Genomic DNA, 55537 nt, shown 5'->3' with positions numbered 1-55537 from the left:
GTGGTGGTCTCGCCAGTCCGTTGCGTGGAGGCCTTTACGGATGGGGTCATGAACTATTCCTCACTGTTGTTGGGGTGGAATCGAAATCGACGCCGAATAGGGCGTCGTAATCCGGTAGAGCGCGCAGCGCCACCGGGTGCCCATCATGGTGACGGCGTGTCGCCGCCTCCCGCCGGCGTCGCTGATCAGCAAGAGCGTTGCGCAACCCAGCAGCGATGCTGACGTGTGCCGCGTCGGTGACGGTCGCGTGAGCAGCCCAACAACGAGCGTGGCGTGCCACCACCTGGCCGTCACAGCGCACCACCACGTCCTCCAGAGAGGCGGTGATATCGACGAACCGGCCGATCACCCGTGGATCGACCGAGTAATCCACCGCGTCAACGCGCACGTAGTAGTCGCGGGAAAGCCGGATGCGGTGGGTCAGACCGATCGGCGGAACCATCGGCGGCAGTTCCAGCATTGCCTGGCAGTCCGTTTCGAACAGGTCGACCGGCCGTGCCCCGATCGACCGGACGGTGCGGGTGTTGGCCCATTCCAGCCATTCTTTGATCTGGCCGTTGAAGTCGACCGGTGAGACGAATCGTCGTCCGGGTAGGAACGAGGTTTCCAGATATCCGTTGGCCCGCTCCACCATGCCCTTGTATTCTGGATCGCGCGGTGGAGCCAAATGGATTCGGGTGGCCAGCGTCCCTGCGAACGCGGTTGCGGCTGTCGAGACCCGACCCGTGCCGCCGATCGCCGCTTCTCGGTCCCACACCAGGGTTTTCGGTACTCGCCCCCATCGGCAGATCAACAACCACATGCCCGACAAGATGTCCCCGGCCTGGCGCGAGGGCAGCATCACCGCGCCGATCGTGCGGGAGAACCCCGAGACCATCACCAACACAGGCAAAACGCGCTCTCGCCCATCGCCGACCGCGATCCTGGGTGCGGGAAACCATAGATCGCACTGGGCGATCTCTCCAGGCCGATACACAAACCGGTCGACCGGGTCGACGCCCACATACTCCGGCCGGATCTTCTGCAGTTTCTTCTTCAACGGCGAAATCGAATACGGCCAGCCGATCCGCTCAGCGATCACCGGCGCGGGCATCTTCGGCCACTCGTCCAGCAACGCCCGAATCTGCGGTTCATACTCGTCCGCGACCGAGCCGCGCGGCTTGCGCTCATACTGCGGCGGCCGTTCTGCAGCCAAAGCCGCCCGCACCGTATTCCGAGCGATACCCAACCGGCGGGCCACCTCCCGGATCGGTACCCCCTCAGCCCGATGCAACCGCCGAATCTCTGCCCAATCCTCCACCGAACGCATCCCTCCAAAAAACCACCAGGTGGGTCAAGATTGCGGGACCCTCAGCGGTCTACTTTTCAGGAACCGGCGACAACCGAATCTCTGCCCAATCCTCCACCGAACGCATCCCTCCAAAAAACCACCAGGTGGGTCAAGATTGCGGGACCCTCAGCGGTCTACTTTTCAGGAACCGGCGACATCGCAGTTCAGGGGAACGCAACGGGACAAGAAACGTGAACCATCCCGGGTTTGATGCCGGCTTCATGGTTGAGATATCGCTGGCTGGGACGCCTGGAGTTGAGCGTAGTAGGCGATGCGTCCAAACGGTGCTTCCCGGTGGTATCCCACCTGCGCCAGTCGCCGTGCCCACCGGGGCGTTCAGAATTGGCCCCAGGAATATTGCACGCCGTCTGAGGGTTGGCCCAGGCGACCATCCAGCGAGCGGCGCTGGGCGCGGGCTCAAGGAGCGAATTTCGGTGGATTACAAGTCGGTCTCCAAGGACGTGATCGGCCACCTGTACAAGGCTCACCACGCCATTCGTGTCTCCGAGATCGACGAGGCGCTGGTCGCATTGGCCGAGCTCCGTGTTGCCCAGCTCGTCGGATGTGCCTACTGCTGCGCTTTTCACTCGGGGGAGCTTCGGCAGATGGGTGTGGATCAGTCGGTCATCGACAAAATCCCAGGTTGGCGCCATTCGTCTGCGTTTGATGCCAAGCAGCTGCTCGTCCTGGAGTGGACTGAGGCGTTGACTACCCCGTCCGGGGATCTCGAAGATCTGCGGGCGAGACTGGCCCAGGTGTTCCCGGAGAAGGATTTGGTCGACCTCACCGCGAGCATCAGCTTGATGAATGCACTGACCCGGTTGCGTATTGCGTTGGGCGAGAGGGTCTGACCTCTACTTGGCGAGCGCGCGGGTGTGGGCTAAGCGGTAGGAGTGGGTGCCGGTCTCGATAAGGCCGCCCCCGAAGGTGAGCCGATGGACGATCGTGGCGCACAGGCGAGTCACCGATCAGGCACAGGGATTGGCCCTTGGCGATCCAGTCGCCGGTGGCCTCGAAGTCGAAGTCGCCCAACCACTTCTGGCGGGGAAACCCGCAGCTCTGACTGGGCGCAGGGTGGATCGCCCATCCCGGTCGTCGCATGCATCTACACAGTCATGCACTCGTCGGAGCTTAGGGTGTGAGGACGATCCGCCCGAACACACGGCCTAGGTCCATCTGGCGGTGCGCTTCGGCAGCCAGTTCCAGGGGCAGGACCTCGTGCACGACGGCGTGCAGTTCGCCGCGCACTGCTGCTGCGAACTGCTCGGCCCGAACTGCAGCTGTGGCGGAGGCCGGGACTGTATTGAGGCTGAACGTGGCGATCGAGCGGGACTGCTGGAAGGCGCCCGCCTCGATAAGCCGCATGCCGAAGTCCGCCGGCGGTAGCCCGGCCACCACTCCGGCGACTACCAAGCGTCCGTTCGGCGCGAGTCGGTCGATGAACGCAGGCAAGTCTGCCCCGCCGACGATGTCGATGATCACGTCGAAGGACTTCGGTGCAGCTCGATCGCCTTCTCCGGCGCGGTCGAGCACGTGCGTCGCTCCCAGGTTGCGGAGTCGTGTGCCGCGCTCCAGCGATGACGTCGTCACCGCGACTGCGCTCGCTCCACCGCGCGCCGCGAGTTCCACTGTCGCGATGCCGATGCTGCCCGCCGCACCGCGCACGAGCACGGACTCACCAGGCGCGAAGTGCGCATGGGCTAGTGCGAAGTGCGCGACGGTCGCCGAGCTACCCAGCGTCACGGCGTCATTCGACGATAGGCCGACCGGCAGCGCGACGATGTCGTCGGTGCGCGCAACCGCCTGCTCGACGTAGCCGCCACCGGTGCCGGTGAACGCCCACACACGCTGGCTCACCCACGACTGGTCTCCGCCAGCGCCAACCGCTGTGACTATGCCCGCGATCTCGCTGCCGGGGACCAGTCCCTCGGAGAACCCATACCCGCCCAGCGTCCCACGGCGAATCACGGCATCGACGCCGCCGACTCCGATCGACTCGGTCATGATGACTACTTGTCCAGCTGTCGGAACTGGAGACGGTGCCTCGATCACCGCCATGCCGCTCGGGTCGCCGAAGTCCTGGATCACCACTGCTCGCACCATCGCCTCCGTCTCGCTCCGCGTTGTCTGCGGTACCGTTGCGACGTTAATGGACGCCTGCGTCCACTTCCGCGAAGTGAGAACCATGACCGATCGATTGCCTCACATGCTCCGTTCCGACGCACAGGACAACCGCGACCGGGTAGTCAAGGTCGCGCGACAACTGTTCTCGGAGCGGGGAATAGAGATCACGATGCGCGAGGTCGCACGACGCGCCGGAGTCGGCCCGGCAACCCTGTATCGACGGTTCCCGACGAAGCAGACCTTGGTCGACGCGGCCTTCGCGGACGAAATGCGATCGTGTCAAGGCATCGTGGACGACGGCTGCGCCGATCCCGACCCGTGGCGAGGGTTCTGCTCGGTCATCGAACGGATCAGTGCCCTCAACAGCCGGAACCAGGGCTTCGTGGATGCGTTCATGTCCGCGAGCCCTCAGATCGACACGTTGGCCGCCCACCGCGCTTCGCTGCTGCGCATGCTTGCACAGCTGGCCGAACGTGCCAAGGTGGCTGGCGAGCTGCGCCACGACTTCGTCATCGACGACCTCGTGCTCGTCCTGCTGGCCGGGCGTGGACTATCTTCGACGCCGCCTTCTGACCGAGAGGCCGCGGCCCGACGCTTTGCCGCCCTTGCCATCGACGCGTTCCGGCAGTCTCGTGTGACCACAGAATTGCCACGCTCCCCGGGACTCATTTCGTTCGCAGTACGGGGCGGCTCTGCGGACCCTCAGCAGGTCCGCTGACACGTCGTAATGCCCTGATGCCCCACGTAACGAGTCGGTGCGGCCACGGTGCGCCCCGGTCATCACCGGCTACGACGATCTCGACGTGTCGGCGAAGGGTGTCGCCCGCGTCGGGGGAGGCCCTGCTCGGCATCAACGTCGAAGACATCGCACAGCCACACCGACTCGCCGAACGTGGCTGGTAAACAACTCCCCGGCGATCACCGCTACCTGACTGGGCGTGTTGGGTCGTCGTCGAACACCGGTGAGTGCAGCGCATAACCGATACGGTTGGCCGACAGCAGGTCCGAGCAGACGTCTATGACGATGGCGGGCATGGCGGCGATGCCGTCGAGAATGCGCTGGACGACGGTGCGATTCACTTGGGGGCGGCCCGGCGGCGGGTGTTCGGGTCGTGTTGGCTGCGTGCGCCAGGTCGTGCAGGTGCGCGTGCTCGGCTTCTTCGAGGTGCAGCGTGGGCGATGGCGTCGAGCACGCCGCTCCACGGGCTGCGTGGGAAAGTCCATCGCCAAGGCGCTTGCCGCCGCCGGAGCCCTTCGTCGTGGTCACTGGCCGCGACAAAGTCCGTGGCGACGCCGTCGGCGGTGATATTCGTGCCGCCGGAGGTGAAGCAGCTTTCGTCGCAGGTGATCTCGGCGTCGGCCAAGCCGAGGTCCGCCGCGTCTCCGACGCCGCGGTCGAGTCGGCTGGTGGCCGGATCGACATCCTGGTCAACAATGGCGGAATATCGGGAATGCCTACTCCACAGCTGAAATCGACAAGAAGGCGCTGTTGGAGTCGCTCCGTACCAACGTCGTCGCACCGTTCCTACTGGCTGGCTTTAATTGGCGCCGCGGATGGTGCGCCGCGGCGACGGTGTCATCGTCAACATCGCGGGTTCAATGGGGCTGACGGGTCGGTGCAGCGCTACCAAGGCGGCGAACCACTCGCTGACCAAATCGTGGGTCGCGGAGTACGGTCCCCACGGTGTGCGGGTCAATGCTGTCGCGCCCGGCCCATCGCTACCGAGCGCAATACGCAGACCACTTGGCGCCGGTGCTCGCAGGCGTCCCTTCACGGTGAATGAGCACGCCTGACGAGGTGGCTGCGGCCGTGGTGTTCTTGGCGGGCGAGGGCGCCACGAACATTCATGGCGCCATCCTGTCGGTCGATGGGGGTTGGGCAGCGGTCTGAAGCCCGGTTCACCCCGAACCGTCACGCCCAGCGCCGATTTCGCTCTTGTTAACCTCGCTTCATGCCACGAAAATTGAGCGACGAAGAAATTGAGGCGTTTCTTGATAGCCGCCCGGGCTGGGCGATGCTAAGCACGATCGACGAGGATGGATTCCCGCACACGGTACCTCTCGGATACTTTCGCCTTGGCCGCGACATCATCATGGGTGTGCGAGACGGAACACGCAAAGTTGCCAACGTCGAAGGCAACCAGAACGTGAGTGTCTTGCTCGAAGACGGATCGAGCATGGCAGATATTCGGGGAGTGATGTTCCAAGGTCACGCCCGCATCGTTCGCGAACGAAGCGAAGCACTCGAGCTCGCGAGAGAAGGTGCCCGGGCGCGGGGCGTGCCAGAGTCCGAATGGCCCACCGCACCGAGGCCGGGCGCCGCCTACATCCGGGTGACTCCGGTGAGAGCGTTGTCTTGGAATTACGCAAGTCCAACGCCAGGCCAGGCTTAGCTTCGCCCATCGTCTTCATGAAGAGACCGGCTAGGCTAAAGATTCTGCGACACAGCGTCTTCGACATTGGGCCCCTCATGAAGCGAGCGCCCGCCAACGTTGCGAGGTAAGACGGGTTCCTCTTTGCCACCCGAGTGCCGATGTGACATATTCGCACCAGAGCCTGAACGAGGGCTTCCGGACGATGGGTGCCGTACCCGGTGTGCGACAAGACGGCCCAGGGAGATTCTCATGTCCTGGATAGCGCTGGTCGTGTCGGGTGTCCTAGAAGCCGTTTGGGCAACTGCCCTCGACAAGTCCGAGGGGTTCAGCAAGCCGTGGCCGAGCGTGGTGTTCTTGATGGCGCTCGTCGCCAGCATGGCTGGATTGGCCTACGCGTTGCGGGACCTGCCGGTTGGGACCGCATACGCCGTCTGGGTGGGAATCGGTGCGGTCCTGACCGTGGTCTACGCGATGGCCACGGGGAACGAGCAGGCGTCGCTTCTCAAGGCGGCGTTCTTGGTGATGATCATCGGAGGCGTGGTCGGGCTCAAGCTTGCGCACTGACCCACCCGAGTCAAGGGCCACGCGGCACCGAGAGGGGGAGGAGCGTCGAGGCGAACTGGTGATCACTCGTGCGTGCACCAGGCGCGGTTATCGACGGCGGCGAAATCCACATGGGCGTTCGCCCACTGCCGTGCCCAATATTGCCCCGCTCCACGAGCTCGCCGGCGGTGACCAGTCCGGCCAGGCCCGCCCCGAATGCCAGCTCACCGTCGACGTCGCTGAGCCGGTGTGCGCGCAGCCCAAACGCCAACAACCGCAACACCATCCGTTCATCGGTCTCACTGGGATGACGGGCCACGGTCAGCGTGTGATCGGCGTAGTAACCGTGATCGACATCGGACGGGAACGTTGTTCTCCGACGAGAACAGTTACACCGGCGCCCACACGCTATCCGCGCCTCAGTCGTTCTCCTTCAACCAAGGAATGGGTGAAGTGTTCACAGCCCTGTCCACCGCCGGGTGAACGGCGGGCAATCGGCAGACTCTCAGTCTGCCTACGGATCCACTCGCGTCTGCGCACGTCGACCTCCGCGACAAGCTGTTAGTGGACCGGTTCGACTTTGATGGGCGGGATGTGGTCCAGGCACTCGGTCGAACTACCGGTCGTGCCTGTGCGCAGGAACTTTTCGATGACGCCGGCGACGCACCCGCTGGGTTCATTGTCGGGTGTGTGACCCAGGTTCGGGACTTCGACGAACGTGCTGCGCGGGTACTGCAGGCTCGCCAACCGGCCGTTTGCATCGGGGGTGATTGCGTCCAGATCCCCGGACAGCACAAGAACAGGTACCCCGGGTAGCGGCTCGCGGGCTTCATCGGGACGTTGATGGTGAGGCGTTCCGGGCCATCTGATGCAGACGTCGCCTCCGTCGTGTTGAGCCTCGGCGAAGCCTTGCCCGCTGAACGACCCGAGTTCGCCTGATGCGGCTAGCGCACGGTGGTACTCGGCGTCGCGCGTCGCGGTATCGGCGCCAGGGGACCACAGCGTCAGGTAGTCGCTACACGCCACCGCGACGTAGAGATCGTCGTTGTCGTCCGAATCCCTGTCGGCGGCGGCGATGTCGCTCAGCACGGCGCGCAGAGCTGCGTCGTCGCCATGCGCTGCAGCATGCAGCGCTGCGGGTAACCGGCCCAGCGGTGTCATCTCCGCGGGATCGCTACCGACATCACTGGTCGCTCCCTCGAAGACGAGGTTGCCGAATTCGCCTTCCGTCATCAAGATTTGGCCGACCGTGATGGGTGTGGCGCGCAGTCGGGTTGTCACCGTGCGTAAGTCGCTCACGGCAACCTCACCGTCGCACGCGTGGCTGCGCTCGCAGATTCTGCGCAGCGTCAGATCAACGGCCTCGGCGTTGGGCCGCTGAAGTGGGTCGAAGTGCAGCGGATAGGCGCCGGCTAGCACGACGGATTGGACGCGCTCCGGGTGTCGTTGCGCGTATACGGTCATCAGGTAGGTGCCGTAGGAGGATCCGTACCCGATGACCCTGTCGATACCGAGATGGTCGCGCACGGAGTCGAAATCGTCGGCTGTGGCGGCTGAGGTGTATCCGGCAGCGCGTGGACCTAGCCTCTCTGCGCAGCGCGCCACAGTGGACCGCTGGAATTCGCGTGTACCAACTTCGAATGCGAGCTCGTCGACACCGCAGTCCAACGGCGTGGACACACCGGTCCCGCGGGGATCTATCAACAGCACGTCGTAGTCGGCGAGCAGGCTCTCCGTCGTCGCCGCTACATCGGTCCCGTAGGCGATCGTCGGCACCCCCGGCCCGCCGGGGTTGGCCATGAGAGTGCCGGCAGCGGAGGCGTTGTCGCCATTATGCCGAACCAACGCATAGCCGACATCGACGGTGCCCAGCTCGGGCTTACCGTCGACCAGCGGTCGCGTCAGGACGCCACATTCGGTGACATGGCCGGGAATGTCCGGGCACCACTGTGGGCTCGCTGATGCCGGTGGCGCATGGTTCCCGCAAGCCACGGCGGCGGCCGCGAGGGCCACCGTAATCACCAGGCGACACATCCACTGTGCGTTGCTGGCTTTGAGCGCAGGACTTCCCGATTCGCGGGGCAGGCAACCCGACCTGGTCATTGATTCTCACTTTGCTAGAGACGTTGGCATCCAGAGTTCAACTAACACAACGGACTTCAGCTACGACAACGACAGTGTCACTCGCCGAGGGGTGTAGACACCGAGGTGATCGACGTTCCGGGAGAGGTAGTCGACCGCTTTGATCAGCGCATTCAGACTCACCTCGTTGTCGACGTCGGCGATCTCCGTATCAGGGTCGATGCTGCGAATGCGGTTCAAGGGGGTCCCATCGATGAGCAAGCCGCTGCCGTTACGCGCCGGGTCGCCGTAACTGCGTCCTAAGTCCCGCGCGTTCACTCCGCGCGGCCCGGCTGACCGCACCGCTGCGGTGATGTCTCGAGGTCCGCGGTCAACAGCACGTCGTCCCGAGATCGAATTCGGCGGCTCCAACCACTCACCACCCGGCTCGTTGTTGGTCCCTCTGATACTGCTCACGCTGATCAACATAAGCCGTGAACGACTCGGTCAGCGATCAACTCACCAGGCGGGCAGATTCGAGGCAAGATCCGATCGATCTCGAATCTCTAGAAGCGAGATGCAGCGGATGAGGTGGGCGCGCCAGGAGTCCGCCATACTTCCCCGGTGGGGGATTCTGGTCTGCTGCGGTGCAGCTGCTTTCGATCACACTGTGCGCGTGACAGCTTCGGCCTATGAGGCAGATACTTCTCGCCGCGGGCTTGGCGCTGGCGGTCGCGCTTCTGCTGACTCCGGTGTTGATCCGGGTGTTCACCCGGCTGGGGTTCGGTCAGGAGATCCGCGACGACGCCCCGAAAAGCCACCAACGCAAGCGGGGCACGCCGACGATGGGCGGTCTCGCGATCCTGGCCGCGATCTGGGCAAGCTACCTCGGCACCAACGTCGTGGGCCTCGCTCTCGGTAGTGAAGGCCCGTCAGCATCGGGACTGCTCGTCCTCGGATTGGCCACCGCCCTAGGTGCGGTCGGCTTCACCGACGACTACATCAAGTTGCGGCGCGCTCGCAACCTCGGTTTGAACAAGAGAGCCAAGAGCGCAGGACAACTCATCGCGGCGGTGCTCTTCGGCACTCTCGCGCTGCAGTTCCGCAACGCCGACGGTCTCACTCCAGGCAGCGCTGAGCTGTCCTACGTTCGCGAAATCGCCACGGTCACACTGCCGCCCGGGGTGTTCGTGCTGTTCTGCATCGTCGTCGTCTCGGCATGGTCGAACGCCGTCAACCTCACAGACGGCCTCGACGGGCTCGCCGCAGGTGCGATGGCAATGGTGGCAGCTGCCTACGTGCTGATCACCCTGTGGCAGTTCCGAAACGCATGTGCCCTCGCCCCGGGACCCGGTTGTTACCCCGTCCGGGATCCTCTCGACTTGGCCATCGTCGCCGCCGCAACGGCCGGCGCCTGCATCGGATTCCTTTGGTGGAACGCCACACCCGCCAAGATCATCATGGGTGACACCGGCTCCTTAGCGCTGGGCGGCATTATCGCCGGGCTGTCGGTGACCAGTCGCACCGAAGTCCTGGCCATCATCTTGGGCGCACTGTTCGTGGCTGAGGTGACCTCGGTGGTCATCCAGGTTGCAGCGTTCCGCACGACGGGCCGACGAGTGTTTCGGTTGACTCCGATTCACCATCACTTCGAACTGATGGGCTGGCCGGAAACTACACTGGCCATTCGATTCTGGCTGATCACCGCCATCGCCTGCGGCCTGGGAATCGCGCTCTTCTACAGTGAATGGCTGACGGCCGCAGGCGCCTGAGCCGGCGTAGGACAATCATCTTTCCCGTGGTGGCGCTTCTCGTGGTCATGATCGTCCGCCCGCTACTGCGGGAGCCGAAGGACCGAAAAGTCGAGGAGGAGATGGCCTGGCGGTTTGCCGCTGCGGTCGCGGCGCCATGGGGCATGGGAGTTCTGGCGGTAGTCCCGTTACCGCTGCCGTAAGGTCCATTTACCAGCCAGCGGAGAGCACAAGGGTTCGGGGCCAGATACCGGTGTGTGCCGCTGTCAGCGAACGCCGTCCACAGTGAGCGCAGCCAGAACGGCATCGACGGTTTGGGTTGCAAGGGCGGCGTCGACTGGTAAGTGCCGGAACAGAACTCGGTAGTACACCGGTGCGGCAAGCGCATCGAGCACGAACTCCATGTCGAACGACTCCCGGATCGCGCCCCGCTGTCGCGCGGATTCGAGAGTTCGAGCGGTGGATTCTCGCCGTGGAACGAACACCCTGCGAAGAAAGTCCTCGGACAGGTCTGGATCGCGGGCCAGATCTGACACCAACGCCGGCAGGATTGCGCCCAGGGTCGTACCCCCCAGCGCAGTGGCCAGTGTCGTGATGCCGACGATCAGATCGGCCCTGAGGTCACCGGTGTCAGGAGTGGGCGCGACGCCGAGTTCACTGACGACGGCGTCGACGATCAAATGCCGCTTGGACGGCCATCGTCGATACACCGCCGGGCGATGTACCCCGGCGCGAGAGGCGACCTGGCCGATGGACAGATCCGCGTAGCCGAGTTCTCCCAACAACTCGAGCGTGGCGCCCAGTACCGCGTCGTCGATGTCGGTGTTTCTGCTCCGCGCCATCAGAAGACCGGTCTCGGCACCAGGACCACTCGCCAGCCGTCGGGATCTTCGAACGTCATGGCGCCAACCTGATTCCAGTACGGATTCTCCGCCTCGACGGGTTTGTGCCCAGCCTCGCCGAATCGTTCGATCACGCCGTACATGGCGGAGTCACTGGAGAAGTACAACACCAACAGGTTCTCCTCGGACGGAGCCGGACAGGGACTGCCGGCCTCGTGTGAGGTGAACTCGAGGTGGTAGTCGGCACCGGGGAGTCCGAGCATCACGCCGTCGTACCCGGAGTGCCCGACGAATCGGTACAACTCGGGAAGCCCGATGAGGTCGCGGTAGAAGGCGACGACCTGGTCGAGACGGGCGGTTGGACGCGCGATCCGTACTTGGACGACGGGGAGGGAGTCAGGCCATGTGATAGTCATGCCATAACAGTACAGTACGTACCGTAACTTGCGCTCGAAGGTGCTGATCCTGCGCCTCAGATTCCTACAGCGGCGAGTGCCGATGCCGACCCGCGCTCACGCCCGTTTGATCGGCGTGGCTGGCGGCGAGGCACCGGCTAGCGACGACAACACCGGGGCGACATTTGCTGTCGCCGACGACGGGATCAACTCCGCGACCACAGGCAGGACGTGGCCCGGCCTGATGAAGTCTTGCGGCCCGCTGACTGAGTTACTAAGCAGCCGAATGGTTTCCGCGCGATCCGCGGCGGAGATCCCCGTCGTGATGCCCGCGCTGGCGTCCACGGCCACGTGGGCGTGCGGACACCGCGAGCCGGAATCAACCGGCATGGGCGGGATGCCGAGCGCGCGAATAGAAGCCACATCTGTTGGCCGGGAACACCCTTTTGCTGCTGACGACGATATTCACCGGCTCGCGCGTGCGGTAGGAGCGCAGCACCGCGGGCTCTGACGTTTACTCCAGTGGCTCGGGCGTGAAGGTGACGTCGACACCGCCCACGGTCATCGTCACCTGATCTTCCATCACCATCACCTGCGCCGAGACCCGTCGATCGACAGTCTGGGCCAGTTGCTGCACCGGTGCGTGTGGTATCTGCACCACCGACAGGTTCGGCAGCCCCGCCACTTTGGGGCCCACGGTGCGCCACCAGGTGGCCACGCCGGCGGCGAAGGGGAACAGCAGCACCTGGTCGGCTTGGCTGGCCGCTTTGCCCAAGGCGCGTTCATCGGGCTGGCCAACGTTGATCCACTCCAGGATCCGGCCTGTGTAGTCCGCGAGCCGCAAGTCCGGGACGCCAGGGGTGGACAGGCCCGCCCCGAATGCCAACTCACCGTCGACGTCGCTGAGCCGATGTGCGCGCAGCCCAAACGCCAACAACCGCACCACCATCCGCTCATCGGTCTCACTGGGATGACGGGCCACGGTCAGCGTGTGATCGGCGTAGTAACCGTGATCGACATCGGAGACGCCAAGTTCGACTTTGAACACTGTTGCAGAAAGGGCCACGTCATAGTGTCCACCCTGGTGGTATTCCCCGAGTAGTCAGGCCGCCGCGCTGGCCCTCGGATCGAGCCGCCACCGATAGACCCCCGGCCCGCTGCGCGCTGTGACTAGGCTGAGTACGCCAGTCACCTCCGTGAGGAGTAGGGAACCCGGTGAGAATCCGGGACTGACGCGCAGCGGTATAGGGAACACAAGGCGGGCCACTCGATCGTTGAGAGCCACTGGGAGCGACGCTTCTGGGAAGGCGGCCCGCCGAGGACGACCCCTGAGTCCGAAGACCTGCTGGCGCCTGCGGTCCTCCCGCAGGGCTACCCATCGGGTCTCGCTGACTGGACCCCTGATGCGAAGGATCGTCATGCGCTCCTACCCTCGTGCTTCGATCACCGTTCCGCTCCTGGCAGCACTGCTGTCCGGCTGCAGCCCCGCTGTTGAACAGGCAACGAACACGGTGCAGGCTGGTTACCCCGTCACCATCGAGAACTGCGGGCGTGAGGTGACCGTTCAGCGACCACCCGAACGGATTGTGTCCCTCAACCAGGGCAGCACCGAGATGCTGCTGTCACTGGGTGCGGCCGATCGCATGGTCGGGTCCGCGGGATGGACCGATCCGATCAAAACGTCACTCGAGGCTGACAACGCCCGCGTCAAGCGCCTGGCAAACCAGGCGCCGTCGTATGAAGCGTTGTTGGACGCCGAGCCGGACCTGGTGACGGCGTCATTTCCGGACACGCTCGGCGCTGGCGGCGTCACCACGCCTGAGGATCTCCAAAAATTGGGTGTGCCCGCGTACGTATCGGCCGTCGAGTGCACGAAGGAGGCGGGTAGCTCCGACGGCGCGCGCTCCAGCACCTTGGAAATCGACGCTGTCTTCACTGAGATCCGCGACCTCGCAGCGCTGATCAACCGCCGGGCCGAGGGCGACACAATCATCGCCGACATGAAGGACCGCCTCGCCGCCCTCGCGGCGACCAAGCCTGCCGACGGCACGACGGCGCTGTACTGGTTCGCCAACTCCGAGTCACCGTATTTGGCGGGGTGCTGCGGTGGCCCTGGCATCATCTCGCGCACCCTCGGCCTGAAGAACGCATTCGATGATGCCAGGGAAGACTGGCCCCAAATCAGTTGGGAGACCGTGGCGCAGCGTGACCCAGACGTTCTGATCCTCGGCGACCTCACCCGCAAGAGTCAGACTGCCGAAAGCGCTGCTGCGAAAATCGCCTTCCTGGAATCGAATCCAGTGACGCGCGAGATGACGGCGGTGAAGAACAAGCGGTACATCGCGCTCGCCGGAGCCGAACTGAACCCGTCGATCCGGATCGTCGACGCCATGGAGACCGTGGTCGCCGGATTGCGCGAACACGGCTTGACCCCCTGATCGATGATGCTAACGCGACGACACCCGTCGCCAACCGTCGTCTGGCCGGTCGGGGTGGTCTTGCTGCTGATCTCGATCGGCGTGGCGACCACTATCGGACCGTCGGACCTCGGACCGCGCGACGCCTACGCGGCGGTCCTGGAACGGCTCGGCGGCCCGCGCTCACAGTTGACGATGTTGCAGCAGAACATCATCTGGGAGCTGCGATTGCCGCGCGCTCTGCTGGCGGCCGCCTGCGGCGCGGGGCTGGCTCTGTGCGGGGTGATACTGCAGTCGCTGCTGCGTAACCCGTTGGCCGATCCGTTCATCCTCGGTGTGGCTTCCGGTGCGTCGACCGGGGCGGTCTCGATCGTTGTGCTCGGCATCGGTGCGGGCGCAATCGGACTGGCAGCGGGCGCGTTCGTCGGGGCAGTCGTCGCCTTCGGCCTGGTCCTATTGCTTGCCGTCGCGGCGGGGAGCGGAATGGACCGAATGATCTTGGCCGGAGTCGCAGTCACGCAGTTGTTTTCAGCACTGACGTCGTTCATCGTATTCACTTCGGCAGATGCCGAGCAGACCCGCGGCGTGTTGTTCTGGTTGCTTGGTTCGTTGAGCAGCGCGTCGTGGAGTGACGTTGCCCTCTGTGGCGGGCTGGTGGCTCTGGGGGTAGCGGTCTGTTGGGCGTCCGCGGCCACATTGGATGCCTTCCTTTTCGGTCAGGATGCCGCCGCATCGCTGGGCGTGTCTGTGGCGCGGGTCCGGCTGGTGTTGTTGGTGGTAACGGCATTGGTGACGGCAGTTATCGTGTCCACCTCGGGTGCAATTGGTTTCGTAGGTCTTGTACTCCCACATGCAGCACGGGCACTGGTGGGCACACGTCATCGCGTACTGGTGCCGACCGCGACGATCCTCGGTGCCATCTTCCTCGTCTGGGTGGACACCGCTGCGCGCCTCGTCATTGCACCGCAGGAACTGCCGGTTGGGGTTGCGACGGCCATCGTCGGTGTACCTGCGTTCGTCGTCATCTTGCTGCGGCGTAGGAGGGTCGGGTGAGTCTGCGCGCCAGTCGGGTGTCCTGGCGAGTCCGTGACAAGCTCATCGTCGACGGTGTCGACATCTCCGTCGCCACTGGCAGCACGGTCGGTCTTCTCGGCCCGAACGGCTCGGGCAAATCGTCGCTGCTGAAGTTGTTGGCTGGGTTGCGGGCCACCTCCTCAGGAGTCGTCCAGCTCGATGACCTCGACGTCGCAGCATTGGATCGCCGTCGAATTGCGCGCCGGCTCGCGGTGGTGGATCAGGATGCCGCTACCGACCAGGATCCGACAGTGCGTGACGTGGTGGATCTCGGGCGTCTTCCGCATCGTCCGGCCTGGGCGCCAATGTCGGTACGGGATCGGAAGGTCGTCGAATCTGCTGCTGTCACAACAGGTGTGGCTGATCTCCTGAATCGGCGGTACTCGACGCTGTCGGGAGGTGAACGTCAACGAGTTCAGATCGCCAGGGCATTGGCGCAGGAGCCCACCGAACTGCTGCTAGACGAACCGACCAACCACCTCGACATCCGCCACCAGCTTGAGCTGCTGGAATTGGTGGCCGCGGCAGACACCACCACTGTGATGGCGCTCCACGACCTCAATCTGGCGGCAAAGTACTGCCAAGAGCTCGTTGTGCTGCGCTGTGGCCGGGTGCATGTCGCCGGACCGCCCTCGGTCGTCCTGACTCCCGCGGTCATAGCGGAGGTGTACGAGGTGGAAGCGACCGTCGTGCTGAAAGGCGATTGTCCGACCATCACGTTCGGTCGGCCGATTCCCGCCGACCAGACCAGAGGTAACCGGATCTGACGGCTCGGCCGTCCCGACACCAGCAGTTCATGGCTGCGCGGGCTCGGCTCGTCCGTGGAACCGGCGGCTATGGCCTCGACAGGCTTGGTAGATATTCACGACCGCCAAGAACATGACGAACAGCGGGATGAATGGGGTTTTGATCCCGAGGGGCAGGACGTTTGCCGGAACATTGGGTTGTACGTGCACGTAGGTCGCAACTCCCATGTTGACCACGAGCCCGGCTGAGGCGACGAACACGATGGGGCGATAGAGGTTTGGAATCTTGTGCCGGAAGCATGCCGGTAACAGCAGGCCAACGCCGATGGCCATTTCGCCTACTTTGCCCAGGGGGATGCTGAGTCGTGGCAGGTCACTTTCGGTGATCTGCACGTCGAACATGGTGCGAAACGGCTCGAAATATTTCAAGAACCCGAACATGAACATGAACACGCCGAGAAACATCGAGTTGTATTTCAATACCTTGGCATCTTGCAGGTGATTCACAAGTTCCTCCCAGTTGGTTAGTCACTTTTCGCGGCTATCTCAATCACGGGAACGGTCGGCCATCGTTGGGGCGCGATATCGAAATACTTCCCGGGTGATGCGTTGAGCCACACGTAGGGATCATGCTGAGGAAAAAGTGGACTGACAATTCCAATTCGAATACTGTCCGGCCATGGCGTCGAAAGAGAGTGGTCAACCCCCGCGGCTCACGGCCCGCGGAGCGGTCACCAAGGCCCGCATCGTGGCCGAAGCCACATCTCTGGTCCGCCAGCGCGGCGTGGCAGGAACGAGCCTGGACGCAGTCATGACGGCCAGTGCCACCAGCAGGTCGCAGCTCTACCACTACTTCGCCGACAAAGACGCCCTCATCAGCGAGGTAATCAAGACCCAGCTCGGCCGCATCATCGCCGCACAGGAGCCGCGGCTACACGAGGTCACGTCCTGGAGCGGTCTGCAGCGCTGGTGCGATCACCTCGTCGCCATGACCCGCACAACACAAGGCATCGGCGGCTGCCCCCTCGGCTCCCTAGTGAGCGAACTCGCCGACCGATCCGACTCCGCGCGCATCGAGCTTGCGCGGTCTTTCGCCGAATGGCAGTCATATCTATCCAAAGGCTTGGCGGTGATGCGCGACAACAGCGAGCTCGTCCCCGAAGCCGACCCTGACGAACTCGCGTTGACCATGATGAGCGCACTGCAGGGCGGACTGCTGATGGCGCAGACCACGCGCAGCGCCCGTCCCCTCGAACTGGCCCTCAACATGGCACTCGGGCATATCGCGGGTTACCGGGTGCAATCCGATCCGATCATCACCGGGTTGATCAACAGATAGCCAACGCCGCCGCAGGTCCCGGCGTAGTCCAGGACTTCTCTTTTCTCGTAATGGCTGTACGCCAAGGTTCCGCGTCAGCGGGTCCAGCGTCCGGGGGGTGGCTCGGGCGCCGTGTACGCGGGTAGTGGCAACGGTTTGTCGAGGACGAATGCGCGGAGTAAACGGACAAACGCGTCCGGCTGGTCGTACGAAATGGCGTGCCCAGCGTTGGGGACGTCGACGAGCGTGGAGCGGGGCAGCACGTCTCGGTACTCCCGGGTGACGGCCCAGCGGATGAAGTCGCACTGCGGGGCCATGACGAGTGAGGGAACCTCGACGGTGCGCAGTTGCGGCCGTGGATCCGGGATCTTGTCGAAATCGGCGATGGTGAGTTGATTGACGTAGAAGCCCTGGGGGTTGTCGTGTGGCGGCGCGGCTATCGCGTGAGTGCACGAAGTGGTGTCGCGACCGGTGAGCGCGACGGCGTGCATCCATGAGTCGGCCTCCGCATCGGGCACCAGCGCGTGCGCGGCGTTCGCGTTGACCGCCATCAGCAGTGCCTGCACAAGTATCCGCGGGCTGCCGGTCAGCTCGTCGTAACGCGACTGTTGTTCCGGCGTCATGTCCTTCCAGGGTTCGCCGACATCCCCCTCGGCATAACCGCCGCCCCAAATCGCGCCCGGAGCCACGAACACCGCCTTCGCGACCCGGTCGGGATGCGCGGCCAGGTACTGCGCGGCAAGGGAGCCTCCCCACGACTGACCGACGAGGATGAGCTGTTCGGCCCCGATGGTGCGACGGATCGCCTCGAGGTCCGTGACCTGACGCTCCACCGTGTACCCGGTCACGTCGGCCAACCGGGTCGAGCGACCCGCACCGAGTTGGTCGTACGCGTACACCTCGAACCCGTCTGCGGCGAGTTCGGCTCCGCCGGTGGGAATGCCCTCACCCGGTGTACCTGGACCGCCGTGCAGGAAGATCACTGGCGCGGACCGATGCGGCGAACCGGGCGCCGCGGGCGCGTGAACAAAGGCGGTCCGGGTGCCCGTGGACAGTTCCCAGAACTGAACCTTCGCCGGCGCGGGACCGGCACTCTGCATCGGAAACGGCTGTAGCACAGTCATGCTCGCCACCGCCAGCGTCAGCACGGTGACGGCCGCTGCCGTCACCGTCGCACCGGCGAGCGGGTGTGCGGCTCGGAGGATTCGGAATCCGGCGACAGCAGTTCCGAACACCACTGCAGTGAAGACGGCCAACCCGGCGACCAGAAACACTCCCGGTGTGGTGATCAGTGCGGCCGTCCCCAGCGTTGCCGCGACCCCTGCCGCCGCCGCGACGACAACACCGGTCAGCACGACCAACACTCCAGCCAACACCCGTCTCCAACCCTGCCGCACCGCGTTCACCATTCCTCCTTGAACTGTTCGCGAACCCTGAACGTCGTGATGAATCGCCCCGGCGAGCCCGGAGACTGTGATGTGCCCTGGATTCGGTGGTGATCGTAGTAAAGCTGCTCGAGTTCGACTGGCGGGATGTCGCCGCCAGCGGCCGTTGGCGATCGACTGTCGTGCGACGAAGGAATTCTCGGAGCACAAGCCAACGCCAAGCTCGTCGAATGGAGCTGTGCCGCGATAGCCGAAATTATTTCTCGCCCAACCGAACACATCGTCATCGTGACACACGGCTTTGCGTTGACTCACGTGATCACCGCCTGGCTCGAACCGCCCTGCCGGCACGCCGGTTACGCAATTTTTGCGCCGCGGTCAGGCAGCATCACCACCTGTGCCACGTCCAACGCCAGGCGCCGGCTGCGGGCGCTGGAACACGAGTTGGAGAAGAATCCGTACGTGACAGATGCCTTGTTGACCGTGGCGGACACGCGTGTCGAGGGCCGGTAGGGGCGAGCACGGAAAACCCACAGCGACCACGCTGTTCACCCCAGGTTTACCCGGGTTATCTGATGCGCGTGGACAAAGCGGTGGAGCAGGCGCGCGCCGATTACGACGCTGCGCCCTCCGATTCGCACGCGTTCCCGCAGTCGGCGCCCGGTCAGTTGGCGGCGACTGCCTACCTTTTCGGCCTCGACGCTCCCGAGGTGTCGAAGCAGATGCGAGACAGCTGATTTGGGACGCTGCTTGTCAATCGGCAGGTGGAAGCCGCCCCGGTCATGTTGTCGGGTTAGGAGGTGTCTGCGGCCCAGCGCACGGCGGTGACCGAGGGTTCGAGGCTGAGGCGGCTGACGGCGGACTCCATTTGGCGGTCGTCGCGGTGATCGCCGACGAGTTCGGCGCGGACCTCGACCTGGCCGTCGCTGCCGGTATTGGTGCTGGCAATGGACACGACGCGGAATTCGGTGCGGGTCAAGGCCTGCACGAGCAGGGCGCGGACGTGGGCTTCCTGCTCATCGCGGGTGACGGCGACGAAGGCGTAGTTGGTGGGTTGCTCGTCGCCGGTGTCGGGTCGACGATCGATGACCCGACCGACGACGCGCAGTGCGACGTTGACCGCGACGACGCCGACGGTGCCAGCCAGGGCCGTGGGGTACATGCCCGCCCCGGCTAGGGCGCCGACCGCCGCCGCGCACCACAGGGTGGCGGCGGTGTTGAGTCCGCGGACGTTGAGGCCGTCGCGCAGGATCACCCCGGCACCCAGAAAGCCGATCCCGGAGACTATTTGGGCGGCCACCCGGGTCGGGTCGGCGGTGGTGCCGGAGAATCCGTTGGCCGACAGTAAGACGAACAAGGTGGCGCCGGCGGCGACGAGGGCGTTGGTCCGCAAGCCGGCCATCCGTGCCCGGTATTGGCGTTCGAACCCGATGACGGTGCCCAGCCCGATCCCGGTGCTCAGCCGCAACAACATCTCGACCGTGCTCATCGGACACCGGTCTGTCGCAAGGAGGGGTTGGCTGGCAGGCGGGGGCGGGAAGCTGGGCTCACCGGGCCCGCACCCGCAGCCTCGGGTGACGATGGACGCCGGGGTGGGGGTGCGTCGCGGTACATGTACACGGGTCCTTTCTGTCAGCTGCCGGCGCCGGTGGCGGTCTGGACGATCTTCACCACGATCAAGGCGGCGGCGATGATCAGGTAGCCGCGCAGGGTGAGCAGCCCGGCCCTGCGTAGTGGTGACATCACCGGGCGTTGCAGGGTGGCCAGGGCCGGGGTGCGCCAGCTTGCCCGGTCCCGTGCGATGACCGCTTGGCGTTCGGCGCGGGCTAAACCACCGATGGCCTCGTGGTGGTCGTCATTACCTCGCCGGGAGAGGGTGATCAGAATGCCTCCGACGAGACCGAAGCCGACTCCGGTCGCCAAACCGATCTCGTAGGTGCGGGAGGACAGGTCGGGGAAAAACGTGGCAGCGGTCAGGGTCAGTGACAGCAATACCAGGCACCACACGATGGTCGCTGCGATGACGTTTTGCCGCGCCGTGTTGACCCAGGGACCCAACACAGGCTTGTCGTTGCACAACAACACCAAAAACACCGTCGCCGAGGGCAGCAGCACCCCGGCGAGGGCCTGCACTGCCAGGGTCAACAGACCCAGAACGTGGTCCGGGGCGAACGCGACGGCCGCCGACACCACCAGCAACCCGGCATAGCCCAGGTAGAACAGGGGCGCTTGGGTGATCGTCCAGTGCAGCGAATGACGGCGCTTCAAGGTGTCGCCCAGGGTGTAAGTCGTGGCCAGTGCGACCGCGTTGGCGCCCACCAGCGACGCGTCGAGCAGGAGGATCGCGAACAGCATCCCGACGGTGTGGGAGACGTGGGTGGACAGACCGGCTGCGACAGCGCCGGCATCGGTGAAATTGCCCGCGTCGGAGGTGCCTGCGAAGCCGAACGCCGCGGCGCCCATCAAGGCGACCGCCCCGATCATGACCACGGCGATGCCGATCCGCAGATCGGCTCGTGCATAACCCATCCAGCGTGGCGTGATGCGCTTGTCGACGACGTTGGACTGCTGGAAGAACAGCTGCCACGGGGCGACGGTGGTGCCGACGATCGCCACGATCAGCAGTAACAGCGTGGAGTTCACCCCGCCGGGGAACTGCGGCATCAATCCGTCGCCGATCGCTCCGATCGGGGGGTGGGCCAGCAGCACCAGCGGAATCACCACAACGTTGACCGCGATCAGCGCGAACAGGAAGCGTTCCCACCGGCGGAACGAGCCGCCCGCGACGACGACGAACAACGCCACGGCTGCGAACGGCACGCTGATCGACTTCGGGATCCCGAAGAACGACAGGGCCAACGAGACTCCGATGAATTCGGTGACGATGGTTAATGCGTTGAGTAGGAACAGGTCCCCGACACTGAACCAGCCCCAGAATCGGCCGAACCGTTCGAAGATCAGCCGGGCGTGACCGACCCCGGAGACCGCGCCCAGGCGTAGCACCATCTCCTGGTTGACGTAGAGCACCGGGATCAGCAGCACCAGCGTCCATACCAGGGCCATGCCGTAGTTCTGCCCGGCCTGGGCGTAGGTGGCGACCCCGCCGGCGTCGTTGTCGCCGACCATCACGATCAGCCCCGGGCCCATGATCACCAGCAACAGGCGTAACCGCTGCCACCACCGGCGACGTTGGCCGGTGTCCTCGCCTGAGATGGTGCCCAGCGCACCGACGATGTCGCCGACGTGGGCCGAGTCCAGCACCGCCGAGGACATCGACGACGAGGTGGTTGCACCAGAGATGCCACCGGGTGGGGTGTCGCGGCCGGGTCGGCCGGAGGAAGAGATGGACATGGAAGTACCTTTCGTAGCGCGATCGATATCCGAGCGCGGTGCCGTGGGGCTGGCATTGGTGGGACGGGTAGGGGTGTCGGCCGTCAACGCGACCATCACCTCGGTCGCGCCCTAGAAGCGCGCGAGCGGTGAGTATCCGAATGGTGGCGGCCAGCGTCTCGCTTGCCTGCTCATATCAAAAGACTTGTGAAACAACACTATTAGGACCCCGCGGGAATGCGGTGATCGTATCTGTTGGCGTCTGAGTTCATCGTCGCCTTCTGCGGGGGCGACAGGTCGGGTCGGGTCACGCTCTGGCTCGAACCAGTCAGCTGATGTGCCCACCTAGCGAGGCAGTGATCAGCGCCGGGGGGCTGTAGGACGCCAAGAGATACGCCCGCTCCTGAGGAGTCAGCTGGCGTCGCGCCCACAGTCGGCGAAACACACTGGGGCACAAGGTAGACCACCGATTCGGGGCACACGACGCAATAGGCAGCACTTGTATGCGATGGCGATACAGAACGACGGACATGACAGAACTCCCAGGCGCAGGGTGATTTTGGGGATCGCGGCCAGGAGTGGCGTCGAGTGAACCTGAAGCAGGCAGCGTCGTCGCGTGCACCCTCGGAATCGAGGGCACACTCGAAGAGTCGACGACGAAGAGGGGCTTAGGCCTCGAAAGACTCGACCTGGCCGCGCGGCGGGAACGGCACCGAACCCGCAGACGGCGGTCTATCACTGGTACTCAACGCTGTTCCTCACCTCCTCGCAGCCAGGACGCACGCGGGCGCCACATCGGAGCACAGCGGAGTAGAACGCACAGGACCGAATGGACCGCGCGGGCACCCCTCTCGTCAGAGCTTCGGCACTGCACGGCGTATCGGTCACCGAAACGCTCGGTACCCGAAGCCACTTGGGCTCAACCCTTAATCCGGGAGGAGCTGTCCTGACCGGGGGCGTCTTTCGACGTTCGGGGTCAGTGGCCTGTATCCGTGCAGACGCCTCACCTAGCGAGGTGCTTGCCACAAGATCATGAACCGGAATCCCGCTCACGTCAAGCTGATTGCGACCTTCACGTTGGGCGAGTGACGTCTACTGTCACGGGAGCCGTAATTCGGACACCCTCGGTGGCTCGTCGAGTCGAACTACCGGCTCACGCGAGTGCGGACGTCCACAGCCGCACTGGCACAGATTACGAGCACTTTCCAGGCTTCACCGGTGGGCTCAACCCGCAGTCATCGACCTCACGTCGACTCCCATCACAGTCAGTAGATGGCGTACTTTGTCGTCGAGTTCGCGACCGACGGCGGAAATCGCAGGGTGTCCGAGACTGCCGAAGAGTGTGCTGGGCTGGTCGAGACTCAACACCGCGTTGCCGCCGTCGTCGCTGTGAACGAGCATGCGCAACGGTGCATAGAGCAGGGCCAACGGATTGTGTCGGAACATTCGCTCGGCGATCGTGTGGTTTCCGATCAGATACTCGATGGCTCGCGTCTGATGGCCGGCAGCTCTCATCAGCGCCGTCCCGTCGATCGACGCAAAGACCATCAAGCCGTGCGGTGCGTTCTCTGCGACTGCGGCGAGCACTTCGTCCCAGGATCCTCCCCGGTTGACGATGTCTTCGATTACGGCCTGCCGGAATTTCGGGGCGGCCGCGTCCAGCGCCGTGCAGAAGGCGTCGAAGGGCACGCCAGTTGCGATGTCCAGCCGGGTCGCGACGTGCTCGGTCTTGGTCATTCGGACGGACATGTTCTGCTCCTTGAAAGGTGGTGGTTGTGTTGCGGACTGACGGCATGGGATTCGGCCAGATGTGCGTCGCGACCTCGTCAACCGACCACTGGAAGGCCGTGCGCGGTGCCCGTCAGTCGCCGCCGGTGAACTTCGTGATCTGTCGAAGATTGGGTGGCTCAGGCGAACTCGGGATAGAGAGCCGCGACGCCGCCGGCGAGACCAGCCCTAATCTGCTTGCTCAGCTCGTCGGCGATGATCTCGGGATCGCCTGCCTCCAGGCCGTCCAACGCAATCCTTGCGACGTCGGCGGGATCGGACTTTGGCGCGTCGACGTGGGACGCCATGTCGGTGTCGATGTAACCGACGTGCAGTGCGCTGACCTGGGTCTGCTGGGCAGCCAGTTCCAGTCGTAGGGCGTTGGTCATCGCCCATCCCGCTGACTTGGCAGCCGAGTAGGAACCGAATTCCGGGGAGGTCACCCACGACAGGACCGATAGCACGTTGAGGATGGCGCTCTTGGGGTGATCGCTCAGTTGGGGTGCGAAGGCGCGGATGACACGAAGGGTCCCGAGGTAGTGCGTCGAGATGTCGAGTTCGATGTCGGAAAGGCTGCCGGAGAGTAGCGTCGCCCCGGTGTAACCGCCAGCGTTGTTGATCAAAATACTGACATCGCTTGTGGTTTCGGCCGCCCGAGCCACCGATGCACTGTCAGTGATGTCGATTTGGACAGGGATCACTCCTTCGAGATCGACGCTCTCGATGTTGCGGGCGCCGGCGTACACCTTGGCGCCTCGCTGCACGAGTTGCTGGGCGAAGTGGCGGCCCAGCCCGCGGTTGGAGCCGGTGATCAGTGCGGTACTGCCGTTGATGTGCATGCGCGTCCTTTGTTAGTTGGAAATTCCAACTTAGCACCTGAATAGGAAATCACAACCCAGCGTATGCTGGGCGGATGACGTCATCACGGCTCAACGATGTGCAGTGCTCGATCGAACGTTCCCTGCACGTCGTCGGAGAGCGTTGGAGCCTGTTGATCCTCCGCGAAGCCTTCAGAGGTGCAACGCGATTCGAGCAGTTCAAGGCAGCCCTCGGTGTGTCATCGGACATCCTCACCGCGCGCCTGTCCACTCTCGTGGAGTACGGCGTACTGGAACGGCGCCCCTATCGCGAGCCGGGTCGCCGGGAGCGAAGCGAGTATGTCCTCACCGAGCGTGGCCAAGATCTTCAACTGGTCCTTGGGGCACTCGGACAGTGGGGCGACCGGCATCTGCCCCGCGTGCAAGGGCCCTCGATCGAACTCCGTTCGCCGACTGGACAGTTGGTGCGATTGTGCTATCTGGATGAATCGGATCGGGAGGTCTCGCCTGCCGAGGTGCAGGCTCACCGAACCCCGGCATATCGGTGAAGTGGATGGCGATCGGCTCGCCGTCGCCTCCCGGTGTCACCAGCGCCAACCCGCGGAGGCGGGCAATTCGTCATGGCCGGCGGGTGAGGTCCGTGAGGGTCACGGTTACGCGCGATGGCGACACAGCCGCAATGCTCGACGCGCTCGACGCGCTCGACGGGGCCGCGGCGGGCTCGCCATACCTACAGGCGAAGGGCAAGGCGATCATCGAGTCGTCCTATGCCCCGCAGTTCAGCGTTGACGGAGCCCGCAAGGACACCGGCCTCCTCGGCGCCTTCGACGCCGCCAGCGAGGCCGGCCACGGATACGACGACATGGCCGCGGTCTACTTCGGGTTTCACCGTGGTTGGTTCGGGTTCGTGACCGCTAGGTCAATCACGTGATCGTGCGGGCATGCGCCGGGGCGTAGCGCTCCCCGGTGATGCGGCCCGGGGCAAAGGCCCCGCGAGGTAGGCGACTTCGTCGGCGCTGATCGCGACGCTGGCGGCGGCGATGTGCTCCCGCATGTGCTCCGCGCGTTTAGTGCCGGGTATCGGCACGATGTCCAGCGGCTGGGCGAGAAGCCACGCCAAGGCGAGTTGGCTAGGTCTCGAACCTGCCATCGCCGTATCGCGCAGGCGCACTTAGACTGCCGGAACAGGTCGACGAGTGGACAGGAAGTTTGATAAGCCACCAGCAGCGGCGGATGAAAGCGTCGCGCGTCGCACTGCATGATCTCAGCCAACCCGGCGACAAGTAGTTGAGCCCCAGATCATCTCGATCCGGCTGTAGGAATCGAAGCGATTTAGGGGAGGGACGCCGGTGCAGATGCTGTGCGACAACCCGCAAAGGCCCCGCTCGCCGCTCTCCAGGACTGCAGCCAAACGTGAGAACAGGCGACATGCAGCGCCAGTGGCGGGGCAGTACGCGTGTGGGTGCTGACACTGGTTAAAAAAGAGATCAACGCCGATCTCTTGGTCCGCCGTGACAGGATGCTTCAGCGTGACACGTCCCAACTTTCTGGTCATCGTGGCCGACGACCTCGGGTTCTCCGACATCGGCGCCTTCGGCGGCGAAATCAACACCCCCAACTTGGATCGCCTGGCCCACGCGGGCATCAGGCTGACCGATTTCCATTCCGCTCCGGCCTGCTCGCCGACGCGGGCGATGCTGCTGACCGGAACCGATCACCATGTCGCCGGGATCGGCACCATGCTCGAGATGGCCGCCCCGGATTTCCGGGGCGCCCCCGGCTACGAGGGGTATCTGAACGACCGGGTCGTGGCGCTGCCGGAACTGCTGCGCGACGCCGGTTACCAGACGCTCATGGCGGGCAAGTGGCATCTCGGCAGCACGATCGACAGGTCTCCGTGGGCGCGGGGATTCGACCGGTCCTTCGCCCTGTTGCCGGCCGGTGCCAGCCATTACGGTACCGGCGGGGTCGGCGGATTCTCGGCCGTGCCAACGATATTCACCGAAGACGATCAGTTCGTCACGGTAGGGGAGGACTTTTACTCGTCGGATGCCTATACCGACAAGCTGCTGCAGTATCTCCGCGAACGTCCCCAGGGCCTGCAGGACCGGCCCTTCTTCGCCTACCTGCCCTTCCAGGCGCCCCACTGGCCGCTGCAGGCTCCGCGGGAAACCATCGCCGCCTACCACGGCCGCTACGACGCCGGACCGGACGCATTGCGCGAGGAGCGGCTGGCGGCGCTCACCCGTCTGGGTCTGTGCCCACCCAACATTGAGCCGCACCCGGTGGTGGCCGACGGCGCCCCCGAATGGGCGGACATGACCGACGCGGACCGCGCCGTGTCCGCCCGCACCATGGAGGTCTACGCCGCCATGGTCGACAGGATGGACTGGAACATCGGTCGGGTGGTCGATTATCTCGACAGCACCGGCGAGCTCGACAACACGGTCGTGATCTTTCTGTCGGACAACGGCGCGGAGGGAACGATCGTCGAGGCTATGCCGCTGCGCGGCGCCGGAATCGCCGCATTCGTCGCGAAGCATTGTGACAACAGCCTGGATAACCTCGGCGGTCCCACCTCCTACACGTGGTACGGCCCGCGCTGGGCGCAGGCCGCTACCGCGCCGTCGCGGCTGCACAAAGCCTTCACCAGCGAGGGCGGTATCCGGGTGGTGGGCTTCGTCACCTGGCCGGGTTTTTCCCGGCAGGGGGAGATCGGCACGGCGTTCACCACCGTCATGGACATCGCCCCGACCGTGCTGGAGCTCGCCGGCGCCGAGCATCCCGGTACCGAGTACCGGGGTCGGGAGGTGGAGCCGATGCGCGGCCGATCGATGGTGCCCTACCTGTCCGGACAGACGGACGGGGTGCACGATGCAGACACCGGCACCGGGTGGGAGTTGTTCGGCCGCCGCGCTATTCGCCAGGGCGATTGGAAGGCGCTTCATCTGCCCGCGCCCTACGGCTCGGGCACTTGGCAGCTCTATGACCTCTCGCGCGATCCCGGCGAGGTTGACGACCAGGCCGCCTCCCGACCCGACAAACTGGCCGAGTTGCTCGAGCTGTGGGACCGCTACGTTGAGGAGAACGGCGTGATCATCGAGCCCGTGTCGCTCTTCGAGGTCGACGCGGAGGCGCGTTGACCGAGCACGTGCGGATCGGCATTCTCGCTTGCAGCCGGAGCGCGGGCCCACTGCGGTCGGTGGCAGCCCTTCGTGGAGGCTCTCAGTTGGTCAGCATCGCGGCCACGTCCGAATTAGGTTGCTTTCGGCGTTCGTTGTCGAGGCGTCAGTCGAATTTGCAGGCGTGCGGGGTCAAGCGTCAAGGGCAGCGGGTCGCGTGGGTTGAGTTTGACACCGGCAGCCGCGGGGCTGCGCTCACGCAGTAATGCGGTCAGTACGCCGACGCCGAGTTGCAGCGCAAGGTCGGCTCCGGGACATCCTTGTGGGCCGCGACTGAAGAAGTTGTATGACCAGCAGGATTCGGCGGATCCTTCGGTCCAGGCGGTGGGGTTGAAGTGGTCGGCCTCGGGGAACCGGCTGGTGTCGCGGTGGTTAAAGGTGTTGACGATCATGACTTGTGTTCCTTCGGGAACTGTCGCGCCACCCCACTCCGTGGCCCGAGTTAGGGTTCGCGCCAGTACGGGTGTGCTCGGCCACAGGCGCATGGCCTCGGATAGGCAGCCGATGAGGTAGCCGTGGCCAGTGTGTTCGTCGATTCCGTTCTGCGCCTTGGCGAGAATGACCGGGTGAGCGGCGAGCAGGGTCAGGCAGCGCCAGAGATTGATGGCCAGGGTGTCACCCATGGCGAACACCCAGTGAATGACTTGATGAGTCTGATGAGTTATGTCGCTGGTGGGCGCCGCGGCGAATTGTCCGACCAAACTGTTGGCGTCTGCGGCCTGTACGTAGCGGTCCAGTGCGGCCAGGAATGTGCTGAAGAGCTGGGGGTCCCCCTTGCCGGGTGGGTTGGCCTTAGCCATAAGCGTCGTCGGTTGTGCCGAGATCTGTTCGTCGTCGGTAGCGTTGTCACCGAGGATGATTCGCCGCGAAATGCGTTGTATTGCGGAGTGAAACTGTGGCCAGTCAAGGTTGTCGGGGAGATAGCGGGCTTCCTCGTGAGCGACGGTGTCGCAGCGGTTTGCGATCGCACCGCTGCCGGTGGCGCGTGCTAGGACGGCGTCGGTGAATCGGCGGCGGTCAGACCAATGGCTGCCTCGGGATATGGTCAGGGCGTGCGGCTGGAATTTGTTCATCCCTGAGAGCTTGGGTTCGGGGTCGGACGCGAATGGCTCTGGCGCGTGGGAGAGAACGAAGCGGATCTGATCGGGGCCGAAGACGAGCAGTGTCTGCTTGCCTGCCACGTTCACCCAAATAGGTCCGTCGCCGTAGCGACGATTTACTGCGGTGAGGAGTCGGTGGGCGCGGCGGGCGACACCGACTCGGTTTAATGCAGCCGTCACTATGGGTCGGCGGCTGAACAGGCCTTCGGCCAGATTGGGCAACGCCACCAGCGTGGTAAAGCGGAAGCTTTCGACTGTTGAGGCGTGCGGGAACGCGACTGTGTGGCTCATCAAGATTTCCTACCGGAGATAGCGGCGGTCGCGGCCGTGGCGTGGTGCTTTGACGGTCGTTCGGATGTGGCTGAGCAGTGAACGTCGCGCAGGCTTGGCTTCAGGGACTGGTAGCAGAGGGTAGACGTGAATTGCTCCGGGATGCTCGTGGTAGGTGATCCGGTCGTCGCCGATGCTGTCGCGTAGTTGACGGCAGTCGGCGACGAAGATGTCGCGGTCGCCTACGTAGAGGTCGATCGGCGGAAGGTTGTGCAGCTCGCCATGGATCGGGCTGACTCGGTTGTCTTCTGGCGGCAGGGTCCTGGCCCATACGCGGCCGCACTCGCGCAGTCCGGGAACCGCGAGCCACGGATCGCGTGTGGCGATGGTGGCGATGACGGGATTGGTGAGTGCGATGTCGAGCCAGGGACTGATCAGGGTCAGTCCAAGGGGCGGGATGGCTCCCGCGATGACGACCGTTTGGGTTGCTGCCAGCGCCAGTCCCGCTCCGGAGGAGTCGCCGGCGATGTAGGTAGGCCCTCGTTGTGCCGCTCGGCCCATTGCAGTGCCCAGCAAGTCGATCGCTTCTTCGGCGCAGTGTTGCGGAGCAAGCCCGTAGAGGGGCACGCGAACGGGGCACTGGGTGGCATCGGCGATCGCGCAGACGAGTTTCCAGTGCGCGCGGTCGATCTGGTTGACGTAGGCACCGCCGTGGACGTAGATAACCGACGCCCGGCTGGCAGCAGAGGCCCCGCAGATATTGGATTTCACTGTGTAACAGTCGAACCCGCTAATCGTTTCGTGGGCCACCTGGTAACGAGTGGACTTGGTCAGCCGCGACGGTGGTGTGCCGGCTCTCTTGGGCCGCTTGAGGTAGGCGCGCGCGCTCTGGGTTGTTGCGTAAGTGCGGGGTCGGCGTATGAGGCGCCCGTAGGTTGCGATGGCGTGCATCTGCCAAGACATGGGTCCGCCCTATCGCAGTTGCGGTATCACCGGGCGACCGCAATTTTGAAGACAGCGCTGGTGATCGTTCCGAATGCGTTGCGGCCGCCGATGAATAGGCGTTTGGTGTCGTAGCCGGCCACGTCTTTCATGTTCTGCCCACCGAAGCGGGCCGCGGCGTCGTCGTCGGGGAGGATGACCTCGACGCCGAGAAGCCCGTGGCGCACCGCCAGGCGTTCCTCGCCCGTGGCGTTGGCGATGAGTTCGCCGACGGTGCGTTCAGTTTTCTCGCCGGGGATGGCGTGGCATGTCACGCCTTGCTCGTCGAGTTTCTTTGAGAGTTCCTCGAGGGTGACTGCGGCGCCGACCACCAGGTTCAAGTTGCCAGCGTTCACTTCGACCGTGGTGTCGTCACCGTCAGCGAGTGCAGCCGAAGCCGGTTGGCGGTCGAGGGCAGCGCGCACGGCGGCCTCGAAGGATGGCAGCGCGGGTTCCTCCGGGGACACGTCGGGCAGCATGATGCCGGGATTGAAGCGCTGCTCGGGATCGAAGACCTGCTTGAGGACGCGCTGGGCCGCGATTTCCACCGGGGTGAACCGTTTGGTCATGAATTGGATCTTCTCGGTGCCGACTCCGTGCTCGCCGGTGATGGTGCCACCCAGTTTCAGTGCCGCTTCAATGATCTCGTTGTTGGCGGCCTCTAACGCGGCGGGCGCATCGGGGTTGTCCTGCTCAAAGAAGGTGGTCGGGTGCAGGTCCCCGTCTCCGGCGTGGCCGGCGACCATGATAAACAGCAACGCGTCGGAGTGCCGGGCGGCGGCGTCCTGGATCGCCTGTTGCATTTCCGGGATGTGCTGGCGGGGGACCGTCACGTCGCCGATGAAAAAGCCTTTACCACTGTGCAGTACGGCATCAGGCGCGTGCAGGCGTCCGTACCACAGCTTGGCCCGCGCATCATCGTCATCCGCGCGCCGCACCTCGATCGCGTGTTCTCGCAATACCTTCTCGACTATCGCGCCGTCGCGGTCGACTTCGGCGGCAGTCCCGTCGACGTCGATCAGGACAATCGCGTCGACATCTGTGGGATAACCGGTCTCGGTGAACTGCTCCAGGCCGTTGATGCCGGCTCGGTCGAGCCATTCGATCGCAGCCGGCACCGTTCCGGTCCGGATTATTGCGGCGATGGTCTCGGCGGCGTCCTGAGCGGCGGCGAAGCTGCCCATCAGACTGCGGGTTATGGGCGCGATGGTGCGCAACGCGACGGTCGCCTCGGTGAGGATCGCCAGGGTGCCTTCGGAGCCGATCAGCAGCCCGAGCAGATCCGGGCCGTCGCCGGCCGCGTTGAGGTTGATCACGGTGCCATCGGCCAGCACCGCCTCGACGCTGAGGACGTGGTTGTAGGTGACGCCGTATTTGAGAGCGTGTGGGCCGCCGGCGTTTTCGATGATATTGCCGCCGATTGTTGCCAGGTGCGCTGATACGGGGTCCGGGGAGAACACCAGCTTGTGCGGGGCTAGCTGCTCCTGCAGATCGAAATTGATGACGCCGGGCTGGACTCGCGCGGTGCGAGCTTCCGGGTCGATGTCGAGAACCTGATTCATCTTCGTCAGGTCGATCACCGCGCGGTCCGAAGCGGCCATGACTCCGGCACTGCAGTTCGACGCTGCTCCGCGGGTGACCAGCGAGACATTGTGCTCGGCAGCTACTTTCACGATTGCGACAACCTCGTCGCGGGTGTGCGGTCGCAGCACCAGGCCGGGCTGGTGCCCGAAACCCCAATAGTCCTTCGCGTTTTCGGCTAGGGAGGCGGCGTCGGTGGCTACCGCGTCGCGGCCTAATGCCGCGGCAAACGCCGATACGATTGTGTCATCCATTGCAATCCTCCTAGCTGCCGAATCCGCCCGAGACGGGTGTGGTACGTGCGTTGATCAGGGTGGGTCGGTTGCGGTCGGCGATGCCAGCCTTGACCAACTCGTAGACTTCGTCGGAGCTGTGTGCTTCGTGGGCGTCGACGCCGTAGCTGGCCGCGGTTGCGACGATGTCGAGGCCGGGAATGTCGAGCCCTGGGACGTTCGGGGTCTTTTCCCAGACGCCGAATTCTTTGACCACCCCGTATTCGGCGTTGGACGCCACGACCACGGTCAGTGGGATGTTGTATAGCGCCGCGCTCCACAACGCGGTGATCGCGTAGTGGATGGAGCCATCACCCATCAACGACACGACCGGACGATCTGGAGCCGCGATTTGGGCGCCCACTGATGCGGGCAGGCCCCAGCCGAGTCCGCCGCCGGCCGCCGACAGATGCGACAGCGGATTGCCCGGACGGATGCATTCCGTCATCGGGATCTCGTTGCTGCCGGCTTCGCTGACCCACAAAGTGTCATCGGGTGCAGCGTGACCGACGGCGGTCCACAGATCCCCTGGCTTGAGCGGCACCTGCGCCGAGACCTGTTCGGGGACCGCGGCGCGCGGCGTGGGGGCCGATCGCTGGGTGTGTTTGACCGTCGCCGCCAAAGCCTGAGCGGCGGTGCGGATGTCGGCGACGATCGCATCCCCGACGGGGGCACGGGCGGCTTCGTCGGGATCGTTGGTGATCTGGATCAGGCGCGCCCCCTCGGGCAGGTACGGCCCGGGTACCAATGGGTAGTAGCGGAACACCGCGGTCCCGATCGTCAGGATGAGGTCGTGGCCGGTGAGAACCTGCGAGATCCAGCCCGCACCCGGTGGCAGCGCGCCGTGATAGAGCCGGTGGTTCTCCGGGAATCCGCTCCAGCCCGTCAACGGGGCGGTGAAAACCGGTGCTTCGGTGCGCTCGGCCAATTCGATTACGGCCTCGTAGGCGTCGTAGCGGTCGATGTCGCCGCCGACGACGATTGCCGGTGATGTGGCGGCGTCCAATCGTGCGGCGACCTGCTCAGCCAACTCGGTCGGGAAAGCGGTCGCGTGAGTCACGGTGCGCTCACGAACCACCGTGATATCGGCGACCTGTTCGTCGGTCAGCTCGATCGGCATGTCGTCCATCGGGAGGGAGACGAAAACCGGTCCCATCGGCGGCGTGGTGGCGAGGTGGATCGCACGCGCCAGCACGGCGGGGGCTTCACTGGCGATAGCGGGTTCGGCTGCCCACTTGACGAACGGCTTAGGTGTAGTGGTGGGTTCGTGGTTGGTGAGCAGACAGTACTGGTTCTGCATATTGCGGCGCTGGTTGCCCGCAGTGATGATCAGCGGCGTCTTGTTGACGTAGGCGTTGTAGATCTGGCCTTGCGCGTTACCCATGCCGGGCGCGGTGTGCAGGTTGACCACGGCGGGACGCCGGGTGATTTGCGCATAGGCGTCGGCCATCCCGACCGGGATCATTTCCTGCAGGCCCAAGAAGTAGCGGAAGTCGTCGGGAAAGTCCTGCAGGAGCGCCAATTCCGAAGATCCGGGGTTGCCGAACCAGGTGGTCAGATTGTGTGAGCGGAACAGGTCGAGGATGGCATCGCGCACTGTGGTCATGGTGGTCATTGCTTTCGTGGAAGTTGCAGAAGGGGTCAGTCGAGTTCGCCGCGCAAAGGGTTCAGCGCCCAGCTCAGGGCGAAGTCGGCGACTTCTTCCCATCCCGGCGCGCCGCAAGTGAAGTGGTCTCGCTGGGGGAACAGCTTGTAGGCGGTGATCGCTGACGAGTGTTTGGCGTTTTTCGCGTAATTCTCGTGCTGCACCGCGGGCGGGAGGATGTGGTCGCGGCCGCCGGCGATGAATAGCAGTGGCGCGCGATCGTCGTTGGCGAAGTTGTATGTGGTGGCGGCGTTGTGCGTGAGGTTGGCCAGTCCGCCCTGGAACAAGATCCGTCCCGGCACCGGGACGGCGTAACGGTCATAGGCGATTTTAGATTCAGGTTCGGCGAGGGTGTTGGTGAATGCGTAGTGAAATTCTTCGGGCGTAATGGGCACCGCGTGGTGCAGGTTGGCGGGATTTTTCAGCACCGGGAACGTGGCCCGAATCTCTGAAAACGGCAGCGCCTTAATGCCTTTGACAGCAGCGCCGTCAATGGACACCCCGGCTCGCCCGTAACCGGCATCGAGGAGCAGCTGCACGAAGGTGCCCCCAAATGAGTGGCCCATCAATATGGGTGGTTCGGCAAGTTCGTCGATGATCTCGGCGAGGTGATCTAAGACCTCCCGCACCCCGAGATCAGCCAGCGGTGTCGGGTCTGCGCGCAGCGCGGCGACCCCGGCCGGGCCGGGAGCGACGCCGGGGTAGCCCGGTGTCACCACGTCATAACCGCGGGCACGGTAGCGCGCCACCCAATCCTCCCAAGCCAATGGCGTCATCCACAGCCCGTGGATGAGAACGATCGTCTGTACTGAACCGGTTTCCATGGCAGCCAGCATGCGGAATCAACGTCGGCGCCGGCAATGATCCGCAGCCTAAAACCATCCTTGAAAACCCTGTGCCCGGGCACAACGCCGCGCGGCGTTTTACGATCCGGTACGTGCCGCAGCTATCAGCGCCGACAGTTCTCACCAACCGCGTCCGGCAACAAGCGGAGGTGATCGTGGGCAAGGTCCTCGACGTGTTGCGCGACGAAGTCTCTGACTACGTCGGCCGCGACGATGACGGCAACACAGTCCAGGACAACGTCGCCGGCTACCTTGCCGAGATGCTCGACTGGATCGACCTCGGCGCCGAACCGGGCCACCAGAGTTTCGACTCCGCAATTCGTCACCGCGCCAGCCAGGGCCTGACTCTTTCCAGCCTGCTGCACGCCTTCCGGCTCGGCGCCGCCACCATTTGGGACGAGCTCGCACGTCTAGCTGATACAGACGAAATCGAAAAGGAAGCGCTGATTGCGGCAACGCCGTCCATCTTTGCCTGGATGAACACCAATTCGCTTCGCGCGCATGCGGTTTTCCGTGAGATCGACATCCGCGATGCACGCCGCAACGAACAGGTGCGAGCCGCGCTGCTGGATACGATTCTGTTCAACGACTCCAGCATCGGAGCAGCGTTCTGGGACGCCGTCGCCGCGCTCGGCCTCCCACGGACGGGCCAGCTGACGGTCGTCGCGGCCACAAGCGCCGAGCACACGTCGACCGGGGACTCGCCTCCCGACATCGAGACGCTGATCTCTTCGCACTCCGCAGTGCAGGACGCGTGGTTCCGCCTCGCGGCCAATTCGCAAGTCGGAGTCGTGTCACTGAGACGGAATCGCGCTGACGCGCTGGATAGCATTGCGAGCACCATCTGCTCAGACCTGCCGGTCCTGGTTGGTCTCAGCAGCCCCTTTGTCGCAATCAGTGACTGCTCGAAAGCCCGCGCCCAAGCACAAATCGCCATGGCAGCCTCCGCGAGCAGCCGGCCAATCACTCGGTACAACCGCGACGTCTTACCCGTGCTGCTCGCCAGCGCACCCGACGCCGCCGCGACCGTCGTGGCGACCACCCTTGGGCCGGTACTCGACCTTCCACCAGAGCGGGCCGAACCCCTACTCACTACCGTCCACACCTGGCTACGCCTGGGCCAATCCGTAGCAGCGACCGCCGCGGAACTGCACTGTCATCGCAACACCGTCAACTATCGGCTGCGTCGATTCACCGAACTCACCGGGCGACCACTGACAGACAATTTCTGGCTGGCCCAAGTCGCGTTAGCGCTTGAGGCCCCTCGTAATCAGAAGTGAGCCACCAAGCCGGCCTACGACAGTTGAGCCCACTCAAGTGTGGCTTTCTAGTTAGACAGTTCGCCAGTCGGGGCGACCTTGAGCGAGAACGACGCGTGGGGTGGCTGCGGCCGACTCTTAAGCAGGTGTCGTCGTGGTCTTCCAGCCGAACGCCAACGCGACCGCGATCAGTGCCGCCGCCGCGGCTGAAGCAGCGATGAGTTCCCAGCCGTACCGGACTGAGGACATGCTGATCCCGGACTGGTAGGCCATGGTGAGGATGGCGGTGCCGAGCACTGTTCCGAGTTGGCGCGCGGTGTTGGTCAGCGCCGACCCGGATCCCCATTGGTGGGCGGGAAGTGCCTTCCCGGTAACCCCGGACAGGCTCGGAATGGCCAGTCCGACACCGGCGCCGGTGAGGTTGGCGAAGAAGATCCAGCGCCAATCGAATTCGACGAGCAGTCCACCGATGGGAGGCCGCAGTGCGGCGGCCATCGCACCCACCGCGGCCCACCTGCTGGCCCGACGGTTCGCCTCTCGGCGGGCACGGCGGGCACGGCGGCCATGAGCAAGGCCAGCGAGCTTGGCATCAGCATGGCGGCACCGACAGCTTGTACGACGCGGGCGGCGATCAGCCGCGCCAGGGGGTCGACAGGCCATACGGGAACTCGGCTACCGACACCACCAGCATGTTGGCGGCAGTAGAGCGGGTTGGATGAGCGTGAGTCGATGTCGCGGACCCGGCAGCCTCGGGTGTTTGGTCTCGATGCGGGGCGCACCAAGTGCCCATGACCGGCTCATGCTGAGTATTCTAAACAATACTTAGAATCGGGCTAATTCCAGGGCTGTTCCTCCAGCCCAGAGGCTGTTCACCGACGATCTGAAGACGCTCGAATGACAGACGGCGAAAGGATCAACGGTATCCACCGGAGATGATCGCCTTGTTGGAGCGTGGGGACCCGCCCGCCTCGACCCGGTCTTCGGGTGAGCACTTCCATACCGGGTAAGAGTTGCTCGAAGAGATGAGCTCCGCCGGTGCCTTTTCGGTCGGGTGTACCGCTCAGCCAAGACAGGATGTGATCGGCCAAGCCCGGCAGCATCACCACCCTCGTCAGTTGAAGATGTTTGTCTCGCGGGGTGGCACGGGCGAATATCGACGCCAGGAGTTCGACTCCTCCATCGATGTCTCCCGGTCGGCGGCCGGCAAGACTGTGGGTCCTCAGCATGCCGCGGTCATCTCGAGCTGCGTTACAGTGCCAGTATCGCGAAAAGCGATCGCGAACGCGGTCGTCTACACGGTGGTTTGAGTCTTTCAACTGCCCAGCGTCTTCCAGCAAGGGTCCGACTCGTCGTCGGGCCGCAGCAAAGGAGCGCTGAGTACTTATGTCTGTTGCGATCATTGGCGCCGGTCTCGGTGGCCTCGTACTCGCCCGGACTCTGCACCGACACGGTGTGCCAGCGGCGGTCTTTGAAGCCGAGGCCTCGGCCGACATGCGTGGACAGGGCGGCCTGCTCGACATCGAGGAGCACACCGGTCAGGTGGCTCTCCGGGACGCCGGTCTTCACGACTCCTTTCGTGCACTCATTCGCCCCGCCGAGGACGCCAAACGTGTTGTGGATTCCCGAGGTCAGGTGTTGTTCGATTGGCCAGGAAGCGTGGTCGGCGCCAGGCCTGAAGTGGACCGCGGCGACCTGCGGAACATGCTGATCGACTCGCTGCCAACCGGCACCATCCACTGGGGGCACAAGGCAGCCCGCGTGGTTACCGCCACCAATGACCGGCCCGAGGTTGTCTTTGGCGACGGCTCCTCGATAACAGCCGACGTGGTCGTCGGCGCCGACGGCGCCTGGTCCACAGTGCGACGAGCGGTCTCGAGTGTTGAGCCCGTCTATACCGGCACCTGCTTCGTCACAATCCAGTCACCTGACGGCCGTCAACTATCGCCGCGAAGCAAAGCCCTCATCGGTCGCGGCACACTCATGGCCGTGGCGCCGGGGCAGGGGATCCTGGTCCACCACAATGCGGACGGCACGCTGAGCGGATACGTTGCGGTCAACGAATCCCAGGAATGGGCGGAGTCAATCGACGTTGAAGACACTGCCGCCGTGCGAGATCTGCTGACTCGCCGCTTCGACAGCTGGGCGCCCGCGCTGACCGATCTGGTAGCGGGGAACGTCACAAGTCCCGTCCTGCGCCCCATCTATGCGCTGCCTATCGGTCATCGATGGGACCCAGTGCCGGGTGTGACCTTGCTCGGCGATGCAGCGCACCTGATGTCCCCGTTCACCGGGCAGGGCGCCAATCTTGCGATGTTCGACGCCGCAGAACTCGCCAAACAGATTGTCGCAGAACCCAACTACATCGAGCACTCAGTCAACCTCTATGAGAGCGCGCTGTTTCCGCGCAGCGCGGAAGTCGCCGGGCAGAGTGCGGCCAATCTGCTGCGCTTCTTCGGCGAGGACGCCCCGCGCAGCGTCGTCGAGTTGTTCCGCCACCGTCAGCAGTGACCTGAAACGAGCCCACGCTCGGCTCTCCCGCTACAGCCGCTGCGGGGCATTGCACCCCGCGACCCGTGACCTGCAGAACTACCCGCAGTTTGGACCTATCGCGGCCGGCCCGGTGCCGATGATCATGACGAGTTGAGATAGCCTCCGCTGTTGAGAACGGTTACATCCGTGCATTGCGGGTGCCAGGGAACCCGGTGAAAGTCCGGGACTGACGCGCAACGGTATGGGGACGTGCTCGACACCGGCCATCGGAGACCCTCCGCGGCGGCGTCGAGCGGCGTTCCCGAGTCCGATACCTGCCGTTCTCGGTTGTGTCCACCGTGTATCTCGCGTTCAGATACCCCGGCAAAGCGAGGCAATACTTGCTCATCTCGTTTGGGAGCCCGCGCGCGGCCTTCTCGCAGCGATATTGGCAGACAGTCCGGCAGTGACTCTCCCCTCGACGTCACTCCACCGCAACGGCAGGACCTCGATCGCCACTGTTCGCCGTCCGCCGGTTGGTGCGCTGACCACGGTGCTCGCCGTTCTCACGGTGATCAGCGTCGTCGTTTCGGTCGCCTTCGGTGCCGAGGACATTCCGCTCAGCGACGTCTGGCGCACCGTTGCCGGCCGATTCACCGGGGCCACCGGTGATACCGGACACGACATCATCGTCTGGCAACTGCGCCTGCCGCGATCGGTGCTGGCAGCTGTCGTCGGCGCGGGCCTGGCGTTGGCCGGTGCCCTCATGCAGGCACTCGTCCGGAATCCGCTGGCGGAACCCTATCTACTCGGTGTGTCGGCAGGTGCGGCGGTGGGGGCAACAGCTGTCCTGACTCTCGGCGTGCTCTCCTCATTGGGGGTGTGGGCCTTGTCCGGCGCGGCGCTCATCGGCTCATTGGTGGCAACGCTCACCGTGTATGCGGTGGCGCGGGCCCAGGGCAGTCTCACGGCACTGCGTCTGATCCTGACCGGCGTGGTGCTTTCGTCGGCGTTCATGGCGTTGTCGTCGTTGCTGGTCTTTACGGCCGGCGATTCGCACGCCGCCGAAAGCGTGATGTTCTGGTTACTCGGCAGCGTTGCCGGAGCGACGTGGGCGAAGGTCCCCCTGACAGCAGCCGTTGTGGTCGTGTCGCTCACCGCGGCCCTGCTGATCCATTCCTGGCTCGATGCCTACGCGGTTGGCGCCGACACCGCCACATCGCTCGGTGTCCCGGTGCGCGGGCTGCGCAACGCGCTGTTCGTGGTCCAGGCGGTACTCGTCGGGGTGCTGGTCGCCGTTTCCGGCGGCATCGGCTTCGTCGGTCTCATCGTGCCCCACGCCGCGCGGATGGTCGTCGGTGCCGCCCATCGCTCGATGCTCCCGGTCGCGGTCTGCGCCGGAGCGCTCTTCATGGTGTGGGTCGACGTGATCTCGCGAGAAATGGCGGCGCCACGTGAGATGCCGTTGGGCATCGTCACCGGTCTCGTCGGCGCACCGGTGTTTCTCTACCTGATGGGTCGGCGGCGCTACGAGTTCGGCAACAGCACATGAGCGCAGCCGCGATCACATCTGCGGTGAGGAGTGTGTCGCTGACCGCGCATGGCGTGGAGTGCCGCCGCGGCGGCAGAACGGTGGTGTCCGGTGTGGATCTGAGCGTGCCTGCCGGTACGCGGTTAGCGCTCGTCGGCCCCAACGGCGCAGGCAAAACCACTCTGCTGCGCGCCCTTTCGGGCCTCGACGCACCAGCATCGGGGACGATCCGGGTCGGGGACGAGGATCTGTACCGGATGCCGGCCCGCCGCCGGGCCCGGACTATTGCCGTGGTCGGGCAAGAAGAGCGGCCATCGGATGAACTCACCGTTGCCGAGGCCGTCGGGCTCGGTCGGACCCCGTACCGGAACCCGTGGTCAGGTGCTGGCGTCGGGGAGTGGGAGATAATTGACGACGCACTGAACGCCGTCGGTCTGGACGGGCGGGCAAATCGCTCGTGCGTTCATCTTTCCGGCGGCGAACGCCACCGCGTCGTACTCGCCCGCGCGTTGGCTCAGCGAACTTCACTACTTGTCCTCGACGAACCCACGAACCACCTGGATGCCGCCTGGCGGCTGAGATTCATGCAGACTCTCGACGACCTCGAATGTACGGTCGTCGCCGCCATGCATGACCTCGACCTGGTGTTGCGGCATTTCGACGCGGTCGCGGTCGTTGCCGACGGCGGGGTCTTCGCTCACGGGACACCTACCGAGGTACTGGACTCCGCCCTCTTGCGGCACGTCTTCGGCGTTGCCGGCGACATCGTCGTCCATCCGGCGACGGGCCGTTCCCATCTCCTGCTCACCCATGCCGACCCGGCATCGAACCCAATCTGAGGACGACAGTGCCACAAGACCTTTCGCCTAGACCGGTTAGTTCCCGCCCAGCCATCGGCTTGGCTGTCTTCACACTCACAGTCGGCCTGGCCGCAGCGTGCACATCGCAGACCGCTGTGTCCGCGCCATCCGACACTGTGACGGTCACCAACTGTGGCCAGGACGTTGCCTACGAACAGCCGCTCGACCGGTGGTTCGTCAACGACGGAGGAATGATCGCGATCGCGTTGGCCGCCGGCGCTCGCAACCAGATGACCGCGGTCAGCTCCCTGGCCCGCGACATCGGGGTGCTCCGCCTCGAATACGGTTCCCAGGTAGACGGTCTCGACGAGGTTGCGCCGGAGCAGCCAACCCTGGAGAACATCGTGGGTGCCAAGCCGCAGGTGCTCTTCGCTGGATACAACTACGGAATGGGTGAGGAACGGGGAATCACCCCCGAAATCCTTGCAGGGCACGGCATCGCCGTATACCAGCTCTCCGAAGCATGCCTGCAAGCCGAAGGGCAGCCGAGCCGCGGCACCATGGACCCGTGGCTTGCGCTCGATACAGACCTCCGTAACGTCGGAACTCTGACGGGGAACACCGATACGGCCTTCCAGGCAGCCGACGACATCGCCGCCCGGCTGCAAACCCTGCGCGCTGCACCACAACCCGAGAACAAGCCGACCATCTTTGTGTTCGACAGTGGTACCGACACCGTGTTCTCCTCCGGAGCCTTCGGCGGACCACAGGGAATCATCGACGCCGCCGGCGCGCGCAACGCCACCGAAGACGTCCAAGACACCTGGACAACCGTGAGCTGGGAACGGGTTACCACCTCAGACCCTGACCTCATCGTATTCGTTGACTACCCAGGCCAGACCGTCGAGGAGAAGATCGCGGCCCTCCGAAGCAACCCCGCCAGCCGGAACCTCAGAGCGGTCCGCGAGAGCCGTTTCGTCAACCTGCCCTACGCAATGTGGGTCTCCAGTCCGCTGAACATCGACTCCGCAGAGATCTTGCGCTCCGTTCTTGAAAAGCATGGCCTCGCACCGACATCTGGCATCACGCCAACCCTTGACGCGGCACGGCTCAATCTCGCAGGGAACGACTGGCTGCTGGAGTGATGATTTCACGCAAGCCATCGCCGGTCCTGCCAACAGCCACCGAGTCGGAAAGGTCAGCCACGATCCTGCGGCATCGCCGGCGGGGGTGATCCGACGGCGAGGAGATCACGCGCTTTGAGCGCTACCCACAGTTCGGCCCTGGAATCAGCGGTTCCCAGGTCGGTGTGGGTCAGCTCGCTGATCTTGGCGAGCCTGTTGCGCATCGTGTGCCGGTGAACTCCCAATGTCGCTGCGGCGTTCTCGATCTGGCCGTTATGACTCAGATACGCTTCCAGTGATGCCACCAGGCCGGCACCTGTTGCCGAGTTCTGTTGGCGGTCGTGCTCTTCGAGTGGACGCAGCCGCTGCACCAGCAGGTCGAGCTCGGCGGTGCTGCGGTTTCCTAGGATGACACCGAATACGCCTATTGCTGCGAACTCTCGGAAGTGGTCATCGGGGTAGGCGCGGGCCGCGGTCCGCGCCTGGTTGACGCAAAGGTCCACGTTCTGGAATGAGCCCGGCAAGCTGAGCCCGCCGCCGAGATGTCGCTGCAGCTGAGCTCCAAGCGCCTGTCGGATCTCGGTGGCCGTGACCGAGCCGTCGGCGGCTACCACCAGCAGGATCTCGTCACGACCCGTCCACATCAGGTAGGGCACGCCTCGGGTGTCCAGTAACTGTTGGGTCTGTCGCTCGGCGGCCAGCGCCGGGCCGGTGTTGGTCAGCACCACAACGGCGATCGGGTCTTCGGGGGTAAAGCCGAAGTAGCGCAGAATGCCGGGTTCGATCGCCGAGGGCTGCGCGATCAACAACGCGGTGACCGCTGTGCGCAGCCGTTGCTCGGCGCCGAGAACCTTGGCGGGCTTGTCCAGTTCGATAGAGATCAAGGCCACGGCATGGGAGACCAGCAAGCGGTTGGGCGGGCTGAGCGGCACCTCGGTCCTCACTGCCATGTAGCCGCGCAGGGTTTGGGCAGCCCTCAAGGTCTGCAGACTGCAGTAGCCCTCACCGTCGGCGAGCACCTTGCTGGAAAGACCCCGCCGGGAGCGCGGGGAGTGGAGCTGCACTAGGCAGAACGCCGCCACCCGGTCGATATCGGGGCCGGCGGCGGCGAGAACACTGCCGTCGGTCGCGATGACGACGGTGGTCGCCGACAGCGCGTTGCTCAAAGCCGTGACGACGGCGGGTATGCCATTGCGCAGCGCCTCCCGTGCCATCACTTCTTGTTGGTCGACGACGCGTTGTACGGATCGGAGCTGATCGGCGTTCACTTCATCGATGACGGCGCGGGTGATGGCGATGAAAGGAGTTTGTGGGGGAACGGCCAACACCGGCAGGCCGAGCGCATCACCGGCGGAGATGATGCCTCGCGGAACCTGATCGTGGGTGGTTCCGGTGTCGAATGCCAGAGCGGCCACACCGGTCGCCGAGAGGCGGGCCAGATAGTCGAGCTGTTCGGCCTCGGTAACACCGACATTCATACCGGTGGTCATGACCAACTCGCCACCGGCGAGATAGGGCGTGGGGTCGGCGAGTTCGATGGCGTGTGCCCAGGTGATGGTGCGATCACCATTCTCCCGGCCGGCGATGAGAGTGAGGTTCAGTTCCGGGAGTTGCGCCAACCGGCGCACCGTCATCGCCACACCAACTCGTTACTGCTGCATGCAGTCGACGCCGCGGGCAGCCATTGGGCTCAACATGTCGTTTCTCATGTTAAGTGCTGGTGATGGCAGCGGACAGCAGCGCGCTGTCAACAGCGGACGAACGGCCGCTGACGGTCGAGGTTCACGCGGGTGAGGAATGCGGTGAACAGCGCTTCTCGGTCAGCTTCGGGCCCGTCGGAGTCTTCCGGGTGCCACTGCACACCGAGGATCCAGGTTGCGGGGTCGCGCTGCTGGTGAATCGGATAACCAGTTCCCGCGTTTCTTCGGTGAGGCCGGGATAGTCCAGCGGAGCCACCACAGCGATCAGCGGGGCGTCGGTCGCGGTGACCGGCGTCGCGGGCAGCACTTCAGAGAGGGTGATCGGCGCTGGCGGGGTCATCGAAGGTTGTCCCCTCCGAGTTCGGGTGGGGCGCTGCGATAAGTCGGTGGTGTCGCCGACAGCGAGATCGGATTGGCGACCTGCTGGGTGGGGCTGCCTGGTACGGCGACGGTCGGCGTGAGACCGAGCCTCTCGGCGAAGGCGAACGCTTCGGCCATGTCGTTGATCGGCCCTGCCGGCACACCCACTGAGGCCAGCAGCGTGTACCAATGATCAGCGCCGCGTGTTCTCAGGACTGTTGTCAGGATGTCGCACAGCGCATCTCGATTACGCACGCGCAATGCGTTGGAGGTGAAGCGTTCGTCCTCGGCCAGTCCGTCGAGGCCCAGTGCGCGGGCCAACAGCGTGAACTGTTTGTCGTTGCCGACCGCGAGCGCGATGGGTCGGTCGCCGGTGGAGAACGTTTGGTACGGAGCGATGCTGGGGTGGCGGTTACCCATGATGGCGGGCACCTTCTCGGCACCCAGATACCCGGAGGCCTGGTTGACCATCGACGACAGCAGCACCGAGAGCAGGTTGGTGTCGACCCGCTGACCTTCTCCGGTGCGATCACGATGGCCCAGGGCCAGCAGGATTCCGGCCAGCGCATGCGTCCCGGCCAGAACGTCGATCACGGCGACACCCACTTTGGTGGGCTCGCCAGGTGCGGGCCCGGTGATGCTCATCAATCCGCCGACGGCTTGCACCAGCAGGTCGTAGCCGGGTAGATCAGCGCCCCCGTCGCGGCCGAATCCGGTGATGGCGCAATAGATCAGGTCTGGGCGAAGCTCGCGAAGATCCTCGTAGCCCAATCCCAGTTTCTCCATGGTGCCAGGCCGGAAGTTCTCGACCACGATATCGGCGCCGGCCACCAGCTCACGCGCCCGTGCGACGTCGGCGGGGTCGGTGAGGTCGAGTGTGATCGAGCGCTTGTTGCGGTTGACGGCGTTGAAATAGGTGGCTACCCCGTCGGCGTCATAGGGCGGCCCCCATTCGCGGGTGTCGTCGCCGACATCGGGGCGTTCGATCTTGATGATGTCCGCGCCGAAGTCGCCGAGCAGCATGGTCGCATACGGCCCGGCGAGCACGCGGCTGAAGTCGACGACGACGACGCCATCGAGGGCTGCTGTGCTTTCTCGCTGGGGACTCACGCGCGCGGCGCTCCGCCCCGCAGGTAGACCGTGGTGGTGTGGGTGAAGAACTCGCGTGCGGCCGATCCTTGCTCTTTGGGTCCGAGCCCGCTCTTCTTGGCGCCCCCGAACGGCACATGTGGATCGGCGCCCGCCGATTCGGAATTGACATGCAGTACACCGACATCGAGGTGCTCGACGGCCTCCAGTGCGCGGGTCAGGTCCTGGGTGAACACCGCGGCGGAGAGTCCGAACTCGCTGTCATTGGCCAGCGTGAACGCCTCCTGTGCGTTGGCGGCGCGGCGCACCGCCAGCACCGGGCCGAACAGCTCTTCGGTCCAGACATCGGCGGTCTGGTCACCCAGTTCGGCCACGGTGGGGGCGATGAAGTATCCGTCGGCCAGTGCCCCGTCGCGGTAGGGGCTGCCCCCGGCGAGGATGGACGCACCCTGCGCGGCGGCGGTGGCGATCCCGGTGGAGATCGTCTTGTGCGCGGATTCGTTGACCACAGGACCCATCTGGGTGGCGTCGTCGGTGGGGTCACCCACCGTCAGAGCGGTGGCCTGGGCGACCAGTCGCTCCAAAAACCGGTCGGCGATACCTTCGGTGACTACCAATCGTGAGGTAGCGGTGCACTTTTGGCCGGTGGAGCGGAACGCCCCGAGCATCACCTGCTCGACGGCGAGATCGATATCGGCGTCGTCGAGCACAACTGCGGCGTTCTTGCCGCCCATTTCACACTGTGCGGGGACTCCACGCGCGGCGGCAGCGGCAGCGATGCGCCGCCCGATGCCAGTGGATCCGGTGAAGGTCACCGCGTCGACGCCCGCGTGGTTGACGATCCCGTCGCCGAGGGCGGAATCACCGATCAGCAGGTTGAGCGCCCCGGCCGGCAACCCCGCGCTGTTCAGCGCCGACGCCAGGTGCATGGCCAGCAACGGAACGGTGCTGGCCGGCTTCCAGACCACGGCATTGCCGTAAATGAGCGCAGGCGCGATCTTCCAGGCGGGGATGGCGATCGGGAAGTTGAACGGCGTGATCACCCCGATGACGCCAATAGGCTTGCGGGTCACCAGGATCTGCTCACCGGCTCGGGGTGAGGAATAGATGTCGCCGGCTTGCCGGTCGCCTTCGTTGCCGTAGTAGCGCAGGATCTGCGCAGCGCGGCGGACTTCGCCGATGGCCTCGGCCTTGGTCTTGCCTTCTTCGGCGGCCAGGTCCAAGCCCCAGGCCTGTGCATTGCGCTCGATCACTTCGGCGGCGGCCACCAGCACGGCGCCGCGCTGGTGCATCGGGGTTGCAGCCCAACCCCGCTGTGCCGCGGCGGCGGCGCCTACCGCGGTGTTGAGATCCTCGGTGGTGGCAGAACCGCCCGCAGCCACGGTGATCTGCGGCCGGGCGGGATTGACGCTGCGCAGCTCGGCGCCACTGCCGGAGAGCCATTCCCCGGCAACCAGATGCTGCAGTGTCGTGGGTGTCGAGATCGTCATCAGTAGTCCCTCATCAGTTGCGGCAGAAGATGGTTACCGGAAAGCGGCGTGGCCGGTTAGTGCCTTGCCGATGGCCAGCATGTGCATCTCAGAGGTGCCTTCGTAGGTCAGCACAGATTCGAGGTTGTTGGCATGGCGCAGCGGCGAGTACTCCAAGGTGATACCGCTGCCACCGAGCAGGGTGCGACATTCGCGGGCGATGTTGATCGCCTCGCGGACGTTGTTGAGTTTGCCCAACGACACCTGCTCGGGGCGAACACCGTCGGCGTCTTTGATCCGGCCCAGATGCAGAGCCAGCAGTACACCCTTACCGAGTTCGAGGGTCATATTGGCCAGCTTCTCCTGGGTGAGCTGATAACTCGAGAGCGGCCGGTCGAATACCTCACGCGATTGCGTATAGGCGATGGTGGTTTCCAGGCTGTCGCGGGCCGCTCCGAGAGCACCGAAGACGATGCCGAATCGTGCCTCGTTGAGGCACGACAACGGCGCGCTGAGTCCCTCGGCATGGGGGAGTTGTGCCGAGGCGGGCAGTCGCACGTTGTCGAGCACGAGTTCGGAGGTAACTGAAGCCCGCAGCGACAGCTTCCGGTGGATTTCGTTGGCGGTGAAGCCGGGGGTGTTGGTGGGCACCAGGAAGCCTCTGATACCCCCGCTACCGTCGTCGGTCTGCGCCCATATGGTCGCCACATCGGCGAGGTTCCCATTGGTGATCCACATCTTGGTGCCGTTGAGCAGCCAGTCTGCGTTTTCTCCGGTGCCGTCGCGGCGGGCACGGGTGCGCATGCCGGCCGGGTTGGACCCGAAGTCGGGCTCGGTCAGACCGAAGCAGCCGATCGCTTCACCGGCGGCGAGTTTGGGAAGCCACTCGTTCTTCTGTTCCTCAGAGCCGTAGGCATAGATGGAGAACATCGACAGCGAACCCTGCACCGAGACGAAGCTGCGGAATCCACTGTCGCCGGCCTCGAGTTCCATACACGCCAGCCCGTAGCTGACCGCACTGGTGCCAGCACACCCGTAGCCCTGCAGATGCATGCCCAGGACACCGAGTTCACCGAATTCCTTGGCCAATTCCCTGGGCAGAGTGGCCGATTCGAACCACTGCTCCACATTCGGCTTGAGGCGGGTGTCGACGAACTTACGCACCGTGCCGGCGATATCGCGTTCGTCCTCATCGAGGAGACGGTCGATGTCGAACAGGTCAAGGGGTGCGGAGATTGTGGGTGCGGGCCGGACGGCAGTGCTGGACATATCGGGGTTCCTAGTCAGGTGAAGGTCAGCGGGTTTACAGGGCGGCGAAGGCAGCGCGCAGGACACCGAACGCGTCGAGCAGCAGGTCATCGGAGATCGACAGCGGCGGCAGGAAACGCAGCACGTTGCCGAATGTGCCTGCAGTCAAGGTCAATACGCCGTTGTTGAGGCAATGTCGGCTCACCGCCGCAAGAGCATCGCGATTAGGCACACGGCTTCCGGGGGTCACGAGTTCAACGGCGATCATGGCTCCGCGGCCGCGGATCTCGCCGATGACATCGGTGGTGGCGGCGATATCGCGCAACTCGCTTACCATGATGTCGCCGATCCGCTGGGCCCGGTCGAGCAGATTGTGTGTCGCGATCTCCTCGAAGACGCCGAGGGCCGCGGCGCAGGCGACCGGGTTTCCGGCGTAGGTGCCGCCGATACCGCCGGAGTGGGCGGCATCCATGATCTCTGCGCGCCCGGTGACTGCCGCCAACGGCATACCACCGGCCAATCCCTTTGCGGTGGTGATCAAATCGGGGACGATGCCCTCGTGCTCGCTGGCAAACCAGGCGCCGGTGCGGGCGATCCCGGTCTGCACCTCATCGGCCACCAGCACGATGCCGCGGTCGCGGCAGAAGTCGGCCACCGAACGGAGGAAACCGTCGGCAGGCACGATGAACCCGCCCTCGCCCTGAATGGGTTCGACGACGACGCAGGCCACCGCATCTGCACCGATCTGGGAGTCGATCAGCTGAGTGAACTGGCTGAAGGCCTCCGCCGCGCAGTTCTCGGGTCCCGACGGCCATCGGTACGGATACGCCATGGGCGCCCGGTACACCTCGGGGGAGAACGGCCCGAAGCTGTGTTTGTAGGGCTGATTCTTGGCGGTCATCGTCATGGTCAGCAGGGAACGGCCGTGGAACGCGTGGTCGAACACCACGACGGCAGGCCGTTTGGTGAATGCGCGGGCGTACTTCACGGCGTTCTCCAACGCCTCGGCGCCCGTGCTGAACAGCGCAGTGCGCTTCTCGTGCTCGCCGGGGGTGATCCGGTTGAGGGTCTCGGCCACCTCGATATAGGGCTCGTATGGGGTGGCCAGGAAACAGGTGTGGGTGTACCGGGTCAGTTGTGCCGAGGCCCGGGCGACCACTTGTGGTGCGGAGTTCCCCACTGTGGTGACGGCGATACCGCTGCTCAGATCGATGAACGAGTTGCCGTCGACGTCGACGATGACGCCACCGCCGGCGGCAGCGGCGTACACGCTTGCGCCGCTGGTCAGGCCCGCGGGCAGCGCAGCGTTACGCCGGGCGGTGAGTTCCCGTGAGCGGGGCCCGGGGATTTCGCTGATCAGCCGGCGTTCCTGGCACAACTCCGGGCCGCCTGCCACAGTGTCGAGCACCGTCATCTCGATCGTCCTTTCGTCGATGTCGTCGACAGCCTAGGAACACCGGCTCGCTCCCGCCTATCACCGAACTGGACAATCTTTGGGATCGGACTGTCCAGATCGGCGATGTTGAGATAGGGCGTGGCCGCGGTGGCAGCCGGGAAGCCCGCGATACGCACGGGTTCGCTGTAGATGACTACGCGCGCTTGATCGGGTCGACTTCCGTGCGCGGTTCGATCCCGACCTGCAGGACCGGACGTCCGCGGTGGCCACGGCCCTGGCGGATCTGGCCGGACCGCTCGAGGCGACCACGACCGTCGGTGAGGACCGAATCCTCCGTGCCTTTGCTCCGTTTGTCTCGGCTACGTTGCGCATCAGGCGGTTTCAGCGCAGAACAGATGGCGCTCCCAGCCGCCAGGCAACGGGGGTGGTGTCGTGTGGCCACCAAGGTCGGCTTCAAAGCTGAAGGCACACGGCGAAGTTCACCGGGGTGGACATCGCCTGATGAAACCGTTTTGGCCCAGCTCCGGGCGGCGCCGACCTCTGTGTGATCAGACGTGCAGGATCAGGGCGTCCCCCTGGCCGCCGCCACCGCACAGTGCTGCCGCGCCGGTTCCGCCTCCGCGACGCTTCAGCTCGAGCGCCAGGTGCAGGGCGATGCGTGCTCCCGACGCCCCGAGCGGATGACCGATCGCGATCGCGCCGCCGTTGACGTTCACCTTCTCCGGATCCAGACCCAGCTGACGGGTAGAGGCAATGCCGACAGCGGCGAACGCCTCGTTGATCTCTACCAGATCCAGCGACGACGGATCGAGGCCCTCCTTCGCGCACGCGGTGACGATCGCATTCGCGGGTTGGCTCTGCAGCGACGAATCCGGTCCGGCGACCACGCCGTGCGCACCGATCTCGGCCAGCCACTCCAGGCCCAGCTCTTCGGCTTTGGTCATGCTCATCACCACGACGGCCGCTGCGCCGTCGGAGATCTGGGAGGCCGAGCCCGCCGTGATGGTGCCGTTGCGGTCGAACGAGGGCTTCAGCCGGGACAGCGAGTCGGCCGTGGTGTCGGCACGAATCCCCTCGTCCTCGCGCAGGACGAGGGGGTCGCCCTTGCGCTGCGGGATCTCGACGGGCACCACCTCGTCGTCGAAGAGCCTGTTCTTCCATGCGGCAGCGGCCTTCTGGTGCGACGCCGCGGCGAACGCGTCCTGTTCCTCGCGGGTGACCGCGACGGCCCCGTCGTTGCGGGCCTCGGTCAGCGCGCCCATCGCCTGATCGGTGAAGACGTCGTAGAGCCCGTCATAGGCGAGATGATCGGTCATCGTCACGTCGCCGTACTTGAACCCCTGTCGGGACTTCTCCAGCATGTGCGGCGCCTGCGTCATCGACTCCTGACCACCCGCGACCACAATGTCGAACTCCCCGGCGCGAATCAGTTGATCCGCCAGGGCGATCGCGTCGAGTCCCGACAGGCACACCTTGTTGATCGTCAAGGCCGGCACGCTCATTGGAATTCCGGCGGCGACGGCGGCCTGGCGGGCCGGGATCTGTCCTGCACCCGCGGTGAGGACCTGCCCCATAATGACGTACTGCACCTGGTCGGGTGCGACGCCGGAGCGCTCCAGCGCCGCCTTGATCGCGATGCCGCCGAGATCGGACCCCGAGAATCCGGACAGGGAGCCCATCAGCCGGCCGATGGGCGTGCGCGCGCCCGCGACGATGACCGCGCGCCCGGTCACGACTGACTCCGGTCGACGAGGTCGGCGGCGACCGACAGCGCAGCACCGGTGGCCGCCCGGACCTGTTCGACGCCGATACCGGGCGCCGTCTCGCGCAGCAGCAGTCCGCCGTCGGTGACGTCGATCACGGCGAGGTCGGTGATGATTCGATGGACGACGGACTGGCCGGTCAGCGGCAGCGTGCACGTCTCGACGATCTTCGGATTGCCTTGGCGGTCAGTGTGTTCCATCACGACGATGACTCTGGCGGCGCCGTGGACGAGGTCCATGGCACCGCCCATGCCCTTGACCATCTTGCCGGGGACCATCCAGTTGGCCAGGTCCCCGCCGGCGGAGACCTGCATGCCGCCGAGCACGGCGGTGTCGATGTGCCCGCCGCGGATCATGCCGAAGGACAGAGCCGAGTCGAAGAAGGCCGCCCCCGGGAGTGCCGTCACCGTTTCCTTGCCCGCGTTGATGAGATTGGCGTCCACCTCGTCCTCGGTGGGATAGGGACCGGTGCCCAGCAACCCGTTCTCCGAGTGCAACGTCACCCGAACCGCCGGGTCGAGGTAGCCGGGGATCAGGGTGGGAAGGCCGATGCCGAGGTTGACGTACTCACCGTCGCGTAACTCCTGAGCCGCGCGCTCGGCCATCTCGGTCCTGGTCCAGCCGCGCACGGCGGTCTCCACGTCAGTCATGCCTGAACTCCTGCCGTCTCGCGCGTCGTGCGCTTCTCGATCTGCTTGGTCTGCGGGCCGGTTTCGACGATGCGTTGAACGAACACGCCGGGCAGGTGAACGCTCGCGGGGTCGATCTGACCCGGTTCGACCAACCGCTCGACTTGGGCGATGGTCACCCGTCCGGCCATGGCGGCCAGGGGATTGAAGTTCATCGCGGCCTTGTCGAACACCAGATTGCCGAATTCGTCGCCGATCTCGGCGTGGACGAGTGCGACGTCCGCGGTGATGCCCTCCTCGAGGACGTAGCGCTTGTCGCCGAACACCCTGGTCTCCTTGGGGGGTGACACGATCGCGACGGAGCCGTCGGGCCGGTAGCGCCATGGCAGACCGCCGTCGGCCACGGGGCTGCCGACGCCCGCCGGAGTGAAGAACGCCGCGATGCCTGCGCCGCCGGCCCGGAGGCGCTCGGCGAGCGTGCCCTGCGGCGTGAGCTCGACCTCGAGTTCACCGGCCAGGTACTGGCGGGCGAACTCCTTGTTCTCGCCGACGTAGGACGCCGTGACACGACGAATCCGACCGAGGCCCAACAGGATTCCCAGGCCGTGGCCATCGACTCCGCAGTTGTTGGAGTAGACCTCCAGGTTCCCGACGCCGGTGTCGGCGAGCGCGCCGATCAACGCGTCGGGGATGCCGCACAGCCCGAATCCGCCGACGGCGATGGTGGCACCGTCCGCGATGTCGGCAACGGCTTCCGCCGCGCTTCGGACAACCTTGCTCGTCACCGTCGGTCCACCTCTCGCCCGGCTCGTCGACCACAGAGTGAACGAGCGCTTTCGTTCCTACAGCTCACCAAAAAAGCACGTCAGAGGAAATGGGCAGCGTAAAACTCCCAGAGAATTGCTCGACGGACGAACGACGTAATAAAGAATCGTCCACTCAGTGAACGTAGGATGACCGGAATGGAGGAGAGGCCGCACGTCATCGGACGCGTCGCGTCGCTGCTGCGCGCGATCGGGGAGCGAGAACCGGCCGGCTCGACGACGTCGGACCTCGCGCGCGACGTGAACCTGGCCCGCCCGACTGTCCACCGGTTGCTCGTGGCACTTGCCGCCGAGGGGTTCGTGGACCGCACCGGGGCGACGGGGCGGTGGACGCTCGGACCCGAGATGTACCTCCTGGGTTCGATGGCCGCCGAACGGTACGACATCACCGACAGCGCTCGCAGCATCCTGCGGGACCTGGCCCGCGACACCGGTGAGAGTGCGTTCCTCTCGGCCCGGCGCGGCGACGAGACGGTCTGCCTCGCCCACGAGGAGGGCAGCTTTCCGCTGCGCAGCCACGTCCTGCACGTCGGCATCAGATTTCCGCTGGGGGTGGCCTCTGCGGGCCTGGTCGTCCTGGCGCATCTGCCCGACCGGGAGGTCGAGGACTATCTGGGCCGCGCGGAGCTGGTGCCGGGCTGGGGTGCGGCGCACGATGTGTCACCGCTTCGAGACCGGATCGGGCAGACGAGGCTGGACGGTTACGCGGTCAACCCCGCGCTGCTGGTCGAGGGGAGCTGGGGGATGGGGGCCGCCGTGTTCGACCGGCGAGAGCATCCCGCCTGGGCGCTGAGTCTGACCGGCGTCGAGACCCGGTTCTCGCCGTCGCGGCGACCGATGCTCGGCGCGAAGCTGCTCGATGCGGCGCATGCACTGGGGCAGCGGCTGGCTGCGACAGCGGTCGGCCCGTAGGACGTATGCCGTTCAACGGCATCGGCAGCCTGGCACTCTGCGACGCCGTCGTCTTCGCCCACGCCGTCACACTCTGTGTCCATCAGGATGATTCGAGCCAGCTCGGCAACTACTCCGACACGTGCCTGCACCACATCTGGGGCGAACAGATCCACGCAGTCTGGCTCATCACCGTGATGCCCGAGGCCGACGATTCCCGCCACACAGGGGAATTCCGCGGATAACTGGCCCGCGCAGAACTGGAACGGATGATCGCGACACCGGCTCAGACAACTAGCCCTCGGCAAGGGAGCTCACTGCTTGAGAACCAATACTTCGGCACTGCCCAGAACGGCATACCTGACGCGAGACAAGATGTGATCATTCTCGCTTCTTTAGTGGTGAGATGCGAGCCCACTTCCGGTCGCGCCAGCCCGATTCGATTGAAGGTCTAGCGTTTGACTGTGAGCGAAAGCAGGCGCGTCGCGTTGGTAACCGGAGCGACGTCAGGGATAGGGCTGGCCATTGCACGCCGCCTCGCCGAACGCGGATATCGCCTGATCGTGCACTCCCGCTCGTCGACCGAGGCTGGGGTCGCGTTAGCTGCCGAACTCGGCGACGCATCCTATGTTCAAGCGGACTTGGCAGACGATGCGGACAGGCAACGGCTCGTCGCTGATTCCATACGCATCGCTGGGAGTCTCGACGTACTGGTCAACAACGCCGGCATGAGTGCGGTGATACCGCACTCTGATCTTCAGGCCGCTTCGCCGGCGGTGTGGCGGGAGTTGTACGAGGTCAACACGATCGCTCCCTTTCGTCTGGTCGCCGAGGCCGAACCGCATTTGCGCGCCTCCGCAAGCGAGGAAAGGCCATCGACGGTCGTCAACATCGGCTCGCATGCTGGTGTGCGCCCCAAAGGAGCCTCGATCCCGTATTCGGCGAGCAAGGCCGCTCTCATCCACACCACGAAGCTCCTGGCACTCACGCTTGCTCCCTTCATCCGGGTGAACGCGATTGCACCCGGCCTCGTGGATACGCCGATGACCACGAACTGGGCTGATGCGCAGGCACTGTGGCGCGAACGTGCCCCGATGCGGCGTCCGGCGACTCCGGGCGATGTAGCGCATACCGCGCTTTCCCTCATCGAATCTGACTACATGACCGGCGAGATTTTGACCCTTGACGGCGGGCTCAGCCTCACCTGACCGATCCAAGAGGGCGGGTACTGGCGTCGAGACCGCCCGGGCGTGGAAGACAAGATGTCTTTGGGTAGCGGTCTCACCGACACAATCGCCGCAAGGGAATCCTGCCGGCGATTCGGGTACGGGCCAGCCCCCGTCGGACAACAGCTACGCGAGCGCACCGTCCATCGGCCTTCGCTACGGCGAATCGACTTCGCTGCAACGATACTCACCTCCTCAAGCTTTGCGCTGGTCTTCGACAAGGCCGGCACCACAGCCGGTGGCATGTTCGGCCGCCTCAGCCCGTCGCGAGTGCGGACTCGATGACCGAGCGCTTGAGCACGGCTCGGGTGTGTTTGACGTGGGCGACTGGCTGGCCATTGTCGTCAGTGACCTCGACGGTGAAGAACGCTTTCCTGCCTTGCCGATCCTGCAATGTCGCCCGCGCGGTGAGCGTCGCACCTACCGGGGAAGGGCGGTCGTGGGTGAGTTCGACTCCCGCGCCCACGGTGATCTCGTCATCAGCCAGGCCATCGGCAAGCATGCCGTGGCACACCAGTTCGGCCAGTGACAGCACGAAGGGTGTCGAGGCCGCGGCCGGGAAGTCAGGTCCCCAGGCAGCGGCGGTATCGGCCGCGCCGACGGTGCGATGCAGTTCTGCGGTGTTCGATGACACGATGGTCAGCCTTTCCGTGGGTTGTCAGTCAGCCGATGAGTCGAAGGGGCCCAGGATCGGCCGCCGAGGATTCAAGACCATTGTCCTGCAGTATCTTTGCGATGGTGCCGTTGTTCCGAAGGGTAACGATGTCGTCAGAGACAGCGGTGAACAGCTCAGGGTTGTTCTTCGACATCGGGAAACACACCTGTCCGGGGACTTCGCTGGAGGCCACCCGCGGATCCGGTGCGGGCCGCTCGATGCTCCAGGTCGCGCCCTTCTGCTTCTTGGCGAACGATGCGGTGCCGATGGAATCGATCGCGGAGTCCAGTCGGCCCGATTCCAGATCGTTGTACACGGCTGTCGGATTTGGATACACGCGCAGACTCGGTCCGAATATCTGTTGGAGCTCTGCGTTCCACATGTAGCCGTCAACGGTACCGATCGACTTTCCCTGCAGCGCAATGAAAGTAGTGGCGCCGTCGGTGGAGACGATGACGATCTGATCGCTGAAGACCGGGCCGGCCAGGGACAACACCTCCGCCCGTGCGGACGTGCAGTACCAGTCCCCAGCAGAGATGTCGGCGCGGCCGTTCTGTGTGGCCGGGATGACCGAAGCCGTGTCCAATGGCTGCGATGTCAGCGTGAGGCACTCCATCTCGGCGATATTGCGCAGAATCTCGCCTTCGATGCCGGCCACCGAGGTTCCTTCGACGGCGAGGAATGGCGGGAAGTTGTAGGTGGCGGCGGTCAACGTGCCGGGTGCCACGGTTCGCAGTCCGGGATGAGCCGGGGTGCAGTCGGAGGCTGGCTGGGCGTCACCGGAGTTCGAGCCGCACGCGGTGAGAGCGGCGGTGAGGGCGAGGGTCGCTGCTGCGCCGATGAGTGAGGTGCGCATGTCGGGTGCCTTTCGTGAATGGGGTTGTCTGTCACGCCTGCTGGCGGTGCAGCCGCTTCTCGAGTTGCTCGGTGGCGAAACTGGCCGAGATGGTGA

Annotated in this window: 59 protein-coding genes, 4 pseudogenes and 4 riboswitches (1 of these 67 running past the window's edge); of the genes and pseudogenes, 27 read left to right on the top strand and 36 right to left on the bottom strand. The window is 64.8% G+C overall.

Going from position 1 to position 55537, the window contains the following annotated elements; all coding sequences use genetic code 11:
• Positions 1-46: 46 nt before the first annotated feature.
• Entirely contained in the window at positions 47-1309 is a 1263-nt protein-coding gene (gene istA, locus H7J73_RS19730) for an IS21 family transposase (protein ID WP_264069270.1), read from the bottom strand.
• Between the two features lie 455 nt (positions 1310-1764).
• Between istA and H7J73_RS19725 the strand changes: the two genes are divergently transcribed.
• A complete protein-coding gene (locus tag H7J73_RS19725) occupies positions 1765-2181 on the top strand; it encodes a carboxymuconolactone decarboxylase family protein (protein WP_264069269.1) in 417 nt (138 codons plus the stop codon).
• Between the two features lie 3 nt (positions 2182-2184).
• Here H7J73_RS19725 and H7J73_RS19720 read toward each other — a convergent pair.
• Positions 2185-2289, bottom strand: a pseudogene (locus tag H7J73_RS19720) (IS21-like element helper ATPase IstB); the annotation flags it as partial.
• 172 nt (positions 2290-2461) lie between these two features.
• A complete protein-coding gene (locus H7J73_RS19710) occupies positions 2462-3388 on the bottom strand; it encodes a zinc-binding dehydrogenase (RefSeq protein WP_353962004.1) in 927 nt (308 codons plus the stop codon).
• Positions 3389-3515: 127 nt separating this feature from the next.
• On the opposite strand from H7J73_RS19710, the gene H7J73_RS19705 reads away from it, so the two are divergent.
• Together H7J73_RS19705 and H7J73_RS34020 are read left to right on the top strand one after the other, a co-directional pair.
• Positions 3516-4172: a TetR/AcrR family transcriptional regulator gene (locus H7J73_RS19705; RefSeq protein WP_264069267.1), complete on the top strand. Its 657-nt coding sequence runs from the start codon at positions 3516-3518 to the stop codon at positions 4170-4172.
• Between the two features lie 64 nt (positions 4173-4236).
• A pseudogene (locus H7J73_RS34020) lies at positions 4237-4357 on the top strand (pyridoxal 5'-phosphate synthase lyase subunit PdxS); the annotation flags it as partial.
• Between the two features lie 21 nt (positions 4358-4378).
• Here H7J73_RS34020 and H7J73_RS19700 read toward each other — a convergent pair.
• Positions 4379-4534 carry an MmyB family transcriptional regulator gene (locus H7J73_RS19700; RefSeq protein ID WP_264069266.1) on the bottom strand — a complete coding sequence of 52 codons (156 nt, stop codon included), beginning with the start codon at positions 4532-4534 and terminating at the stop codon, positions 4379-4381.
• A gap of 32 nt (positions 4535-4566) precedes the next feature.
• Between H7J73_RS19700 and H7J73_RS34015 the strand changes: the two are divergent.
• The 5 genes and pseudogenes from H7J73_RS34015 to H7J73_RS19685 all read left to right on the top strand — a co-directional run.
• Positions 4567-4899 (top strand): annotated as a pseudogene (locus H7J73_RS34015) (SDR family NAD(P)-dependent oxidoreductase); the annotation flags it as partial.
• Positions 4900-5008: 109 nt separating this feature from the next.
• Entirely contained in the window at positions 5009-5248 is a 240-nt protein-coding gene (locus H7J73_RS34010; RefSeq protein ID WP_435405533.1) for an SDR family NAD(P)-dependent oxidoreductase, read from the top strand.
• Complete coding sequence (locus tag H7J73_RS34005; protein ID WP_435405532.1) at positions 5235-5345, top strand: SDR family oxidoreductase; 111 nt, start codon at positions 5235-5237, stop codon at positions 5343-5345. Before H7J73_RS34010 ends, H7J73_RS34005 begins: the two co-directional genes overlap by 14 nt.
• 61 nt (positions 5346-5406) lie before the next feature.
• Complete coding sequence (locus H7J73_RS19690) at positions 5407-5847, top strand: pyridoxamine 5'-phosphate oxidase family protein (RefSeq protein ID WP_264069265.1); 441 nt, start codon at positions 5407-5409, stop codon at positions 5845-5847.
• 156 nt (positions 5848-6003) lie between these two features.
• Positions 6004-6069: riboswitch (guanidine-III (ykkC-III) riboswitch) on the top strand.
• A gap of 9 nt (positions 6070-6078) precedes the next feature.
• Entirely contained in the window at positions 6079-6393 is a 315-nt protein-coding gene (locus H7J73_RS19685) for a DMT family transporter (protein WP_264069264.1), read from the top strand.
• Positions 6394-6571: 178 nt separating this feature from the next.
• Here the strand turns inward: H7J73_RS19685 and H7J73_RS19680 are convergent.
• From H7J73_RS19680 to H7J73_RS19670, 3 genes and pseudogenes are all read right to left on the bottom strand, one after another.
• Positions 6572-6784, bottom strand: a pseudogene (locus H7J73_RS19680) (YaeQ family protein); the annotation flags it as partial.
• A 149-nt stretch (positions 6785-6933) separates the two neighbouring features.
• A complete protein-coding gene (locus tag H7J73_RS19675) occupies positions 6934-8475 on the bottom strand; it encodes an alpha/beta fold hydrolase (protein ID WP_264069263.1) in 1542 nt (513 codons plus the stop codon).
• A gap of 60 nt (positions 8476-8535) precedes the next feature.
• Entirely contained in the window at positions 8536-8910 is a 375-nt protein-coding gene (locus H7J73_RS19670) for an FAD-binding oxidoreductase (protein ID WP_264069262.1), read from the bottom strand.
• Between the two features lie 215 nt (positions 8911-9125).
• On the opposite strand from H7J73_RS19670, the gene mraY reads away from it, so the two are divergent.
• Complete coding sequence (gene mraY / locus H7J73_RS19665; RefSeq protein ID WP_264069261.1) at positions 9126-10205, top strand: phospho-N-acetylmuramoyl-pentapeptide-transferase; 1080 nt, start codon at positions 9126-9128, stop codon at positions 10203-10205.
• 26 nt (positions 10206-10231) lie between these two features.
• Complete coding sequence (locus H7J73_RS19660; RefSeq protein WP_264069260.1) at positions 10232-10387, top strand: hypothetical protein; 156 nt, start codon at positions 10232-10234, stop codon at positions 10385-10387.
• A gap of 63 nt (positions 10388-10450) precedes the next feature.
• Here H7J73_RS19660 and H7J73_RS19655 read toward each other — a convergent pair whose 3' ends face one another.
• The 4 genes from H7J73_RS19655 to H7J73_RS19640 form a co-directional block, all read right to left on the bottom strand.
• Entirely contained in the window at positions 10451-11026 is a 576-nt protein-coding gene (locus H7J73_RS19655) for a TetR/AcrR family transcriptional regulator (RefSeq protein WP_264069258.1), read from the bottom strand.
• A complete protein-coding gene (locus tag H7J73_RS19650; RefSeq protein WP_264069257.1) occupies positions 11026-11442 on the bottom strand; it encodes a VOC family protein in 417 nt (138 codons plus the stop codon). Before H7J73_RS19650 ends, H7J73_RS19655 begins: the two co-directional genes overlap by 1 nt.
• A 96-nt stretch (positions 11443-11538) precedes the next feature.
• On the bottom strand, positions 11539-11844 hold the full coding sequence (locus H7J73_RS19645; protein WP_264069256.1) for a 3,4-dihydroxy-2-butanone-4-phosphate synthase: 306 nt from the start codon (positions 11842-11844) through the stop codon (positions 11539-11541).
• 91 nt (positions 11845-11935) lie between these two features.
• Complete coding sequence (locus tag H7J73_RS19640) at positions 11936-12487, bottom strand: YaeQ family protein (protein WP_264069255.1); 552 nt, start codon at positions 12485-12487, stop codon at positions 11936-11938.
• 102 nt (positions 12488-12589) lie between these two features.
• Positions 12590-12785: riboswitch (cobalamin riboswitch) on the top strand.
• Between the two features lie 54 nt (positions 12786-12839).
• On the opposite strand from H7J73_RS19640, the gene H7J73_RS19635 reads away from it, so the two are divergent.
• From H7J73_RS19635 to H7J73_RS19625, 3 genes are read left to right on the top strand one after another with little or no spacing between them, the layout of a single operon-like run.
• A complete protein-coding gene (locus H7J73_RS19635; RefSeq protein WP_264069252.1) occupies positions 12840-13859 on the top strand; it encodes an ABC transporter substrate-binding protein in 1020 nt (339 codons plus the stop codon).
• 6 nt (positions 13860-13865) lie between these two features.
• The gene (locus H7J73_RS19630; RefSeq protein WP_435405537.1) at positions 13866-14891 is read left to right on the top strand and encodes a FecCD family ABC transporter permease; all 1026 of its coding nucleotides are present in this window, start codon (positions 13866-13868) and stop codon (positions 14889-14891) included.
• Complete coding sequence (locus tag H7J73_RS19625; RefSeq protein WP_264069249.1) at positions 14888-15679, top strand: ABC transporter ATP-binding protein; 792 nt, start codon at positions 14888-14890, stop codon at positions 15677-15679. Before H7J73_RS19630 ends, H7J73_RS19625 begins: the two co-directional genes overlap by 4 nt.
• A gap of 27 nt (positions 15680-15706) precedes the next feature.
• Here the strand turns inward: H7J73_RS19625 and H7J73_RS19620 are convergent, their stop codons facing one another.
• The gene (locus tag H7J73_RS19620; protein ID WP_264069248.1) at positions 15707-16165 is read right to left on the bottom strand and encodes a hypothetical protein; all 459 of its coding nucleotides are present in this window, start codon (positions 16163-16165) and stop codon (positions 15707-15709) included.
• A gap of 172 nt (positions 16166-16337) precedes the next feature.
• Between H7J73_RS19620 and H7J73_RS19615 the strand changes: the two genes are divergently transcribed.
• A complete protein-coding gene (locus tag H7J73_RS19615; protein ID WP_264069247.1) occupies positions 16338-16997 on the top strand; it encodes a TetR/AcrR family transcriptional regulator in 660 nt (219 codons plus the stop codon).
• Positions 16998-17071: 74 nt separating this feature from the next.
• On the opposite strand, the gene H7J73_RS19610 is transcribed toward H7J73_RS19615, so the two are convergent.
• Complete coding sequence (locus H7J73_RS19610) at positions 17072-18382, bottom strand: alpha/beta fold hydrolase (protein ID WP_264069246.1); 1311 nt, start codon at positions 18380-18382, stop codon at positions 17072-17074.
• 126 nt (positions 18383-18508) lie between these two features.
• On the opposite strand from H7J73_RS19610, the gene H7J73_RS19605 reads away from it, so the two are divergent.
• Positions 18509-18874 carry a histidine phosphatase family protein gene (locus H7J73_RS19605; RefSeq protein ID WP_264069245.1) on the top strand — a complete coding sequence of 122 codons (366 nt, stop codon included), beginning with the start codon at positions 18509-18511 and terminating at the stop codon, positions 18872-18874.
• A gap of 62 nt (positions 18875-18936) precedes the next feature.
• Positions 18937-19098: a hypothetical protein gene (locus H7J73_RS19600; RefSeq protein WP_264069244.1), complete on the top strand. Its 162-nt coding sequence runs from the start codon at positions 18937-18939 to the stop codon at positions 19096-19098.
• 56 nt (positions 19099-19154) lie between these two features.
• Here H7J73_RS19600 and H7J73_RS19595 read toward each other — a convergent pair whose 3' ends face one another.
• The 4 genes from H7J73_RS19595 to H7J73_RS19580 form a co-directional block, all read right to left on the bottom strand.
• Entirely contained in the window at positions 19155-19850 is a 696-nt protein-coding gene (locus H7J73_RS19595) for an MgtC/SapB family protein (RefSeq protein ID WP_264069243.1), read from the bottom strand.
• Between the two features lie 143 nt (positions 19851-19993).
• Positions 19994-21712, bottom strand: a complete 1719-nt coding sequence (locus H7J73_RS19590; protein WP_435405531.1) for an NRAMP family divalent metal transporter — start codon at positions 21710-21712, stop codon at positions 19994-19996.
• A gap of 818 nt (positions 21713-22530) precedes the next feature.
• A riboswitch (M-box (ykoK) riboswitch) is annotated at positions 22531-22713 on the bottom strand.
• A 202-nt stretch (positions 22714-22915) separates the two neighbouring features.
• Positions 22916-23440 carry a DUF302 domain-containing protein gene (locus H7J73_RS19585; RefSeq protein WP_264069242.1) on the bottom strand — a complete coding sequence of 175 codons (525 nt, stop codon included), beginning with the start codon at positions 23438-23440 and terminating at the stop codon, positions 22916-22918.
• 158 nt (positions 23441-23598) lie between these two features.
• Entirely contained in the window at positions 23599-24297 is a 699-nt protein-coding gene (locus H7J73_RS19580; protein WP_264069241.1) for an SDR family oxidoreductase, read from the bottom strand.
• 74 nt (positions 24298-24371) lie between these two features.
• Between H7J73_RS19580 and H7J73_RS19575 the strand changes: the two genes are divergently transcribed.
• Positions 24372-24824, top strand: a complete 453-nt coding sequence (locus H7J73_RS19575) for a winged helix-turn-helix transcriptional regulator (RefSeq protein ID WP_264069240.1) — start codon at positions 24372-24374, stop codon at positions 24822-24824.
• Between the two features lie 92 nt (positions 24825-24916).
• On the top strand, positions 24917-25207 hold the full coding sequence (locus H7J73_RS19570; protein WP_264069238.1) for a hypothetical protein: 291 nt from the start codon (positions 24917-24919) through the stop codon (positions 25205-25207).
• On the opposite strand, the gene H7J73_RS19565 is transcribed toward H7J73_RS19570, so the two are convergent.
• Positions 25196-25426 (bottom strand): aldo/keto reductase, encoded by a 231-nt coding sequence (locus H7J73_RS19565; RefSeq protein ID WP_264069237.1) that lies wholly within the window; start codon positions 25424-25426, stop codon positions 25196-25198. The two genes, H7J73_RS19570 and H7J73_RS19565, sit on opposite strands and share 12 nt — an antisense overlap.
• Positions 25427-25805: 379 nt before the next feature.
• Here H7J73_RS19565 and H7J73_RS19560 point away from each other — a divergent pair, with 379 nt between their 5' ends.
• Positions 25806-27419 (top strand): arylsulfatase, encoded by a 1614-nt coding sequence (locus H7J73_RS19560; protein WP_264069235.1) that lies wholly within the window; start codon positions 25806-25808, stop codon positions 27417-27419.
• 113 nt (positions 27420-27532) lie between these two features.
• On the opposite strand, the gene H7J73_RS19555 is transcribed toward H7J73_RS19560, so the two are convergent.
• From H7J73_RS19555 to H7J73_RS19535, 5 genes are all read right to left on the bottom strand, one after another.
• Positions 27533-28849 carry a cytochrome P450 gene (locus H7J73_RS19555; RefSeq protein WP_264069233.1) on the bottom strand — a complete coding sequence of 439 codons (1317 nt, stop codon included), beginning with the start codon at positions 28847-28849 and terminating at the stop codon, positions 27533-27535.
• Between the two features lie 9 nt (positions 28850-28858).
• On the bottom strand, positions 28859-29599 hold the full coding sequence (locus tag H7J73_RS19550; RefSeq protein ID WP_264069232.1) for an alpha/beta hydrolase: 741 nt from the start codon (positions 29597-29599) through the stop codon (positions 28859-28861).
• Between the two features lie 218 nt (positions 29600-29817).
• A complete protein-coding gene (locus tag H7J73_RS19545) occupies positions 29818-31644 on the bottom strand; it encodes an FAD-binding oxidoreductase (RefSeq protein WP_264069231.1) in 1827 nt (608 codons plus the stop codon).
• 10 nt (positions 31645-31654) lie between these two features.
• Positions 31655-33268 carry a benzoylformate decarboxylase gene (mdlC, locus tag H7J73_RS19540; protein WP_264069229.1) on the bottom strand — a complete coding sequence of 538 codons (1614 nt, stop codon included), beginning with the start codon at positions 33266-33268 and terminating at the stop codon, positions 31655-31657.
• Positions 33269-33303: 35 nt separating this feature from the next.
• Positions 33304-34131, bottom strand: coding sequence for an alpha/beta hydrolase (locus H7J73_RS19535; protein WP_264069228.1), 828 nt, complete (start codon positions 34129-34131; stop codon positions 33304-33306).
• 71 nt (positions 34132-34202) lie between these two features.
• On the opposite strand from H7J73_RS19535, the gene H7J73_RS33725 reads away from it, so the two are divergent.
• Positions 34203-35432, top strand: coding sequence for a PucR family transcriptional regulator (locus H7J73_RS33725; protein WP_494337798.1), 1230 nt, complete (start codon positions 34203-34205; stop codon positions 35430-35432).
• Between the two features lie 117 nt (positions 35433-35549).
• Here H7J73_RS33725 and H7J73_RS19525 read toward each other — a convergent pair whose 3' ends face one another.
• A complete protein-coding gene (locus H7J73_RS19525) occupies positions 35550-35906 on the bottom strand; it encodes an MFS transporter (RefSeq protein ID WP_264069226.1) in 357 nt (118 codons plus the stop codon).
• 888 nt (positions 35907-36794) lie between these two features.
• Between H7J73_RS19525 and H7J73_RS19520 the strand changes: the two genes are divergently transcribed.
• The 4 genes from H7J73_RS19520 (at position 36795) to H7J73_RS19505 (ending at position 41356) form a co-directional block, all read left to right on the top strand.
• Complete coding sequence (locus H7J73_RS19520; protein ID WP_264069225.1) at positions 36795-37919, top strand: FAD-dependent oxidoreductase; 1125 nt, start codon at positions 36795-36797, stop codon at positions 37917-37919.
• A gap of 140 nt (positions 37920-38059) precedes the next feature.
• Positions 38060-38237: riboswitch (cobalamin riboswitch) on the top strand.
• Between the two features lie 154 nt (positions 38238-38391).
• Positions 38392-39432 carry a FecCD family ABC transporter permease gene (locus H7J73_RS19515; protein WP_264069302.1) on the top strand — a complete coding sequence of 347 codons (1041 nt, stop codon included), beginning with the start codon at positions 38392-38394 and terminating at the stop codon, positions 39430-39432.
• Complete coding sequence (locus tag H7J73_RS19510) at positions 39429-40250, top strand: ABC transporter ATP-binding protein (protein WP_264069224.1); 822 nt, start codon at positions 39429-39431, stop codon at positions 40248-40250. The genes H7J73_RS19515 and H7J73_RS19510 overlap by 4 nt, the downstream gene beginning before the upstream one ends.
• A 116-nt stretch (positions 40251-40366) precedes the next feature.
• A complete protein-coding gene (locus H7J73_RS19505; protein WP_264069223.1) occupies positions 40367-41356 on the top strand; it encodes an ABC transporter substrate-binding protein in 990 nt (329 codons plus the stop codon).
• Positions 41357-41409: 53 nt separating this feature from the next.
• On the opposite strand, the gene H7J73_RS19500 is transcribed toward H7J73_RS19505, so the two are convergent.
• From H7J73_RS19500 to H7J73_RS19455, 9 genes are all read right to left on the bottom strand, one after another.
• Positions 41410-42969, bottom strand: a complete 1560-nt coding sequence (locus H7J73_RS19500; RefSeq protein WP_264069222.1) for a PucR family transcriptional regulator — start codon at positions 42967-42969, stop codon at positions 41410-41412.
• Positions 42970-43117: 148 nt separating this feature from the next.
• Positions 43118-43375: a hypothetical protein gene (locus H7J73_RS19495; RefSeq protein WP_264069221.1), complete on the bottom strand. Its 258-nt coding sequence runs from the start codon at positions 43373-43375 to the stop codon at positions 43118-43120.
• Positions 43372-44505, bottom strand: a complete 1134-nt coding sequence (locus tag H7J73_RS19490) for a CaiB/BaiF CoA transferase family protein (protein ID WP_264069220.1) — start codon at positions 44503-44505, stop codon at positions 43372-43374. Before H7J73_RS19490 ends, H7J73_RS19495 begins: the two co-directional genes overlap by 4 nt.
• On the bottom strand, positions 44502-45974 hold the full coding sequence (locus H7J73_RS19485; RefSeq protein WP_264069218.1) for an aldehyde dehydrogenase family protein: 1473 nt from the start codon (positions 45972-45974) through the stop codon (positions 44502-44504). Before H7J73_RS19485 ends, H7J73_RS19490 begins: the two co-directional genes overlap by 4 nt.
• A gap of 33 nt (positions 45975-46007) precedes the next feature.
• The gene (locus H7J73_RS19480) at positions 46008-47222 is read right to left on the bottom strand and encodes an acyl-CoA dehydrogenase family protein (RefSeq protein WP_264069217.1); all 1215 of its coding nucleotides are present in this window, start codon (positions 47220-47222) and stop codon (positions 46008-46010) included.
• Between the two features lie 34 nt (positions 47223-47256).
• Complete coding sequence (gene gabT, locus H7J73_RS19475) at positions 47257-48615, bottom strand: 4-aminobutyrate--2-oxoglutarate transaminase (RefSeq protein ID WP_264069216.1); 1359 nt, start codon at positions 48613-48615, stop codon at positions 47257-47259.
• A 530-nt stretch (positions 48616-49145) separates the two neighbouring features.
• Positions 49146-50330 carry an acetyl-CoA C-acetyltransferase gene (locus tag H7J73_RS19465; protein WP_264069215.1) on the bottom strand — a complete coding sequence of 395 codons (1185 nt, stop codon included), beginning with the start codon at positions 50328-50330 and terminating at the stop codon, positions 49146-49148.
• Positions 50327-51010, bottom strand: coding sequence for a CoA transferase subunit B (locus tag H7J73_RS19460; protein ID WP_264069214.1), 684 nt, complete (start codon positions 51008-51010; stop codon positions 50327-50329). The genes H7J73_RS19465 and H7J73_RS19460 overlap by 4 nt, the downstream gene beginning before the upstream one ends.
• Positions 51007-51774: a CoA transferase subunit A gene (locus H7J73_RS19455; protein ID WP_264069212.1), complete on the bottom strand. Its 768-nt coding sequence runs from the start codon at positions 51772-51774 to the stop codon at positions 51007-51009. Before H7J73_RS19455 ends, H7J73_RS19460 begins: the two co-directional genes overlap by 4 nt.
• Before the next feature lie 168 nt (positions 51775-51942).
• Between H7J73_RS19455 and H7J73_RS19450 the strand changes: the two genes are divergently transcribed.
• The 3 genes from H7J73_RS19450 to H7J73_RS19440 all read left to right on the top strand — a co-directional run bounded on the left by H7J73_RS19450 (position 51943) and on the right by H7J73_RS19440 (position 53912).
• Positions 51943-52725 (top strand): IclR family transcriptional regulator, encoded by a 783-nt coding sequence (locus H7J73_RS19450; RefSeq protein WP_435405530.1) that lies wholly within the window; start codon positions 51943-51945, stop codon positions 52723-52725.
• A gap of 5 nt (positions 52726-52730) precedes the next feature.
• Positions 52731-52949 carry a hypothetical protein gene (locus H7J73_RS19445; RefSeq protein ID WP_264069210.1) on the top strand — a complete coding sequence of 73 codons (219 nt, stop codon included), beginning with the start codon at positions 52731-52733 and terminating at the stop codon, positions 52947-52949.
• 219 nt (positions 52950-53168) lie between these two features.
• Positions 53169-53912, top strand: coding sequence for an SDR family NAD(P)-dependent oxidoreductase (locus tag H7J73_RS19440; protein WP_264069209.1), 744 nt, complete (start codon positions 53169-53171; stop codon positions 53910-53912).
• A gap of 274 nt (positions 53913-54186) precedes the next feature.
• Here H7J73_RS19440 and H7J73_RS19435 read toward each other — a convergent pair whose 3' ends face one another.
• The 3 genes in view from H7J73_RS19435 to H7J73_RS19425 are tightly spaced (at most 31 nt apart) and all read right to left on the bottom strand, a layout consistent with a single transcriptional unit that may run on beyond the window.
• The gene (locus H7J73_RS19435) at positions 54187-54564 is read right to left on the bottom strand and encodes a thioesterase family protein (RefSeq protein ID WP_264069208.1); all 378 of its coding nucleotides are present in this window, start codon (positions 54562-54564) and stop codon (positions 54187-54189) included.
• Between the two features lie 28 nt (positions 54565-54592).
• Positions 54593-55441: a substrate-binding periplasmic protein gene (locus H7J73_RS19430; protein ID WP_264069207.1), complete on the bottom strand. Its 849-nt coding sequence runs from the start codon at positions 55439-55441 to the stop codon at positions 54593-54595.
• A 31-nt stretch (positions 55442-55472) separates the two neighbouring features.
• Positions 55473-55537: the end of an amino acid ABC transporter permease gene (locus H7J73_RS19425; RefSeq protein WP_264069206.1), read on the bottom strand. 586 nt of this gene lie beyond the right edge of the window; the window shows 65 of its 651 coding nt (coding positions 587-651); the start codon falls outside the window, past its right edge; the stop codon is at positions 55473-55475.

Source organism: Mycolicibacterium komossense (genome assembly GCF_025822605.1).
Taxonomy (GTDB): domain Bacteria; phylum Actinomycetota; class Actinomycetes; order Mycobacteriales; family Mycobacteriaceae; genus Mycobacterium; species Mycobacterium komossense.
This window is presented reverse-complemented; position numbering and strand designations above follow the sequence as displayed.

Coding starts and splice junctions, on each gene's coding strand:
- istA (WP_264069270.1), bottom strand. CDS start 1,309: ATGCGTTCGGTGGAGGATTGGGCAGAGATTCGGCGGTTGCATCGGGCT.
- H7J73_RS19710 (WP_353962004.1), bottom strand. CDS start 3,388: ATGGCGGTGATCGAGGCACCGTCTCCAGTTCCGACAGCTGGACAAGTA.
- H7J73_RS19705 (WP_264069267.1), top strand. CDS start 3,516: ATGACCGATCGATTGCCTCACATGCTCCGTTCCGACGCACAGGACAAC.
- H7J73_RS34010 (WP_435405533.1), top strand. CDS start 5,009: ATGGTGCGCCGCGGCGACGGTGTCATCGTCAACATCGCGGGTTCAATG.
- H7J73_RS34005 (WP_435405532.1), top strand. CDS start 5,235: ATGAGCACGCCTGACGAGGTGGCTGCGGCCGTGGTGTTCTTGGCGGGC.
- H7J73_RS19690 (WP_264069265.1), top strand. CDS start 5,407: ATGCCACGAAAATTGAGCGACGAAGAAATTGAGGCGTTTCTTGATAGC.
- H7J73_RS19685 (WP_264069264.1), top strand. CDS start 6,079: ATGTCCTGGATAGCGCTGGTCGTGTCGGGTGTCCTAGAAGCCGTTTGG.
- H7J73_RS19675 (WP_264069263.1), bottom strand. CDS start 8,475: ATGACCAGGTCGGGTTGCCTGCCCCGCGAATCGGGAAGTCCTGCGCTC.
- mraY (WP_264069261.1), top strand. CDS start 9,126: ATGAGGCAGATACTTCTCGCCGCGGGCTTGGCGCTGGCGGTCGCGCTT.
- H7J73_RS19655 (WP_264069258.1), bottom strand. CDS start 11,026: ATGGCGCGGAGCAGAAACACCGACATCGACGACGCGGTACTGGGCGCC.
- H7J73_RS19650 (WP_264069257.1), bottom strand. CDS start 11,442: ATGACTATCACATGGCCTGACTCCCTCCCCGTCGTCCAAGTACGGATC.
- H7J73_RS19635 (WP_264069252.1), top strand. CDS start 12,840: ATGCGCTCCTACCCTCGTGCTTCGATCACCGTTCCGCTCCTGGCAGCA.
- H7J73_RS19630 (WP_435405537.1), top strand. CDS start 13,866: ATGCTAACGCGACGACACCCGTCGCCAACCGTCGTCTGGCCGGTCGGG.
- H7J73_RS19615 (WP_264069247.1), top strand. CDS start 16,338: ATGGCGTCGAAAGAGAGTGGTCAACCCCCGCGGCTCACGGCCCGCGGA.
- H7J73_RS19605 (WP_264069245.1), top strand. CDS start 18,509: ATGTCGCCGCCAGCGGCCGTTGGCGATCGACTGTCGTGCGACGAAGGA.
- H7J73_RS19600 (WP_264069244.1), top strand. CDS start 18,937: ATGCGCGTGGACAAAGCGGTGGAGCAGGCGCGCGCCGATTACGACGCT.
- H7J73_RS19595 (WP_264069243.1), bottom strand. CDS start 19,850: ATGAGCACGGTCGAGATGTTGTTGCGGCTGAGCACCGGGATCGGGCTG.
- H7J73_RS19590 (WP_435405531.1), bottom strand. CDS start 21,712: ATGTCCATCTCTTCCTCCGGCCGACCCGGCCGCGACACCCCACCCGGT.
- H7J73_RS19585 (WP_264069242.1), bottom strand. CDS start 23,440: ATGTCCGTCCGAATGACCAAGACCGAGCACGTCGCGACCCGGCTGGAC.
- H7J73_RS19580 (WP_264069241.1), bottom strand. CDS start 24,297: ATGCACATCAACGGCAGTACCGCACTGATCACCGGCTCCAACCGCGGG.
- H7J73_RS19575 (WP_264069240.1), top strand. CDS start 24,372: ATGACGTCATCACGGCTCAACGATGTGCAGTGCTCGATCGAACGTTCC.
- H7J73_RS19565 (WP_264069237.1), bottom strand. CDS start 25,426: ATGGCAGGTTCGAGACCTAGCCAACTCGCCTTGGCGTGGCTTCTCGCC.
- H7J73_RS19555 (WP_264069233.1), bottom strand. CDS start 28,849: ATGAGCCACACAGTCGCGTTCCCGCACGCCTCAACAGTCGAAAGCTTC.
- H7J73_RS19545 (WP_264069231.1), bottom strand. CDS start 31,644: ATGGATGACACAATCGTATCGGCGTTTGCCGCGGCATTAGGCCGCGAC.
- mdlC (WP_264069229.1), bottom strand. CDS start 33,268: ATGACCACAGTGCGCGATGCCATCCTCGACCTGTTCCGCTCACACAAT.
- H7J73_RS19535 (WP_264069228.1), bottom strand. CDS start 34,131: ATGGAAACCGGTTCAGTACAGACGATCGTTCTCATCCACGGGCTGTGG.
- H7J73_RS19525 (WP_264069226.1), bottom strand. CDS start 35,906: ATGGCCGCCGCACTGCGGCCTCCCATCGGTGGACTGCTCGTCGAATTC.
- H7J73_RS19520 (WP_264069225.1), top strand. CDS start 36,795: ATGTCTGTTGCGATCATTGGCGCCGGTCTCGGTGGCCTCGTACTCGCC.
- H7J73_RS19510 (WP_264069224.1), top strand. CDS start 39,429: ATGAGCGCAGCCGCGATCACATCTGCGGTGAGGAGTGTGTCGCTGACC.
- H7J73_RS19500 (WP_264069222.1), bottom strand. CDS start 42,969: ATGACGGTGCGCCGGTTGGCGCAACTCCCGGAACTGAACCTCACTCTC.
- H7J73_RS19495 (WP_264069221.1), bottom strand. CDS start 43,375: ATGACCCCGCCAGCGCCGATCACCCTCTCTGAAGTGCTGCCCGCGACG.
- H7J73_RS19485 (WP_264069218.1), bottom strand. CDS start 45,974: ATGACGATCTCGACACCCACGACACTGCAGCATCTGGTTGCCGGGGAA.
- H7J73_RS19480 (WP_264069217.1), bottom strand. CDS start 47,222: ATGTCCAGCACTGCCGTCCGGCCCGCACCCACAATCTCCGCACCCCTT.
- gabT (WP_264069216.1), bottom strand. CDS start 48,615: ATGACGGTGCTCGACACTGTGGCAGGCGGCCCGGAGTTGTGCCAGGAA.
- H7J73_RS19460 (WP_264069214.1), bottom strand. CDS start 51,010: ATGACTGACGTGGAGACCGCCGTGCGCGGCTGGACCAGGACCGAGATG.
- H7J73_RS19450 (WP_435405530.1), top strand. CDS start 51,943: ATGACCGGAATGGAGGAGAGGCCGCACGTCATCGGACGCGTCGCGTCG.
- H7J73_RS19445 (WP_264069210.1), top strand. CDS start 52,731: ATGCCGTTCAACGGCATCGGCAGCCTGGCACTCTGCGACGCCGTCGTC.
- H7J73_RS19430 (WP_264069207.1), bottom strand. CDS start 55,441: ATGCGCACCTCACTCATCGGCGCAGCAGCGACCCTCGCCCTCACCGCC.